The following is a 56,246-nucleotide window of genomic DNA, read 5'->3' on the forward strand; positions in this document are numbered from 1 at the left end:
TACGAATATGTTCTTTATTCAGATCATATGGAGATGCATTGATAGTCAATACGAGGTCAGCACCCGCCCCTTTAACGGCATCAATGGGTTCGTCATACCAAATATCTTCACAAATCAGTAAACCGAGCTGATAACCTTTGAATTCCACCACGCACGTTTTTTCCGCCGCAGTAAAGTAACGAGGCTCATCAAAAACGCCGTAATTAGGCAGTTCTTGCTTAAAATAACGGGCTAATAGCTTGCCTTGGTAGAAAAATGATAATGCGTTATAAATTTCATTCTCTTCGTACCACGGATGTCCCACGATGATCCCGCATTGACTGCTAGCTTGTTGTAAACGTTTTAATTGCGCAGTGCATCGCTCTTCAAAATCGTGGCGGAAGAGTAAATCTTCAGGGGAATACCCTGTCAGAGCCAGCTCAGAGAACATGACAATATCAGTATTTTTTCCCTGTTCTTCAACAGTTTGCAACATGCGTTCGCAGTTGCCTTCAATGTCACCAACTAGCCAGTTAAGTTGTGCCAGTGAGATATTAAGCTTACGGCTCATAACGTGTTTACTCTCCCTTAATCCTTTAGGCTATAAAGGTTTTATTCTTTAAAATCATTCGCTTCTAAATCGTGACGCCCGAGTAGTTTATAAAACTCGGTACGGTTGCGTCCCGCCATACGTGCAGCTTGGGTCACGTTGCCTTTTGTCATCTGCAATAACTTACGCAGATAATTCAATTCAAATTGGTTACGCGCTTCTACAAAGGTCGGTAACGCCGTATTCTCCCCTTCTAATGCTTGGCTAACCAAGGCTTCACTAATTACTGGGGATGTTGTTAATGCAACACATTGCTCAATCACGTTGACTAATTGACGCACATTTCCGGGCCAACTTGCAGTGATCAAACACTTCATCGCATCACTCGAAAAGCTGCGCACAAAAGGCTTATGCCGGTTCGCAGCTTCACGTAATAAATGATTTGCTAATAATGGAATATCTTCAGCGCGTTCATTTAATGCAGGGATCCGTAAGTTCACCACATTCAAGCGATAATAGAGATCTTCACGAAACTCATTTTTTTCCATTGCTTTAGGTAAGTTACGGTGAGTAGCAGAAATGATCCGCACATCAATATCTAAATCTCGGTTACTTCCCAAAGGGCGTACTTTTCGCTCCTGCAAAACACGCAGTAATTTCACTTGAAGTGGCATTGGCATATCACCAATCTCATCTAAAAAGAGCGTACCGCCGCTGGCTGCAAAAAATAGCCCTTCACGGCTACTCACCGCTCCCGTAAATGCGCCTTTAGCATGTCCAAACAGTTCAGATTCAAGTAATTGTTCAGGCAGCGCACCACAGTTAATCGCAATAAACGGCTTATGAGCACGAGGGCTCACCTTGTGAATAGCTTGCGCTAATACTTCTTTACCTGTACCACTTTGCCCATTGATGAGCACACTGACATCAGACTGAGCCACCATGTGAGCCTGCTCAAGCAGACGGATCATGAGTGGGCTGCGAGTCACAATACCCGAGTTCCACTCTACATCACTTATTGGCGTTGATGACAACGCTAGCGCTTCATCAATGGCTTTGTAGAGTGCGTCTTTATCAACAGGTTTCGTTAAGAAACTAAATACACCGCGTTGAGTCGCTGCCACTGCATCGGGAATCGAGCCATGAGCGGTTAAGATAATCACAGGAAGGTTGGGATGGGCTTTTTGCACTTCATCAAACAGTGCCATACCATCCATCTCGTCCATGCGTAAATCGCTAATGACTAAGTCAATTTTTTCTTTTTGCAGTAATTTTAGCGCTTCAGGTCCGCTTTCTGCTGTTGAGACTTTAAATCCTTCACTACTTAGACGCATTCCAAGCAATTTTAACAGGCTGGGATCATCATCCACCAAAAGTAAGTTAGCTGACTTACGGCTGGTCATTGTGTTTTATTCTCCGAGGAATTCTGTTCGGTAGGTGCTGGCGTTGTCTCCGCGGGGGCAGAGACAGCCGCTTCATCTTCTTTTTCGGCTTCATTCGCATTTTTTTTGCGTGAAGAGAGCTGACGTTCGATATCCGTCAGGTTTTCTAACTTGCGGGAGGTATTATCAAGCTCGAAACGTAGCTTAGCGTTATCTTCTTTTAGACGGTCAAGTTTTCCATCCATCTCTTGCTGCATACGCTTATACCGCGCGTTCGCATCCGCTAGATTAATCTGTTGAACCTGCTGTTCACGCCATAATTGCAGCAATGGCCGAATAGGCGTTGGGAAACTCAAGCTATAGGTATTAATGCTATCCAACATCTGGCGACGTTCAGCAATGGTGGGTTCCGCGGAACCTAATAGAATATTTTTCGTGAATGAAGTTGACCAATTATTCACCTCTATTTTTGCCGCTTCTGCGCGTGCTTTATCGGCATCCATTCTGTCTACACAACCCATCATTCGTAACCAATAGAGGGCATTTTCCTGCGAGGTAGGCTCTTGGTTTTCCCAGATGGATTCGCAAGAAGCGTAGCGATAATCCGTTGTTTTCACTTCAGGGATCACCACTTTCGCTAAGGTGTCTAATGGAGATTGTCCGTTCTTCGCAACACAGCCAGTTAAAATAAGTGAGAATAAAAGCATTCCCAAAGGCGTTCCGACGCGGGAAGGCTTAACACAGCTCCCACGGCGAATTGAGGTTAATTTTGTCTTCAACAATATTGTATTACACAATACTGCCAAGAAATCTGTAGACCTGTTTTGCATTATTATTCATTCTCTGCGGTTAAAGGCAGTTCAATTCGGAAGCAAACATCTGCTGATTTATGCGGCACTAATGATAACTCACCGCCCATTTGCTTAATACAATCTTGCGCAATGCTCAGCCCTAATCCACTTCCTTTGACAGCTCCTTTTCTTTGGAGGCTGCCTTGGTAGAAAGGTTCAAAAATCATATTCTGCTCAGATTCAGGAATAGGCGTGCCAGTATTGGCAACTTCAATGAGTAATTTATTTCCCGTTCTGCGGCTTGAAATCCAAATATTACCTGATTCGCCACCATAGTGCACCGCATTGGAGTAGATATTATCAATAACCCTTCCGAGTAAGGTTGGTTCCGCAAGGCAACTTTCTACTTTTAAGCGGACTTCTGTCGTAATATTTTTTGCTCTCGCAGGTAAATTATGCGCATTAACAATGTCTTTTATCAGCTTTTTCAAGTCCACCTGCTGGGCAACTGGCGGTTCATCAACGAGTTTTCGATTATAGTCAAGAAGCTGTTCAATAAGTTGCTGAAGATGCTTGCTGCTTTGATCCAGAATTTCCACAACCTCTTTTTGCGAACTGGTTAAAGGTCCCGCCACCTCGTCAGCCAATAACTCAGTCCCTTCGCGCATACTGGCTAGAGGCGTTTTCAATTCATGGGAAATATGGCGTAAAAATTCATGGCGCTGCGACTCTAACCACGCAAGGCGTTCGCTTAACCAAATAATACGTTGAGCAATGATTCGTAGCTCTCTTGGACCCTTAAAGCGGTCGGTATCATTCTCAAGTGTCAGCCCAGTCCCTAAACGGTTAATCATTCGCTCAATGATTTTAACCGGACCGATGATCATACGAGTAAATAATGTGACCAATAATGCACTCAGTAAAAAAAGCAGCAGAGTTTGCCAACCAAATAGCTGCCCTTTGCTAGCAATGGCTTTTTGGAGTTGTTCACCACGGCTGAAGATCACTTCGCGAGTCTGCTGTACAACCGCAGTATTTTGCGCAGAAAATTGCTCTAAAACTTTAGTGGTTGATTCTGTCGGTTCATTATTTTCACAACTAATCGCAGTGAGCTTCTGTAAGCCAGCTGATAATCCAAGTAGCTCAGGTGTTTCAGGCAAGATTGTTTTCTGACGCTCAAGCATTTGTTCATAGTCAGCAAATTGTTTTTGGTATTGTGTCTGCAATGCTTTGTCCTGCAACACGCAATATTGACGATAACTACGTTCCATTTCGAGCGCAAGGCTACTCATCGCTTCACTGCGCCGCGCATCAAGTAATGTGGTTTTATTAATTTCTGCCGCTTGATTACTCAGTTGTTCTAAGCTCTGGTAGGCTTGATAAGCCAATACCAGCAATGGCAAAAGTACCAGCCAAAATGCCATAACCACTAACTGCCGCAATGAGCGCGGGAAAAGGCGCAATTTACTCAACGCATTCATCTCATACCTATTTATATGTAATTCAATGTTAGCAGAACTCCGCTTAATGCGAAAAGCGCTGTTTGCATTGATGATTGCCAAACGAGTGTACAGATAGATAGCAATGAACATGCCAAGAAGTTGCATGAAATGTGAATAATTTCAGATAAATAGATTAAATATATAAGGATTAAAACACGTCAATAGATAAACATGAGTTTGAAGAGATCGAGGCGCTAGAAATGGGAAGGCGGAGGAAAGAATTGCGTCTTTCCTCCGCCAGCGATGTTCGACATTGACTATAAATGTCTGATTTTTTTATATGATTATGTCTTTCATTAAAGATAATCATATAGGTGGTGCCTCACTCAACGTGTCGCCCTGTGTTTGATAAAGCTCGAAAGCGAATATCGATGATATTGGACGGTAGGCACCTTACTTTGGCGTCATTCGGGTTTTATGTGGTATGTTCCCAATTGCTTGAATCTCTACAAGCTTGGACCTACATAAGCAGTTGAATGAGCAACTGATTGATATTATGCACAACCCGTGCCAACTTTTCAAACCATTTTTTAATCTTCTGTTTTTATTGCGTTTTTATTTTTTTATCTATTCATACTTTCTCTGACTCACTGTGAAGGATGAAAATTTCTCGTTATCTCCTACCGATCTGTCTCCAATTCAAGACAGTGAATACCCTGATTTTTAAAATCATTATTTATCAATGGGATAAATGTCTCCTTTTGGCGACAGCGTCAATCGCTGTTTGTCGCTAATTTTAGACATCGTTATTTGATTTAACTGAATGCTGGTTTGAGAGCCAGATGAACAACAACGACATCATTTTTATACCAATCAAGTTAATTTATGATTTTGAAGGTTTTTCCTATTCCAACAATACTTCACATATCCACTCAACATTCTGCCCATCAACATCCGGAGATTATATGTCTTTACCCTCATCTCAACCTTTATCACATTTAGAACCCGGTATTCGCTTACTCCATAAGTCAGTCGGTTTTATCTTTCAAGCTGCGTTACGTGCAGCTATAAAACTCAAACTTGCTGAACACCTACAAGACGGCCCCCAAACCGCTAAGCAAATTGCACAAAAAATAGAAGCTAATGCCACAATGATCCATAAAATATTACGGTTACTCGCGACACAAAACATTTTTACTGCTGTCGATAAACATCAATTTGCCATGACACCGGAGGCTGAGTTTCTCTTAGCCGATCACCCTCACTCTCTCCATAAGGCTGTGCTAATGTTAACCGACAAAACGCTTTGGGAGCCCTCTTTACACGTTGCCGAAATGACGCTTGGAGAACCGATTTTTAAACGTATTTTTGGAGAGAGCTTTTTTGAGTATTGGGAAAGAAATGCCAACCTTCCCCATAATTTTCACGATGGAATGGCCTCATTTTCTACCCTAGAAAATCCATTTATCACCGCAAAATACCCTTTCCCAGAAAATAGTCTGATTGCCGATATTGGCGGGGGGACTGGCGGTTTACTTCTTGGAGTATTAGACGCTAATCCAAAAACCGAAGGCGTTCTCTTTGACATGAAAGCAGTAACTGATAAACATATCCTGCATAAGCTAAATGATGATAGCCGCTGGAAAATAGAGAATGGATCTTTCTTTGAAAAAGTCCCGAGTGCTGATTTTTATTTACTGAAATCTATTTGCCGAGACTGGGATGATGATCATCTAATTCAAATACTGACCACTATTCGCCAGTCGATGACCAAAACATCAAAAGTGTTGTTAATCGATATTCATCTTAACCACGATAATCAGCCAAATTTTGGTAAAAATCTTGGTCTACTTTGTTCCCACTTGATCATTGGTGCCGATGAGCGTACCCAAGAAGAACTGGAGATACTATTGCAGCAGGCTGGCTTAAAAACCACGAATATCCTCAAAACTGACTGTGACTTATCCATTTTAGAAGCGCAAATTGGCTAATTGTATTCCCCACTCGCTTTTGCTGTATTTTAGTGGCGAGTGTATTGTCCTTAAGCAAATGCTGTTTTTTTCCGAGGGAAAACACCGTATTCGACCAAATAAAATATTGCCATCCCATTTATTATCGCTATGATCCTGCGCGTTTCATTTCTGATGTACGTCAGAATTTTATGTTATTCCGCTAGCTTATCCATCCCTATATTGATATAAGACTGGCAAATGGTCTCCTACTTACTCTCGATATTACAATGATAAAAATAGCCCTTATTGATGACCATATTGTTGTTCGCTCCGGTTTTGCTCAATTACTAACGTTAGAACCTGACATTAGTATCGTGGGGCAATATGCGAGTGCACAAGAAGCATGGCCGCACCTAATTAGCCTCGATATTGACGTGGCAATTATGGATATTTCAATGCCCGATGAGAGCGGTTTACAACTGCTAACTCGCTTACGTAAAAAAAAGCCCGATTTTCGTACCATAATTTTAAGTATCTATGATACTCCTGCCTTTGTACAAAGTGCACTAGATGCAGGTGCCAGTGCCTATCTCACCAAATGCTGCGGACCCGAAGAGTTAGTGCAAGCGGTTCGCTCAGTATACCAAGGTGGATGCTACTTATGCGCCGATGCCATGCGCGCATTACGCCAAACACCCCAACAGAAACAAGGCATTCAAGAACTGACCAACCGTGAGCGCGAAGTTTTTAACTTGCTGGTCGCAGGGCTCAGCGTAAAAGTGATTGCAGAACAATTAAACCTGAGCCATAAAACAGTGCATGTACACCGTGCCAATGTTCTTGGCAAATTACAATGTGAAAGCACTATTGATTTAGTGCATTACGCGTTAGAACACAACATCATTTCTAGGTAGTCTGATTTCTGCGAATCCCATCAAGGTAAATAATCATGAACAAAGCGGCTCGTTTAGGATTACAGTCTCTATTCCTATTATTTACCTACTCGCTGATTTGGGTGGGATTATGGATTATTGGTTTTTATCTCAGCCAAAATAGCTTTCAAGCGACGTTATTTCTTCCCCAAGCCTTACGCTTAACCTTAATGATTTTATTATGGCGTCGCTACTGGCCAACTGTTTTACTTGCTGAAGGGCTACTCACTTACTGGCTCGCTGAAGAGCAATTAGTAACACAGCCTATTTTGTTATTATCGCCGCTATTAAGTTTGCTTGTTGCAATCGTTATCCAGAATATTTGGTGGCGATATACCCTTTACTGGCAACGACTTATTTTGCTACTAGCTGGCGTTGCCGCCAATAGTGTTCTGAGTGCCTTACTGTTCGGACTACTCTCCCAATACTCTATTAGCCAACTGTTTCTCACGACATTTACGGGTGGAATCTTGTTATCCCCCTTTGTATATCTGATTTATGAATATCTGCATGAACAGCATTACCATATGCTCCTCGACTACGGTACAACGGATAAACAATTACGTACTTCATTGATTATATGGTGTTTCCTTTTTTGTCTGGTCGGTTTAAGCGCCCAGATTTTCTTCGCCCCTGAAATTGAACAACTCATTGTTTTATTAGTTTTTATTCCCAATATTTTTATGGCTTATCGCTATGGCTGGCAAGGTGGTGTGCTGTCCGCACTGTTAGGCAGTTTAATCATCACGTTTGCCAGACAATTCCATGGGGCGTTTGTTGATCTTCAAGAGCTCCAACTTTTTTTAAGCTCTCAAGCTTTAATTGGCATTGGGCTCGGGATTGCTATCAGCCGCCAAAAACAGCTATCCAGCAACTTGCAACGTTATCGCCAGCGGTTAGAGCAAGAACTTCATGCACGTCGCGACCTGATGCGCCAACTGGTTCACACTGAAGAAGATGTAAAAAAAGATATCGCCCGTGAGCTCCATGATGAAATTGGGCAGAACATTACCGCCATTCAGATCCAATCAATGCTAGTGAAAAAAACAGCGACCAACGATCTGAGCTATAACGCGGCGAGTCAAATCAATGAGCTTGCACTACAAATTCACCAAGCTACCCGTCATCTATTACGTCAATTGCGCCCCCCAGTGCTAGATGAAATGTCCCTCGAAAATGCCCTCACTCATTTAATCGGTGAATTCGCGTTTGAAGAAAATAATATTCAATGTGACTTTCATTATGGACTAACCGAAACCCCAGCCAACGACACGGTACTGTTCACCCTTTATCGTCTGGTTCAGGAACTGCTGAATAACATTAGCAAACATGCGAAAGCCACAAAAATCCACATTACGCTCAATCAGCAAGGTGACTCGATACAGCTCATGGTGGATGATAATGGCGTAGGCATTCCTTTTAGCAAACGTACATCAGGCTTCGGTTTACGAGGAATTGAAGAGCGAGTTCGCGCCTTAGGCGGGGATTGGACACTGACAACCAAAAATGGCACCAAAATAATTGTTAACTTGCCCACATTTTGAAATGAAATAGTGAAAAACTAGGAATATTTCCTAGCCTCCTAATACCTTATCTCATCCTTTTATTTAAAAACTTCATTACATTCTGCCAAACGGGAGAAACTCTATCATGACAGGTAAAAGCAAACTGGGTTTAGACAGCAATTACCGTTTTTGGCGTCGCCGCTTGATGTTTTCTATGATCATCGGTTATGCCGCTTTTTACCTAACTCGTAAAAGCTTTAATTTTGTTATGCCGGTCATGCAAGTTGAGCTGTTTTTAGACAAAAGTGATATTGGTTGGATCGCCTCCGCATTTTACCTTGCTTATGGTTTATCCAAGTTTATATCCGGTATTTTCCACGACATTACAGGCTACCGTTGGTTTATGGGGGTAGGTTTAGTCATGACGGGGATCCTCAATATCATTTTTGCCTACTGTTTATCGTTTCCTGCATTGCTGGTTGTTTGGACACTAAACGGGTTTTTCCAAGGCTGGGGTTGGCCACCTTGTGCGCGCATTCTAACCCATTGGTATTCGCGCAATGAACGCGGTTTTTGGTGGGGACTGTGGAATATCTCTATCAACCTTGGTGGAATGGCACTGCCACTGTTAACCGCGTTACTCGCAACCCATTATAGCTGGCAAATGGCGTTAATCGTTCCGGGCATTATTGGTGTGATTTTAGGTTTATGGCTATGTCGCCAGCTTAGAGGAACGCCAAAAGAAGAACATTTACCCACAGTCGGGCAATGGCGACATGATGCATTAGAGTTACGCCAAGAGCAGCTTTCTCCACCCCAATCAATGTGGGTGATCTTAAAACAAACCATTGTGTTTAACCCGATGATTTGGCTGCTTGGTTTCACCTACATATTGGTTTATCTCATCCGTATTGGGATAAACGATTGGGGTAATTTATGGCTAACCGAAACACACGGAAGTAATTTATTAAGTGCCAATGCCACACTCGCCCTATTTGAATTGGGTGGCTTGCTGGGGGCACTTTGCGCAGGTTGGGGTTCTGACCTTCTCTTTAGAGGACAACGTGCGCCGATGATTTTGTTATTTTCCTTAGGCTTATTCGTGTCGGTGAATGCCTTATGGTTAATACCCATTCATCACTATGGGCTATTGGCGGCATGCTTCTTAGCCAACGGTTTTTTTGTCTTTGGACCACAGATGTTAGTCGGTCTAGCTGCTACAGAATATTGTCATAAAAAGGCAGCTGGAACGGTAACGGGTTATCTTGGATTGTACGCTTATTTAGGGGCAGCAATTGCAGGATGGCCGCTCTCTCAAGTGATTGCTAATTATGGTTGGTCGGGCATGTTTACCCTACTTGCCAGTGCAGCCGCTCTGATGGGGCTACTACTGATGCCTCTTTTGATTGCTAATGTCAGCAAAAGGGAGCATTTAGCTGGTGCAGTTTCACCAGCAAATAATAATAGTTAATCCGAAAACGTGAATAAAGGACTGACAATGAAACTTAAGACTCTTTCTACACTTGTTGCAGCAGGCTTATCCCTTGCCGCTATGACGACAGCAGCAAACGCTGCGGGTCGCTTAGTGGTTTACTGTAGTGCGACCAATGCAATGTGCGAAGCGGAAACGCAAGCATTTGCTAAAAAATACGACGTTAAAACCACCTTCGTTCGTAATGGTTCGGGCAGTACTTTGGCAAAAATCGAAGCTGAAAAACGCAACCCACAAGCAGACGTTTGGTATGGTGGAACTCTCGACCCACATTCACAAGCTGGTGAAATGGATCTGTTAGAACCTTATAAATCCCCTAACCTGTCTCAAATCATGCCGCAATTCCAAGATCCAGCAAAACGCAAAGGCAACTACTCCTCTGCGGTTTATATCGGAATTTTAGGTTTTGGTGTGAATAAAGATCGTTTAAAAGAGAAAGGATTACCAATCCCAACTTGCTGGAAAGATCTGACTAAGCCTGAATATAAAGGTGAAATTCAAATCGCCGATCCACAAAGTTCAGGTACTGCCTACACCGCATTGGCAACCTTTGACCAACTGTGGGGCAACGAGCAAGCATTCGATTACCTGAAAAAATTAAACGCTAACATCTCTCAATACACGAAATCAGGTATTGCCCCTGCGCGTAACGCAGCGCGCGGCGAATCCGCAATTGGTATCGGTTTCCTTCATGACTATTCTTTAGAAGTGGAAAATGGCGCACCATTAGAACTAATCGCACCATGTGAAGGTACAGGTTACGAAATTGGCGGGATCAGTATTCTGAAAAACGCGCGTAATATGGACAATGCCAAACTGTTCGTGGATTTTGTTCTCTCCAAAGAAGCCCAAGAGCTGAGCTGGAAACAAGGTCAATCTTACCAAATCCTGACCAACACCACGGCAGAATCCTCACCTCTGTCTCTGAAACTTAAAGACTTAAACTTAATCAACTACGATATGGATAAATACGGCGATGCTGAAGTCCGTAAAAATCTGATCAACAAGTGGGTGACTGAAGTCAAAATGAGTAAGTAATACGCCCAGTGCGGCGCTTGTCGCCGCACTGAGTATTTCACTCAGCGTTATTCGCTTGCTTAACGATTTGATGTACTAACTACTTACTATAAAAATGATGCCCAATAAGAGAGTGTCTGCTATCCGCAGACGGCTCAAGGCTGGCTCACTCATTAGAACGATAATATTAATTAAGTTCAAAATTATTTTCGTTATAAATCATGATATTAAATTAATGAATTATTAACTCAATAATAATGAACTTAGGGGAAAAACAATGCCTCAGACCTTAACCCTAACAGCCTCGAAGAAAAAGGACAGTATCTTCCTTTGGATTCTGATAGCTTGGCTGGGCTTCGCTCTGTTACCCTCATGGAGCCTCGACTACGGCTTATTCGACTCAACCCAAGAAGAGATTTTCGCTGCGTACGGCTGGAGCAGTGTCAATATCAGTTGGCTATGGTATCTATTGCCTTCTATTTTACTGTTAAGACCCATCACTGCCGCTGATCGCAACCAAAAAACGCGTCACTATATCGACATTGCCGTGGCTGCAATTACCGCCGTTGTCGTCATTATTAGTGCCTATTTGGTAGGCACAGGATTAGGCTACTCCGCCATTACGCTGTTTATTGCATTGGGTATGATAATGACCCATGCTCTCACTCGCTTAGAGTGGCTGGGTGGCGACCAATTTGTGATTGGCTCCCTGATCACCGTTGTCGCACTGATTGCGCTGTTTATCGTATTTCCCAGTGTGGCAATTTTTATTCCGATGTTTACTGATGGGAACGGAGATTTTGCACCATTTGCATTTGTGGCTATTTTAACGCAGTCGCACATTGTTCAGGTCATTATTAACTCTATTTTCCTTTCATTAGCCGTCGGTGTTGGATGTACCTTCTTTGGTTTAATCCTGGCAATTTACACTACAAGAATTGCTAAGCGTTCCGCGATTATTGGTCGCGTATTCTCAATTCTACCGATTGTTACCCCGCCATTTGTGGTTGGTTTAGGGGTGACCTTGATGATGGGTCGTTCCGGTTATATCACCGAATTCTTAGCAACCTATATGGGGTTAGAAAATACTAACTGGTTATATGGCTTTACGGGAATTTGGTTAGCGCAAGTTCTGGCATTTACGCCGATGTCATTTATGATCCTCGATGGTGCGATTAAAACTATTCACCCTTCACTGGAAGAAGCGTCATACACCTTAAGAGCTAACCGCTACCAAACATTTTTCAACGTGTTTATGCCGCTGTTGAAACCCGCGCTAGCTAACGCATTCTTAATTGTCATTGTGCAATCCCTTGCTGACTTCAGTAACCCATTAGTGTTAGGGGGTAACTTTGATGTTCTGGCGACGCAAATTTACTTCTATATCACCGGTTCTCAGCTCGATTACCAAGCCGCCAGTACCTTAGGCGCATCCTTATTAGTCTTCTCATTGCTGGTTTTCTGCGTGCAATACATGTGGATTGGTAAACGTTCTTACGTCACCGTTTCCGGTAAATCTTACCGTGGCGATGTGCAACCACTGCCCGTTTCTCTTGTCGCAACAGTGACAACAATTCTTGGTATTTGGGTCGCTTTTAACGTCTTATTATACGGTAGCATTTTCTACGGTAGTTTCACCGTAAACTGGGGCGTGGACTACACCTTAACACTGGATAACTTTATCAAGTTGTTTGGTCAAGGTTTTGATGATGGTGCATGGCCTTCATTGCTGGATACGTTGTTATATGCAGGTATCGCAGCCCCTATCACGGCAATCTTAGGATTACTCATTGCCTATATTGTGGTTCGCCAAGATTTCCGTGGTAAGAAAACCATCGAATTTACTACCATGCTGTGCTTTGCCGTTCCGGGGACTGTGGCTGGGGTGTCTTATATCCTCGCCTTTAACGACACACCGTTCTATTTAACGGGGACTGCGGCAATCGTGATTATCTCCATGACTATGCGTAACGTGCCTGTAGGAATCCGTGCAGGTATCGCAGGATTAGGGCAAATTGACAAATCATTAGATGAAGCCTCCCTCAGCTTACGAGCAGGTTCAATGCGCACAATTTTCCACATTCTGTTGCCATTATTACGCCCTGCTATTTTATCTGCGTTGATCTACAGCTTCGTACGCGCCATCACCACCGTTAGCGCCATCGTATTCTTAGTGACGCCAGATACGCGTGTGGCAACCGCCTATATCTTGAACCGTGTTGAAGATGGTGAATATGGTGTCGCCATTGCCTATGGTTCTATTCTGATCGTGGTCATGCTCGCGATTATCTTCTTATTTGACTATTTAATTGGCGAAGCCCGTGTTTCACGTTCCAAAGCCAAAAATGCACAGTAATCATGGAGTCACTGACATGACACAGAAAAGTTTCGTTGAATTAAAAAATATAACTAAACGCTTTGGCGACAATACGGTCATCGACGATTTAAGTCTTTCCATTCCGCAGGGGAGTATGGTAACCCTGTTGGGTCCATCGGGCTGCGGTAAGACAACCGTGCTGCGCTTAGTGGCAGGATTAGAAAAACCCACTGAAGGGCGCATGTTTATCGATGGCGAAGATGTGACTGACCGTTCGATTCAACAACGTGATATTTGTATGGTTTTCCAATCCTATGCCCTATTCCCACACATGTCTTTAGGGGATAACGTCGGTTACGGATTGAAAATGCTCGGTTTACCAAAAGCCGAAATCAAACAACGCGTACAAGAAGCATTAGAATTAGTGGACTTAGCAGGCTTTGCAGACCGTTTCGTTGACCAAATTTCAGGTGGACAACAGCAACGTGTAGCACTGGCACGCGCCCTGATTTTGAAGCCTAAAGTACTGTTATTTGATGAACCACTCAGTAACTTAGATGCCAACTTACGTCGCAGCATGCGTGAAAAGATTCGTGAGCTACAACAACAGTTTAATATTACTTCTTTGTATGTTACTCACGATCAAAGTGAAGCCTTTGCCGTCTCGGATATGGTCTTGGTGATGAACAAAGGTAAAATTATGCAGTTAGGCTCTCCACAGGAGCTTTACCGCCAGCCAGCCTCTAAATTTATGGCGAGCTTTATGGGCGATGCAAACATTTTCCCTGCAACACTCAGCAATGATACCGTGGATATTTTTGATTATCGTTTACCGCGCCCAGCGCAGTTCATGACAAATAAAACACAAGTGACCGTCGGCGTTCGTCCTGAAGCCATTACCTTAAGTAAACAAGGTGAAGATAGCCAACGTTGTACTATCACCCATGTTGCTTACATGGGACCTCAATACGAAGTGACGGTAGATTGGCATGGTCAATCGATGTTGTTACAGATTAACGCGACGCAATTGCAGCCGTCTGTTGGTGAAGAGCTGTATTTACAGATCCATCCATACGGGATATTTATCTTAGAATAAGTCATGCTTATTTGACATTTTCTTAGCTAAACCGCCTTTCGGGGCGGTTTTTTATTTTGCTACATGAATAAAAAAATCCCCCGATATATTAGGCGAATTCACCTGTTTATCGGGGGATTTATATTCAGCTCATTGTTCAAATAGCCGTTTTAATCTTACCCTAATTGTTTACGTGCATTACGGAAAATACGCATCCATGGGCTATCTTCTCCCCAGTTTTCTGGGTGCCAAGAGTTGCTGACCGTACGGAACACACGCTCTGGATGCGGCATCATGATAGTTGCACGTCCATCCGTGGATGTTACCGCAGTAATCCCATTAACCGATCCATTCGGGTTAGCTGGATATTGCTCAGTCACTTGACCATAGTTGTTCACGAAGCGCATTGCCACCAGCGAGCTATTTTCTAACTGGGTTAAATGCGTCGCTGCACGGGCTTCTACCTGACCTTCACCGTGAGATACCGCAATCGGCATACGTGAGCCAGCCATATTTTGCAGTAACAATGATGGGCTATTCGCAATTTCCACTAAGCTAAAGCGGGCTTCAAAACGTTCTGAACGGTTACGGACAAAACGCGGCCAATAGTCAGCCCCTGGGATCAGCTCATGCAAGTTAGACATCATCTGGCAACCATTACAAACCCCTAAAGATAAAGTATCTGGGCGATTGAAGAAGGCTGCAAATTCATCACGAACGCGGTTGTTAAACAGAATGGACTTCGCCCATCCCTCACCTGCACCGAGCACGTCACCGTAAGAGAAGCCACCGCACGCAACTAACGCTTGGAATTGTTCAAGGGATAAGTTGCCCGATAATAAATCACTCATGTGCACATCGATAGCATCAAAACCAGCGCGATCCCATGCAGCTGCCATCTCCACATGTGAGTTAACCCCTTGCTCACGTAGAACGGCCACTTTTGGACGAATACCGGAAGCGATATACGGCGCAGCAATATCATCAGCAATATCGTAAGTCAGTTTGACGTTCAAACCTGGATCTTGATTATCTTTCTTTGCTTGATGCTCTTGGTCTGCGCACTCTTCGTTATCACGTAAACGCTGCATTTGCCATGTGGTCTCTGCCCAGCACTCACGTAATGCGCTACGAGAACCATTATAAACAACCGTATCACGGCTATTGATAATCACCGCATCATCTTGGGTTGCAGAACCTAAGTAGTGAACACAGCTCGCTAAGCCTGCATCTGCAAAACACTGCTCTACATAATGGCGGTCGGTACCTTGAATTTGAATCACCGCGCCCAACTCTTCATTGAATAACGCGGCTAGTGTATCTTCATCAAACGAACTGATATCAACATTAATTCCGCAGTGACCTGCAAATGCCATTTCAACTAACGTGACAAACAGCCCGCCATCTGAACGGTCATGGTATGCCAGTAATTTTTGCTCGGATAACAATGTTTGGATTGTATTAAAGAAGCCTAATAACAGCGCTGGGTCGCGAACATCTGGCGCTTTATTACCTAGTTGACGATAAACTTGTGCGAGCGCAGAACCACCAAGCGCATTGTGACCTTGACCAAGATCGATCAATAGCAAGCCGTTATCCGCTGTCGTTTTCAGCTCAGGAGTGACGGTCAGACGCACGTCTTCAACACGACCAAAGGCACTGATAATCAACGATAATGGTGACGTCATTTCTCGCTCTTCACCATTTTGCTGCCAGCGCGTCTTCATCGACATTGAGTCTTTACCTACTGGGATAGTCAAACCTAACGCTGGGCATAATTCTTCACCGACCGCTTTAACAGCTTCATACAGTCCCGCATCTTCACCAGGATGTCCCGCAGCAGACATCCAGTTAGCAGACAACTTCACGCGTTTGAGATCCTGTACATAAGAACAGGCTAAGTTGGTCAACGCTTCCCCCACCGCCATGCGTGCGGAAGCGGCAAAATCTAACAATGCCACAGGTGTTCTTTCACCAATGGACATGGATTCACCATAGTAGCTATCTAAGCTTGCTGTTGTCACCGCGCAATCAGCTACTGGAATCTGCCATGGACCGACCATTTGATCACGAGCAACCATACCTGTTACCGTGCGGTCACCGATCGTAATTAAGAAGGTTTTCTCTGCAACAGCAGGTAAATGCAGAACACGTTTTACCGCTTCAGTTAAGTCGATTGACGTTCTATCTAATGACTCAGGCTCAGCTTTCTGTGATTTAACATCACGCAGCATTTTCGGTGTTTTACCCAATAACACATCAAGCGGCATATCAATAGGTTGATTATCGAAATGCGCATCGTTTAGGGTTAAATGGCGCTCTTCAGTGGCTTCACCAATCACAGCAAACGACGCACGTTCGCGCTCACAAATCTCAGTGAATAAAGAGAGTTGCTCTGGCGCAACAGCCATCACATAACGCTCTTGAGATTCATTACACCATACTTCTAGTGGGCTCATACCCGGCTCATCATTCAGAATTTTGCGCAGTTCAAAGCGACCACCACGGCCACCATCGCTCACCAACTCGGGCATTGCGTTCGATAAACCGCCCGCGCCGACGTCATGGATAAACAGAATTGGGTTTTTATCACCTAACTGCCAGCATTTATCGATAACTTCTTGGCAGCGACGCTCCATTTCTGCGTTATCACGTTGAACGGAAGCAAAATCAAGATCCGCGGCAGATTGACCCGAGGTCATGGATGACGCAGCTCCCCCACCTAAGCCGATATTCATGGATGGACCACCCAGAACAATCAGTTTAGCGCCAACAGTAATTTCGCCTTTTTGAACGTGATCTGCACGGATGTTACCAATACCGCCTGCTAACATAATTGGCTTATGGTAACCGCGTAATTCTTCACCATTATGGCTATTGACTTTCTCTTCATAGGTACGGAAATAACCTAATAAAGCGGGACGCCCAAATTCGTTGTTAAATGCCGCGCCGCCTAAAGGACCTTCAGTCATAATATCTAGCGCTGTAACGATACGCTCTGGCTTACCAAAATCTTCTTCCCACGGTTGTTCAAAGCCAGGAATACGTAAATTTGAAACTGAGAAGCCGACTAAGCCTGCTTTAGGTTTTGCACCGCGCCCTGTTGCACCTTCATCACGAATTTCACCACCAGAGCCTGTTGCCGCACCGGGCCAAGGAGAAATGGCTGTTGGGTGGTTATGGGTTTCGACTTTCATCAGAATGTGTGCATCTTCCTGATGGTAGCGATAAGTGCGCCCATCAGGCTCTGGGAAGAAGCGTCCTACTGAAGAACCTTCCATCACCGCCGCATTATCTTTATATGCGGATAAGACATGGTCAGGGGTTTTTTCGAAGGTATTTTTAATCATTTTAAACAGGGATTTCGGTTGTGTTTCCCCATCAATGATCCAATCTGCGTTGAAAATTTTATGGCGGCAGTGTTCGGAATTTGCTTGCGCAAACATATACAACTCAACATCCGTAGGATTGCGTTTTAATCCTGTGAATGCCTCTAATAAATAATCGATTTCATCGTCAGCTAATGCTAAGCCCATTTCTTTGTTTGCGGTGTCTAACGCTAAACGACCGCCTTCGATGATATCAATCACTTTCATCGGCGCAGGCTGATGTTGCACAAATAACGTTTCAGCCTGTTCAAAGGAGGCAAAAACCGTTTCCATCATGCGGTCATGCAATAGGCTGATGACGAGATCCCACTGCTCATGAGTCAGTGAATCGGCTTGAATATAGTAAGCAACGCCGCGTTCAATACGTTTAACTTGTGTTAAACCACAGTTATGGGCAATGTCTGTGGCTTTAGAAGACCAAGGAGAGATAGTTCCTGGGCGTGGAGTGACTAAAATTAATTTTCCAAATGGCTCATGCTCAGCTAGAGAAGGACCATATTTTAATAAACTACTCAGCTTACCTTGCTCACTGCCACTTAATGGGGCTGATAGCTCAGCAAAATGCATATATTCAGCATAGATATCCGTTACTGGGAGCTGTTTTTCAGCAAACAGCGCCAAAAGGCGGGTAATACGAAATGCTGATAGTGCCGGTGAGCCACGCAAAATTTCCATAGTCTTCAATTCTCTCTTTTAAACGCCAGCCCTGATCACGAAAGCAGGGAAACCGGCGCCCATTATAGAGCAATGTTCATCAATACGAAACCGTTTGCGTGATTAAAAATAGAGCGATTAGTTAAATATTAATATGTGCTAAATACGATAATATTAGTTGCACCGATCGTCATAGTTAGAGCAAAATACGAAACCACTGGATTTATAACCATGATTAAACAGTCCCTACATAGAACACAGCACCCGTGCTTACACGAGAAATAATTATTTGAATAACCTAAAAGTTAACTATTTTATTATCGTGGTCATCACCTTACTTGCCACCATGATCATTGGCTTTAATGTCCGATGGTCAAATACGCCAACACCCCAAATCGACAAAATTATTGCGCGGGGAGAATTACGTATTAGTGCAGTAAGTTCACCACTTATCTATATTGATGAGCAACGTCAGCTCCGAGGTTTCGACTACGAGCTTGCTCAAGGCTTTGCTACATACCTAGGTGTTAAACTAAAAATCATTATCCGCCCCACAATTGAGCAAATTTTTGACGACCTCGACAATAGAGATGCTGATATCGCTGTCGCAGGACTTCTGTATAACAAAGATCGCTTAGACACCATGAAAACAGGTCCAAATTATTTAAGCGTGACTCAGCAATTGGTTTACCGTAAAGGGAAAAACCGCCCAAAAACGTTTAATGACCTGAAAGGTAAATTGGTGGTTATCGCCGGAAGTACTCACGCCAGCACTTTAAAAGCACTTTCAGCGCAATACCCTAACCTAAAATGGGAAGAAAGCACCGACTATACGCCAAGCCAATTACTCGAAATGGTTGCAGAAGGTGAAATCGATTATACCCTTGAAGATTCTATTGCGGTCTCTTTGCAACAACGTATTCACCCCAAAGTGGCTGTCGCATTTGACTTGCGTGATGAGCATGCCATTACATGGTATATGAGCCGTCAGTATGACGATAGCTTAGATGCAGCCCTGCTCGATTTTTTTAATATTAGTAATCAAAATGACCTACTTGCTCGCTTAACGGAAAAACATTTTAGCCATGTAGAATCCTTTGATTATTTTGACACTATTACATTTATTAGTGCCATTAATAATAAATTACCTGACTATCAGCATTTATTTGAAAAGTACGCGGAGACGGTCGACACCATCGATTGGAAGCTACTTGCGGCTATCGCTTGGCAAGAATCTCATTGGGATCCTCTCGCAACCTCCCCGACCGGTGTTCGCGGAATAATGATGCTGACCAAACCTACAGCCACGACAATGGGAATTGAAGATAGGTTAGATCCTGAGGGTAGCATCAAAGGCGGTGCAGCGTACTTAGCCTATATTATGAATCGATTACCGGACTCGATTGCAGATGATGATCGTATTTGGTTTACGCTTGCTGCCTATAACATGGGCTATGGGCATATGCTGGACGTGCGAAAACTCACACAAAAACTGGGTGGTAACCCTGATCGTTGGCTGGATGTTAAAGCTAATTTACCCCTGTTAACACAACCCAAATACTATTCTCAACTGACTTACGGCTATGCACGCGGGCACGAAGCTTACCGATATGTAGAAAACATTCGTCGTTATCATCAAAGTTTAGTGGGTTATTTACAGAGTCAGGAGAAAAAACAGAAAACATTAGAGATTGCCAAGAAATCCCATGTTTATGTGGTACTTCCGAATGATAAAACTCAGCTTTCATCGTACGTGATGCCTGCAAAATTAGATATCACACCGCAAGCCTCTGCAAATTTAGGTGTATTTGGTCCTAAAGAGAGTAAAAACTCACCTAGCCACTCCCTAGGAAAATACATTCTCTCGAAGCCTACTCGTTCAAGTGCAATTCACAATGAAATGGCGCTATATAACGAGCCTTCTGGAGGGGATTAATCTTCTGGATTCTGCATCAATTTTTCTTGTTGTCGCAGTGCTTTAATCTGTGCTCTACGCATTTTAAAAAATTCGCTGAGCATAGATGAGCAAGCATCTTCAAGAACACCGCTTGTGACTTCAACATAATGGTTTAAACCTGGTTGTGACATAATATTGATAAATGAACCACATGCTCCGGTTTTAAAGTCTTTAGCACCATACACGACCCGCCCAATGCGACTATGTATCATTGCACCAGCACACATAATGCAAGGCTCTAGCGTCACATACAATGTAGTGTCTAATAGGCGATAGTTTTGCAGCGCAGTGCCAGCTTGCTTCAAGGTGACAATTTCAGCGTGAGCGGTTGGATCATGGTTTTCAATCGAGTGATTCCAACCCGTTGCGACTAACTGGTTATCTTTGACGAGTAACGCACCAACAGGGATCTCCCCGGCATTTTGAGCTTTTTTTGCTAACTCAAGGGCTTGAAGCATCCAATATTCATCGATTTCTGACTGCGTCACTCTAACCTCTCACTCATTCAACTCAGACAGTTGATTATTACGAAATGTTAAAGTGACTGCAAATTGAATCGAATATTAATCAATGGCTAATTGCTAAAAATGGCGAGTTTTGCAGCAAATCCCATAAAAAATGCGCCTACCGTACAGTTCCCCAGTTTTGCTAAAATTTGCTTTTCTCGTAAAAAACGGGCGATTAAATAACCACTAAAAATTAATAAGCTTAAATACAAGAAACTGACTGTTTCTAAGATAACCGCCAAGACCATATACGGAATCCAAGCATGGCTATAATTAAAATCGATAAATTGAATAAAGAAAGAGATATAGAATAAAATGGCTTTAGGGTTTGTTAAACTCAGCACCAAGGCACGTGTGAAGTAATTTTCTTTTTTTATTTCAATGTGTTCCATATCAGCTGATAGCGCTTTCTTCTGCCAAAATGTTGCGTACAAAATTTTACAGCCCAAATATAAAAGATAAGCCGCCCCTAGATACCGCACGATCATGAATAAGGTTGGAGAAGCTTTGATTACCGAGGCTACCCCAATGAATGAAAGAAAAATCAGAATCGCATCCCCAGTAAACACCCCTATAGCAGCACGATAGCCAGCTTTAGTTCCGTGCGAAGTACTTGATTTTAATACATACAACGAATTTGGACCCGGAACTATAATGATCAACACCAAGCCCGCCAAATAGGTCCAAAAGTTCAACACCCCTAGATTCTCAAACATAGCCACTTCCTAATAATTTTTTCTTATTACTATCACAGTTAGGATTTATTGTGAATATTCTACTTTTATTAATTTTTAAATCATTTGAATATATAAAACAAACTAATAATTAACATTATTTTAAACCGCTCTTTCGTTAAATATGATTAACACGCAATTAAGTTTTCATAATTTAAATAAGAGGAAAATATGGCTTTTATTAGAAGAACCGTGCAAACAAATATCTTTGAAGAGTTTTATCCAACTACACTCGCATTCAGTGCTGGCAAAAAAAACTATTTTTTAGGGCATTCAAAAGATAAGTCTTACATGATTTACAACATGACGGATGCGGGAAGAATCGAACCTACCGTTGTTGTACAAAAAGGTAAATTAAAGACTTACCTACAAAATATCCAAGCTTTCTACGATTCAACTCAAAACAAACAGTATCTATACGGTTATAACCTCGATGAAAAAGTTATCGATGTGTATCAAATAGCAGATAACGCAAGTATACAATTAATGTATTCTGAAGAATTCTCTATCGAAGACTCTATTAAGTCAGCGACCTTCTTTATCATTAATGGCGTACTGCATTTCTATACTCAGTCAGATAAAACTAAAAACTGGTTTATTTACAACTTAATCACTTATTAATTTAATATTTTTGGTTCTCCCAAATAAGGGCTTTTAAAGTCCTTATTTTATTTATATATAAAAAATTCTAATCTTAATTATTTTTGATGAACAACTTGCTGCTGCCTTTTTACGTCTTATTCTTGGGAGCATTTCTTTATCGTAAGTTCAATTTTCTTAACCACAATTCAGTGTCTAATTGATTTACTTCAGTGTAAAATGGCGTTCGAAAACGTATACTACTGGTTTGAATCTGATATAACTAATTGAAATGGCACTATTAATTACTAAAAAATGCATTAACTGCGATATGTGTGAACCCGAATGCCCAAATGATGCAATCTTCATGGGGGCGGAGATCTATGAAATAGATTCTAACCTATGTACTGAATGCGTTGGGCACTACGATAAACCCACTTGCCAGTCAGTTTGTCCCATCACTAATACGATTATCACTGATCCCGAACATATTGAGTCCCAAGAACAGCTTTGGGATAAATTTGTCATGATCCATCATGCCGATAAAATCTAATTTCACAAATACGCTAAATAAGTTTGTTAAAACGACGTGGCTGAGCTCTGCGCTATTCAATTTTGTTTTACTAAAAACCCCATCCATTGAAGTATTCTTTCATTGAGTACTATTTCATTGACTCATTGCCGACCAAAAATAAGTCGGCAATGAATAATGACTACAGACTTTCAATAATCACCGTTGCAGCCGCATAGTGCCGTTCATCTGTAATCGAAACATGAAAATGTGTGGCTTTTAAGTTATTGGCTAGTTTTAACGCTTCACCGCTCAGTGAAAGTAACGGTTTGCCTAGCTCATCGTTTGTAACTTCAAACTGATTAAAAGCCAAACCATTACGGATCCCCGTACCTAACGCCTTAGCCGCGGCTTCTTTCACTGCAAATCGTTTAGCGAGAAAACGCGCAGGCTTAGTTTGTTGCTGATACTGCGTGTATTCATATTCCGTTAAAATTCGTTTCGCTAAGCTATCCGCGGAGCGCTCAATAACTGATTCAATACGTGTAATTTCAACAATATCTGTTCCTAAACCTACAATAGCCATTATTTTCGCGCTTCTATCAATAAGTTTTTCATATCCGACACCGCTTGGGATAATCCACTAAATAGCGCACGACCAATAATTGCATGCCCAATATTTAACTCATAAATTTCGGGAAGTGCAGCAATTCGCTGAACATTATGATAGGTCAACCCATGCCCTGCATTCACTTTAATACCTTTGCCCGCCGCATAGCTTACGCCATCGCGAATACGACGGAACTCAAGTTCCTGCTCTTGTTCAGTTTTAGCGTCTGCATAAGCCCCAGTATGGATTTCAATAAATGGTGCCCCACACTCTTGAGCAGCATCAATTTGCTTATGGTCTGCATCAATAAATAAAGAGACTAAAATGCCAGCATCGGTTAGACGTTTTACTGCGAATGCGACTTTTTGTTTTTGCCCTGCAACATCAAGTCCACCTTCAGTAGTCACCTCTTCACGCTTTTCAGGAACTAAGCAGCAATAAGTCGGCTTAATACGACAAGCAATGTCAATCATCTCTTCCGTGACAGCCATTTCGAGATTCATTCGTGTTTGAATGGTCTTATTAAGCAGTTCAACATCTCTATCAGTAATATGACGACGGTCTTCACGTAAATGAATCGTGATCCCATCAGCTCCAGCTTGCTCAGCAACAAACGCCGCTTGAACAGGATCAGGGTATTGTGTTCCTCTTGCATTTCTAACTGTTGCAATGTGGTCAATGTTAACGCCCAATAACAGCTCAGCCATGTTTAACTCCCTATGAATAAACAGTCACTTATTTCGTATCAGCCATATCCTACTGCAATTTATCGCGTTGAGGGAAAAAATCTCTCGTTCTTCACCACCGATTCCAATTTAATACCTGATTTTCATCAATTACATTCACTTTTTGGGAAGCGCTTCGAAGAAAATGGACATAGCTATAAATTGAATTGGATTACTCGTGAGGTTACGGATACAACAAAGGAAAACAGCGTTATCAAATAAAAAATAATTAAGGTTTGGCTATATTTGCCGAAGGAATAATAAATTGACGGAAGAGTTCACGACTTTTAAGGGGCTTCCCCCCCAGATAGGGTTTTAATGCTATACGAGTAAAACGTTTAGCCGCTTTTAACGTATCGGCATCAGGGAATTCACGTTCTGCTAACGCTTTTAATTGTTTGCCTGTAAATGTGAGTTGGTCAATCACCAAGCTGCCAATGAAACCTTTTTCTTCTCGGTAACGATAGGTCATTGCATCAGTAACGGGTTCACCACTACCTGCACAATGTAAAAAATCAACGCCGTAGCCCAGATAAGATAATAAAGCGAGCTCAAATTGGCGTAAAGCAGACTCTGGAGTGCGTTCACTCCCAGCTAAAACTTGCAAGCAATTGAGGTAATCAAAAAATAGAGATGAATACGGTGTGCCAAACTCAATAACCCGAGCGGTAAGTTCATTAAGGTATAAACCGCTATATAAAACAGTACCACTAAGAGGGAGAGCAAGAGAGACAGGATCAGCATTGATGAGGGTTTTGATTTCACCTTTGCCACTCCAACGGATCAACAAAGGTGTAAAAGGCTGCAAGCAGCCTCTTAATGGTGAGCGGTTGCGTCTCGCACCCTTTGCTAGCAAACGTATTTTCCCTTCCCCTTCAGTGAAAAAGTCGATTAATAGACTTGTTTCACTGTAAGGACGAGAATGGAGTACAAACGCACGCTGCCAACCACTCACGGTGTCACCGATTATTTTAAATCGTCAACATAGCCCAGACTGCGCAGTGCTCTTTCATCATCTGCCCAGCCGGATTTTACTTTGACCCAAAGCTCTAAATGCACTTTGGTTTCAAACAGACGCTCCATATCAATACGAGCTTCTGTTCCAATGGTTTTCAGCTTGCTTCCTTTATTACCGATAACCATTTTTTTCTGACCTTCGCGCTCAACCAAAATTAAGCCGTTGATATGGTAGCCGCCTTTATCCATAACTTTAAACTGCTCAATTTCGACAGTCACAGAGTATGGCAATTCGTCACCTAAGAAACGCATCAGTTTTTCACGAATAATTTCAGACGCCATAAAGCGCTGAGAGCGATCTGTAATATAGTCTTCAGGGAAGTGATGGATAGCTTCAGGAATATGCTGTTTCACAATCTTCGCGATAGTATCAACGCCAGTGCCTTTTTCAGCACTAATTGGCACCACGTCCAAGAAATTCATTTTTTGGCTAATCATGCCGATATGCGGTAATAAACTGGTCTTATCAACTACATTATCAATTTTATTGATTGCCAAGATAACAGGACAACGCAAACTTGATAACTTATTGAGCACCATTTCATCATCAGGTGTCCAGTGGGTACCTTCAACCACGAAAATAACCAATTCAACATCACCAATAGAGCTGGATGCTGCACGGTTCATCAAACGGTTAATCGCTCTTTTTTCTTCAATATGAAGACCTGGGGTATCAACATAGATAATTTGATAATTATCTTCTGTATGGATCCCCATAATACGGTGACGAGTTGTCTGTGGCTTTCTCGAGGTAATCGAGACTTTTTGCCCTAGCAACTGGTTTAACAATGTTGATTTCCCAACATTTGGTCGTCCAACTATGGCAACAAAACCACAGTGGGATTGTAATTCACTCATTCAATCTCCAAGATTTTCAATGCTTGTTCTGCTGCGGCTTGCTCCGCTTTACGACGGCTTGAACCGATGCCATGAATCGGTTCTTCAATGCCACTGACTTGGCAGTGGATCGTAAATTCTTGATCATGAGCTTCTCCCTTCACAAGCACCACTAAATAGTTCGGTAATGGAAGATGACGCCCTTGCAAATATTCTTGTAGCCGCGTTTTCGGGTCTTTTTGCTTATCACCCGGACTAATTTCATCCAATCTCGCTTTGTACCATGCGAGAATGATTTTTTCGATAGTTTGGATATCACTATCAAGAAAAATTCCGCCAATTAAGGCTTCAACAGTATCTGCTAAGATAGATTCACGGCGGAAGCCACCGCTTTTTAATTCACCCGGTCCTAAACGTAAACATTCACCGAGCTCAAACTCACGAGCTATTTCAGCCAGTGTATTTCCACGCACTAACGTTGCACGCATGCGACTCATATCACCCTCGTCCACTTTTGGGAAACGATGATAGAGGTCATTAGCAATCACAAAACTGAGAATTGAATCACCTAGAAATTCCAGTCTTTCATTATGTTTGCTACTTGCACTTCTGTGAGTTAATGCCTGAATTAATAAATCATTTTGCTTGAATGTATATCCAAGCTTACGCTGTAATTTTTCTAACAAAGAGGGGTTCATGTGCGCCCAACCATTCTACGTTTAATAAAAAAGCACACGCAACAGACCTGTAAAATCAGCTATTTTACAAAACTGTTGCGTTTGCACTGACTCCCGTCAACCATCACTCATAATTAATTGATATTCGAGAAATAACTTCGATGAGTTATCGGAATTTAACGAGGATAATTAATAAATAGGAAGTCAATAATGTTTAAAGCAACATTATTGTACACTGGGTAAAATAATAATGCTTTATGATAATGCGAGTTTTCTCATGAAAACCCGCATTGTCTGAAATGAATTATAGAGGACCAATTCGGCTAAAGCGAATGCCTGTTGGCCATTCGTTTTCTTGTTTATCTAAACTTAACCAGATAAATACAGCACGACCAACTAAGTTTTGTTCAGGAACAAAGCCCCACATACGGCTATCTGAACTATTGTCTCTATTATCACCCATCATAAAATAGTGTTTTTCAGGCACTATCCACTCATTAAGTGGTAAACCTGGTTGCACATATTTTGATTGAGTAATGTAGTTATTAATCGTCAGTATTTGATGCGTGACGGTATCTAACTGCTCACTGCGACCATACTGACGCAATGAATTACTCGGTAATGCTTGGTCTACTGGAATCTGATAATTACCATATTGGTTATCTACCACAGAGCTATTTTCAAAAACCATTGTCCACTCACTTGGCTCTAATGGACCATATGTGACGGGCAATTTTTCAGTACATTGATTATCTGCACAGTTTGGATAAATGGTTAATTCTTTCGCTTCTGGGTTATAAATAATTTTATCGCCAGGTAAACCAATTACGCGTTTTACGAAGTCAACATTTGGCTCTTTCGGATATTTAAATACCGCAATATCCCCGCGATTAGGCTTACCAGTTTCGATTAATGTGGTTTGTGTTATTGGATCTTTTAATCCATATGAAAACTTTTCAACCAACATAAAATCACCAACTAATAATGTTGGCATCATCGAACCTGATGGGATCTGGAACGGTTCATAAATAAATGAACGAACAATCAAAACAATGGCTAACACAGGAAAAATTGAGGTTCCTGTTTCCAGCCACGATGGACGACGAACCGCTTTCGCCAGTTCATCCTCGTTCATTGAGCCGTTTGTTACTTCCCGCAATTTTTTAAGTTTCGCCTTACGTGCAGGCGCAAACTTAAATTTATCTAAGCACCAAATAATCCCCGTCACCAGCGTAGCGAGTGTGAGGATCAGGGCAAACGTGTTAGCCATTAAGACTCCTTGTAAACTTAGCTGTCTTTACCTACGTGCAATATAGCAAGGAACGCTTCCTGTGGGAGTTCAACGTTACCCACTTGCTTCATACGTTTCTTACCATCCTTTTGCTTCTGTAACAGTTTCTTCTTACGGCTAACGTCACCGCCATAACATTTGGCAAGAACGTTTTTGCGCAGCTGTTTCACTGTAGAACGAGCAATAATGTGGTTACCGATTGCCGCTTGAATTGCAATATCAAACTGTTGACGTGGAATCAGCTCTTTCATTTTTTCCACCAGTTCACGTCCGCGATACTGAGAGTTACCACGGTGAGTGATCAGAGCTAATGCGTCCACACGTTCGTTATTGATTAAAACATCCACACGCACCATATCTGATGTTTGGAAACGTTTGAATGAATAATCCAATGATGCATAACCACGGGATGTCGATTTTAAGCGATCGAAGAAATCCAGCACCACTTCTGACATTGGGATTTCATACGTCAATGAGACCTGATTACCGTGATAAACCATGTTGGTTTGTACACCACGTTTTTCAATACACAGAGTGATAACGTTACCTAAATACTCTTTAGGCATTAGCATGTGACACTCAGCGATCGGCTCTCTTAACTCTTCAATGTTATTCAGCGGCGGTAATTTTGATGGGCTATCCACATAAACCACTTCACCATTAGTTTGCTGAACTTCATACACTACCGTTGGTGCCGTCGTGATCAGATCAAGATCGTATTCACGCTCTAAACGTTCTTGAATGATTTCCATGTGCAGTAAGCCAAGGAAACCGCAGCGGAAACCAAATCCTAATGCCGTTGATGTTTCTGGCTCATAAAACAGAGAGGCGTCATTCAGGCTTAATTTACCTAATGCATCACGGAAAGCTTCATAATCGTCAGAACTGACCGGGAACAGACCCGCATATACCTGAGGTTTTACTTTTTTAAAGCCAGGTAATGCTTTATCTGCTGGGTTACGAGCTCCCGTTAAAGTATCCCCGACAGGTGCGCCAGTGATATCTTTAATTGCACACACCAACCAGCCTACTTCGCCACAGTTCAGTACATCACGGTCAACTTGTTTTGGTGTAAAAATACCAAGGCGATCCGCGTTGTAGACGTTTCCTGTACTCATGACTTTTACTTTATCGCCTTTTTTCAATGTTCCGTTTTTAATACGGATCAGAGAAACAACGCCTAAATAGTTATCGAACCAAGAGTCGATAATCAGCGCTTGTAAAGGGGCATCTCCATCACCTTCTGGCGGTGGAATTTCTTTCACTAAACGTTCGATAACATCTTGAACACCGATACCGGTTTTCGCAGAACAACGAACGGCATCATGGGCATCAAGACCCACAATGTCTTCAATCTCTTCAGCTACGCGCTCTGGATCAGCGGCTGGTAAGTCAATTTTGTTAAGGATCGGAACCACTTCCAGATCCATCTCAATAGCGGTATAGCAGTTTGCTAGAGTTTGAGCCTCAACCCCTTGGCCAGCATCCACAACTAATAATGCGCCTTCACACGCCGCCAATGAGCGGGATACTTCATAGGAGAAGTCTACGTGTCCAGGGGTATCGATAAAGTTCAGTTGGTAGGTTTCACCATCTGAAGCTTTATAGTCGAGCGTAACGCTTTGCGCTTTAATGGTAATACCACGTTCACGTTCCAGATCCATAGAGTCTAAAACCTGAGCCGCCATTTCACGGTCAGTTAAGCCACCACAGATTTGAATAATACGATCCGATAATGTGGATTTTCCATGGTCGATATGTGCAATGATCGAAAAGTTTCTGATGTTTTTGATTTTCAAGGTAATATCTTCTTTTAAATTGCCTTACAAAATCAGTTTTGAGCAAATTTCGCTACAAAACTAAAATGCTATGATTATCACAAGATTGCTAATTAGCAGCATTTTACATACAAGAACCCACTAACACAAAGATTCAATGTAAAACAACTGTAAACTTGCCAAAGTTTAATAAGTTACTTATTTCGTTTTTTTTCATTTTGAACGACTAAAAACAAAATCGCCTGTAGTGAAAAGCATAACTACAGGCGATTAAGGTATACAGTGACATTCAACAATGTGCTTGAACGCTGATTTCCCCAGGAGGCAGTCCTATTTGTAACACGATAGGCTCAAAGTCGATTTTATTTCGCCAGCGAGAAGCCACTTTTCTTGCCGTAAAAAAGCCAACAAAACCGCCTAAAATACCAGTTAGAGCAACCCAAACTTGCTCTAACTGAGCTGATTGAGCCAATGCAGCAAATAAAAATAGTCCGATTAATGGCGTTAAATAGACTAGCATTGCTGAGCGAAGTAAGCTTCCCTCAGGAATACCAACTTCAATTTTTTGCCCCACGACTAATGGCTGGTCAACGTCAATTTCCAACTCATGCTCTGTGTTAGGTCCGATTTTATTTAAGGCATAAGAGCCACAAGCTGCGCGAGCACTGCAACTTCCACAACCAGCAGACGAACCATAACGCAATAATGCTCGCCCCTTTTGCCACCTAACCACTGTTGCCCATTCTTTTACCATGATTTACTCCCGAAACTGAATGCTACTCGCAATTAACTGTGATGTTGGCAGCGGCAGCTCACCTATTATCGTAATCACATTTTGCTTTTGAGTCATGGTGTAAATTGTGCGACGACCATTTTGCAATGGCTGATCAAGTAAAGGACCTTTCGACGCTTTTGTCACATTGACCGAAAATGTAAATAAACCGTCACTAAACATCGCGGTTTCTACAATATCATCTTTATTCAGTTTTCCCGTCGAACGTGAAACTTCCTCAAATCCTGGTGGTAACATGCCCACTTGCCATTTAAACGCTGGGTTTTCATTCTTCGGTGATAATAATAATGGCGGGAGATTCACATTGCTCAGAGATTTCAATGAGTCTTGTACATTCTTGCTGTCTAATACCGTCGAAATGACCCGAAACTGCTCCAACGTTTGATTATTATTATCCAATAAATCAACACGTAGTGGCAATTTAGTTTCTTCATCGATTAATAGCACATAATTGAATCGGGAATTATCTTTTGAAATGATACGGATCACTAATGCGGGTTTATCGCCAATATGGGTACGACCAGCATCAATAAAATTATAATACGGCTGAATTTTTTGATAATCAGCAAAAATAACCGTTGGCAAATTATCGATGATGTGTTCACCATTGAGGCTAAATGCATCAAATCCAGGTTCAAAATAGCTAATTCGATTGCCATTTTGCACAATTTCTCGTCGAGATGAATCCATTTGGATCATTTGAGAAACAGGAACACCATTGAGAATCGCATGACGATAGCGAACAGGGACGATATTTTGTGGACTTAGTGTCATGAAAGACATTTCATATGACAAGTTCTGGGCAGCCGTTCCCATTTCTTTAAAAAGAACATCGGCATCCGTAGATGATGCCGACGCTTGATTAGATATAATCAGGCTGCCCGTCAGGCAGATGACGGATAACCATTTGTTCATTATTGCTGTTTAACTCCAGCTGATGCGCTATTTTTATCACTGTCGTGAAGCTGTTGATTCAGCATCGAACGTCTTTCAATTTCATACTGTTGTAGCATGGCATTGATACGTTGATTTTGTTGTTCAATTTGTTGAGTTTGCTGTTCAGTGCCAAACAATTGGCTATCTGAAATATTTAAACTCACTGGCGCACCACGTCCAACGGGAACGGTATTGAATACGGGATCATCCACAGTAGAATCAACACTATTACTTTGATTGTATTGTTGAACACCCACAATCACCGCGAGTGACACACATGCTGCTACGCCAATTTGTGTAATTTGGCTTGCCCATGGACGAATTTTGTTCCAAAACGGGAAGCCACTCCAGCTTGCTGGTTCTGGCTGTGACTCAACAACTGCCTGAGGACTAATTCGCACCGCTTCATTTTCTAGCGCTGCCGCAACTTTACTAGCAATATCAAAATGAATAACATCGCCAGTATCATTGCGCAGAGTATCACGAACAAGATGATAGCTCTCCCAACGTTGCTTTAACGTTGAATCACATGAAATGGTATTAATGAGTTCTAAATCTAGAGCTTCACCATCCATCATTGCGGAAAGTTTCTCTCTTTGCATGCCCAATTACCTTCAGTTAATTGCTCACAGTTAAATGGTAACTCGCGATCCAACCAATTAATGCTGTTGGATCAACGGCTGAACTTTTTCATCAATTGCTTCCCTCGCCCTGAAGATCCGTGATCGGACTGTGCCTACAGGGCAATCCATCACTTCAGCTATCTCTTCATAACTTAAACCATCAAGTTCTCGTAATGTAATTGCCATTCGGAGATCCTCTGGCAGTGACTCAATGGTACGGAAAACAACTCGCTTTAATTCATCAGACAACATTAAGTTCTCTGGGTTCGAAATTTCTTTCAATGCACCGGCTGATTCGAAGTTTTCTGCGTCACTAGCTTCAAGATCTGACGCGGGAGGACGCCGGTCTTGAGCGACTAAATAGTTCTTTGCCGTATTGACAGCAATTCGATAAAGCCAAGTATAAAAAGCACTGTCGCCACGAAACGAACCTATTGCACGATAAGCCTTAATAAATGACTCTTGCGCGACATCAGGCACATCTGCTTGTGGTACATAACGAGAAACGAGACTTGCAACTTTATGCTGGTATTTAATTACCAGTAAGTTGAAAGCTTGTTGGTCGCCTTTTTGTACTTTCTCAACCAAGATTTGGTCTGTCAGCTGCTCGCTCATTCCAGGATCCATCTCCTGAACACAGATTGATAATGACTTAGCTTGTTCATCTTCTCCCTTCCTTAAGCAAGCCTAACTTCGAGTAATAAAAACTGATGAAGTTCAATTTATTCCGAAAAAAACCGAAAATAATTCCAAAAAATGAGATCTAAGTTTCTTAATCGATCCCATCGATCCTTGTGAGCACTACCTAATAGTATACACAAAACAGGCATATATGCGGCACGAATACATGGCATTTATTCATTCGTATAATCTATCTATCATTTAGCTCGCTATGATTTCTCTAACAAAATATTTTTTAGCAAAATAGTCAAACAACGCACCGCTAAATTATCGCGCTCGCCGATGACGCTAAATGTGGATTAATGCATAGTCAGAGGCAGCTCGATAGGCTAACATAAAATTCTTTATAGAAACACAACACGCAAATACTTATGAACACATCCACACAGCATGACACTGATATTTTAATCATTGGAAGTGGTGTCGCAGGATTATCAGCCGCACTCCGGCTAGCACCCTTTCATCAAGTGACGATTCTCAGTAAAAGCACGCTCAATGAAGGTGCTTCCTATTACGCTCAAGGCGGAATTGCCGCTGTTTTTGATGATACAGACAGCATCGAATCCCATGTTGATGATACCCTCATCGCAGGCGCTGGGATTTGTGAACGAAGCACAGTGGAATTCATTGCCTCAAACGCGAAGCATTGCGTTCAATGGCTGATTGACCAAGGCGTACTTTTCGATACCGAGGTCAACGAAACAGGAGAAACCCAGTATCATCTCACTCGAGAAGGTGGACACAGTCATCGTCGTATTCTGCACCACGCAGATGCAACGGGAAAAGAAGTTGAAACCACCCTTGTGAACCTTGCTTTCAACCACCCAAATATCCAGATAAAAGAACGTTATAATGCCGTTGATTTGATCCTCGAAGACAAAGCACAAAAAGCAACTCACTCGCGCATTGTTGGCGCCTATGTTTGGAGCCGTCAAAAAGAGCAGGTCGAAACGATCCGGACCAAAACGGTCGTCTTAGCCACAGGCGGCGCTGCCAAAGTCTATCAATATACCACCAATCCCGATATTTCATCTGGTGATGGCATTGCGATGGCATGGCGAGCGGGCTGTCGAGTCGCTAACTTGGAATTTAACCAATTTCATCCAACGTGTTTATTCCACCCTCAAGCACGTAATTTTTTACTCACCGAAGCACTACGAGGCGAAGGGGCTTACCTAAAACGCCCCGATGGTAGCCGTTTTATGCCCGACTATGATGAGCGTGGTGAATTAGCGCCACGGGATATTGTCGCTAGAGCCATTGACCATGAAATGAAGCGCCTCGGCGCTGACTGTATGTATTTGGATATCAGCCATAAATCACCGGATTTTATTAAAAATCACTTCCCTACGATTTACGCCAAATTACTGACATTAGGGTTAGACTTAACCCAAGAACCGATCCCGATCGTTCCCGCAGCACATTATACCTGTGGCGGTGTAGTCGTTGACTCGACTGGCATGACCGATATTCCTAATTTATATGCTATCGGTGAAGTGAGTTATACCGGACTACACGGTGCTAATCGCATGGCATCTAACTCACTACTCGAATGCCTTGTGTATGGATGGGCAGCGGCGGAAAACATCACCAAAACAATCGACGCAATCCCTGCCGTTTCTCACCTACCAGAATGGGATGAGAGCCGAGTTCATAATTCTGATGAACAAGTTATCATTCAGCATAATTGGCATGAATTACGCTTGTTTATGTGGGATTACATGGGGATCGTTCGTACGACAAAACGCCTAGAACGCGCCTTGCGTCGTATTCACTTACTTCAGCAAGAAATTAATGATTACTATGCTAATTTCCGAATTTCCAACAATTTGTTAGAGCTACGAAATTTAGTACAAGTCGCAGAATTAATGGTGCGTTGTGCCCTTGAACGTAAAGAAAGCCGAGGCCTTCACTACACGTTAGATTATCCAGAGCTTTTACCTGAATCCGGTCCAACTATTCTAACGCGATAATATTGTCGTGATTCATCAAAAGCTTATCGGTGAGTCAATCACTGATAGGCTTTTAATATTTAAGGTAGAAAGGCTGAATCAAGGCAATAAACTCATTGGTATAACTCCCCTCTTGCTGTTTCAGCGTCAAAGATGAAATCTCGGTCTCCATCTCCTTCTGTGCCAACCCTAATAACATACGATGATATGGAGTATGCAATTTATCTTGAACCTGCACACGATAAGCTAAACTCCAACCACTCGTGAGCGCCATGTCCTCAACCTTCTCCCCAACATCATAAGGCAAAACTAAGCAAAAAATACCTTCAGGCGCTAGACAACGCTTGGCGCTATCTAGTAACACTTGATGATTAAGTGTGCGGGTATAGCGCGCTTGATCCCGCTGTTCATCTCGACACGCCACTGCGGGTTCAAAGTAAGGTGGATTGCTGACAATTAAATCATATTGCCGATGAGGCTGTTCACTAAACGTAATAATATCCTGATGAAATACCTGCAATCGATCAGACCATGGCGATGCATTAAAATTTTCATGGGCCTGCGAAGCGGCATCCGCATCAAGTTCAACGGCATCAATATGCAACTGAGTGTTACGCTGAGCCAACATTAATGCGATTAAACCACTTCCACTACCAATATCTAACGCGTATTTTGCAGGGCTTACTGGCGCCCACGCACCCAGTAACACCCCATCCGTTCCGACTTTCATTGCACAACGATCATGGGCAACAAAAAATTGCTTGAAAGTAAACCCGCCTTTTCGATAACGCTTTTTTTGTTCGCTCATACAGCCACTCTGGTTTGAATATGATTTGCGTACACATTCTCAATTTCAGTCCACAAATCTAGAAATTTAATTCAATTACAATAATATTATTCTCACAATATGAGAATGTGATTTGTTAGTGATTTTTTTTACTGCTAAGTTCGAGAAAAAGGAGATGCCATGAACAGCATTAATCGAACACTAGATATCTTATCGTTTGTCACAACTTGTGCATCTCCCGTCACACCACAAACTATTTCTAAAGAGCTTGATATTCCAATCTCAACAGTTTATCGACTTTTAACTATTCTCATAAATTGGGAATTCGTGACTTACTCTAAACAGTATGGCACTTATACCGTCGGTGCGCAGAGTATCAAAACCCAAGAAAAATACTATCACCATAGTTTATTGATGACTTCGTCAAAATCGGAGCTTCACGCATTAGCGAAAAAGACCCAAGAAACCGCGGCAATTATTACCGCTAATCTACGGGAAACCATTTGTGTCGATAAAATTGATAGTGAGCAAGCCGTACGCTGCTCTTTCATTGTGGGGCACGGTAATACAGTAATCCGAGGCGCGAGTGCCAAAACCCTCTTAGCGTACAGAGATGAACAATACCAAGAGTTGGTCTTTGAAACCCATGCAAAACAGCTACACAAAGATAACTATTTGCAAAACTTAAAACAGGATTTGGTGCAAATTCGCCAACAGGGTTATGGCATCTCCGTTGGTGAAATTGACGTGGGCGTTTTTGGCGCTTCAGCTCCCGTGTTCAAAGGGAATGATATTTTAGCTGTCGTCTCAGTGATGGCACCTGAATTTCGGGCAATTAATCGCGTCGATGAGCTCATCAAAGCGACATGCCAAACAGCACAAAATATAACAAAACTGATTAACTTGGAGTAACTATGACACAACCTTTTCAATGGCAGGGTCGTACTGATGGTGAAACACCTGAACATTTGCGGATCCACCAAGTCATCAACCAATGCTCACCTGCTGAGTTTGCCATTCTAGGCTTTGCTTCGGACGAAGGTGTTCGTCGTAATAAAGGTCGCCTAGGGGCTAAAATGGGGCCGGATGCTATTCGCCGTCAACTTGCAGGTCTGCCTATCCACCAGCCGCTCGCCATTCGTGATGCAGGGACGGTTAGCTGTGATGATGGCAATTTAGAAATCGCTCAACGTCGCTTATCCGATGAGATCATTTCCATTCTAGAACAACAACAAAAACCGATTGTGTTAGGTGGTGGGCACGAAGTGGGCTTTGCCAGTTTCCAAGGTGTTTTTGATTATATTCACAAACATCACCCGGAAAAAACCATTGGGATCATAAACTTTGATGCGCACTTTGATTTACGTGAAGCTGACGAAGCCACCTCTGGTACACCATTTTTACAATCATCACAACTGTGCGCCAAACATCAGCGCCCTTTCAATTACTTATGCTTAGGTATTGCCGATCATGGTAATACCAAAGTGTTATTCGACACAGCAGATCGCTTAGGCAGTCACTACATTCGTGATAAAGCATTAACTCCGAGTTTATTGCCACATGCTATTGAAAAAATTAAGCAATTTATAAATTCAGTGGATTTCCTGTATGTCACTGTGGACTTGGACGTATTTTCTGCCGGTATAGCTCCGGGAGTCAGCGCGCCTGCCGCCAGAGGCATTTCCACTGAAACATTTGATGAATTGTTTAACGTCATCAAATCTAGCGGCAAGATTACGCTATTTGATATCGCTGAATGTAACCCTGAATTTGATATTGATAACCACACATCAAAATTAGCAGCTTACTTGGTTTACCAATATTTATTCTAAAAACAACAAACACAATAAAACGACTGATAAACAATTTTACCTTGTCTTTCAAAATATAAATAAAAACTTAGTCAACTAAGTAACTAGTTAACAATAAACAGCACTGAGGTTCGAAATAGCCAACAACACTGTAGTTTGAAAATTAAGCGTATTTATCTCTTTCATCATAAAGATATTTATACCCTTGGATTTCGAGTTACAGCTAGGTGGTGAATGAAGGTATTCCTAGGAACATACACAAGTATGTGGCTAGGGTAGCTGAGAGAAACCAACAGCGCTGTAGCACGAAAGACAAGGTATAAAAAAGGGAAAAATATGACGTTCCACATCGACACACTCACCACCCTCTTCTTGACTGTAATTTGTTTACTAATGGGAGTTCACCTCAAAAAGCGTATTGAATGGCTACAACGTTTTTGCATTCCTTCGCCAGTCATTGGTGGATTTTTAGTCAGCTTACTTATCTGGGGATTAAAATCTTTCGACTTAGCTGAAATCTCATTTGATACCAGCTTACAAACTTTCTTAATGGTCGCATTCTTTACCACTGTCGGTATTGATGGCAGCTTCCGCGTATTAAAAAGCGGCGGACGCTTATTAATCACTTACCTTTTAATTTGTTGGACCTTAGTCATTTTCCAAGACACATTTGGAGCAGGCCTTGCCCATTTATTAGGTATTGACCCGGTTATCGGGATCATGGCGGGCGGCGTTTCTCTCACCGGGGGACATGGTGGTGCTGCTGCATTTGGCAGTATGGCTGAAGGGCTTGGAGTGCAATCCGCAACTGTCGCCGCGATTGCTGCGGCAACATTTGGTTTGATTTCTGGTAGCTTGTTAGGTGGACCTATCGCGAGCTATCTCATTAAGAAACACAAGGTGACCATTCAATCCGAAGAAAATGTCGAGAATGTAAAAGTTGAAGAAAAACTGGCGGGTAAAATCGACTCAATCGATGCTCATGCTTTCTTAAAAATGTTAGCTCTGATTTTAGGTGTCATGGTCGTGGGACAGTTTGCTTCAGCGCAATTTACTAAAGCGACCGGTTTTTCTTTACCGAGCTATGTGGGTGCAATGATTATCGCAATTATTGTGCGAAATATTAATGACCAAGCTGAAATTGTTCGTATTAACCAGAAATCAATCAATTTAATTTCTGATGTTTCTCTGGGGTTATTCTTAACCATGGCGATGATGTCGCTAAAAATTTGGGAATTGAAAGTCATCGCCCTGCCGCTCTTCATCATTTTATTGGCGCAGACTGTTGCTATCATTCTGTTTATTGTCTTCGTTGTCTTCAGACTCCTTGGTAAAAACTACGATGCTGCCGTCATGTGCTCCGGCATGATGGGGCATGGACTGGGCGCCACGCCGAACGCGATGGCCAATATGTCATCGGTTTGTGAGCGCTACAAACATGTGTCGATGAAAGCGTTTATGATTGTGCCACTCAGCGGTGCTGTGCTGATCGACCTCGTCGGTATTCCTTACCATACTTGGCTAATTAACATGCTTAGCTAATTCCACATCTTTTCCTTACCTGCTATGAAAATGTCTTACGGACAACACCTCATAGTAGGTAAGGCGCTTCCTTATATACCCCCCGCTAACAAAAACAGGTAAACTCTGCACAAAGCTGATTTTTGTGGTGAACAATTTTGCTAACCTGTTTATAATCAGCGCCCCAAATAGAGGTATATCATGACTGCATCCACATTTTCTGAACTTGAGCTTGATGAAAGCCTGATCACTGCGCTGACCAATAAAGGTTATGAGCGCCCGACGGCTATCCAAGAAGCTGCCATCCCTGCTGCAATGGATGGGCGAGACGTTTTAGGTTCAGCCCCAACCGGAACAGGTAAAACCGCGGCATTCTTGTTGCCAGCCATTCAGCATTTACTTGACTTTCCAAGAAAAAAATCAGGACCACCTCGCGTCCTGATTTTAACACCAACTCGCGAACTCGCTATGCAAGTCGCTGACCAAGCCAAAGAGTTGTGTGCACATAATCATTTAGACGTTGCCACAATCACAGGCGGCGTTGCTTATATGAACCACGCTGAAGTCTTCAGCGAAAACCAAGATATCGTCGTCGCAACGACCGGACGTTTGCTGCAATACATTAAAGAAGAAAACTTTGATTGCCGCGCGGTCGAAATTCTGATCCTCGATGAAGCAGATCGGATGCTCGACATGGGCTTTGCTCATGATATCGAAACCATCGCGGGCGAAACTCGCTGGCGTAAGCAGACCATGCTATTTTCTGCGACCCTTGAAGGGGAAGCTATTCGCGATTTCGCTGAACGTCTGCTTGAAGATCCTATCGAAATTGATGCAGAACCATCACGTCGCGAACGTAAAAAAATCCAGCAGTTTTACTATCGTGCCGACACTTTAGAGCACAAAACTGCCCTACTTTGCCATCTTCTTAAGCAGGAAGATGTCACTAAGTCAATTGTGTTTGTGCGTAAGCGTGAACGCGTTCGCGAAGTCGTGCAGTGGTTACGTGATGCCGGTATTGAACCTTGTTATCTTGAAGGTGAAATGGTTCAAGCAAAACGCAACGAAGCGGTTCGCCGTTTAGTGACAGGACAAGTTAAAGTCTTGGTTGCTACCGATGTAGCCTCTCGTGGATTAGATATCGAAAATGTCAGCCATGTGTTCAACTTCGACTTACCGCGTACTGCTGATGTCTATCTGCACCGTATTGGTCGTACAGGTCGAGCAGGACGCAAAGGTACTGCCCTCTCTTTAGTGGAAGCTCACGATTTCCCTCTACTGGGTAAAATCACTCGCTACATTGAAGATCCAATTAAAATCCGCGTGGTGGATTCTTTACGACCAACAACAAAAGCGCCTTCTGAAGCGATGCTAAATAAGCCGAAGCCATCTAAGAAAGTGCTGGCTAAGCGTAAAGAAAAGAAAAAAGAAGAACAAAGTAAGAAAAAAGAAAAAGTACGCCACCGCGATAAGAAAAATATCGGTAAACGCCGCACTCCTGTGGCGCCATCGACAACCGATAGCAATAAAACCAAGTAAAACACCTAAAAGTGATACTCATAAAAGCGGGCTTCGGCCCGTTTTTAATTCATTAGTTTATATACTTTCTCTCTCATTATCCGGCTTTCATGGGTCAATGACTCTGCTTTTATCATGTGATTATCTAAAATATCGCGGCAATTATAGCCTTGACTATTTTCCATTCGCCAGTCAGCACCACTCGATAATAATAATTCAGCAACCTCTAAAGAGTGACTATTTAAAGCGTCATGCAATGGAGTATTTCCTAAATTATCTTTAACATTGACCATTAAGCCATTACTTAACAAAATTTCTGATTGTGCGACTCTTCCACTTTGAGCAGCCAAATGTAAAACTGTTTTTTGTTGAGCCAATTGCATTTTTTTAATTCCCTGACCATAAGGGGATTCCAACAATATTTTAATGAATTGACTATTTCCAGCTCGAACAGACTGCATTGCGAGCTTATCAATATCACAGTGCTTATTTTTCATTGAAAGTAGCGCAATAAATTCGTTTATATTTTCTCTCTTAATTGATGTTTTACAGCTTTCTTGCCAATTAGAACTTCGTCGTTGCTCTATGTTTGGAAGATCATTCAACATAGAATCCGAAGTTTTATCAAATTCACCTGTAATCGCATTCCAATTATTCCATGGTTTATGTTTGCACATCATCCTTATAATCTTAACCATTGAATGTGCAATAAAGCTCCTGGTCAACAAACGGTGTGGTAACCAGTCTTTCCAAGAATTATGTTCGCTATAAGCCATTTTGATACAATTTCCCAACGCAGAAGGGATTGGTAACCTGTTTTGCAGTACATCAAGCCAATCATATTGAACAGTATAAAAGCGTATCAAACCTTCATCTGCTCGCTGTTTAGCAATGTTATAATCCATCCCAATTTTATGTACTGTGTTTTGTGCAAGCCCTGACGGGCTAAATGAAATACAAGGTGATTGACTTGCCAATGCTGCTATCGATGCTAGCCCTCCTCCTAAAGAGTGCCCAGTGCAAATAATATTGCCTTTAACCGCTCGATATAGAATATTCGTTAACCCCACAGCCTGAAAGAATTGAGGTTCGTAATATCCTAATCCTTGTCGAATATTCGCATAGAAATCGACAATATCATTCGTTCCCGCAAAACAAATAATATATAGACCATTAAAACAACAAATATTCGATTGGAAACCGGTAAATTCATTATTTAAAAGTTCTGCATCAATACCTAACGCGTTAATTTTTGATGTACTGAGTTTTTCTATTCCATGAATATCTCGCCAATTATGATGATAAGCACCTTGTGAAAGTAGCGCTAAAAGATAATCTTTATTCTGTGCATCTCTTCCTAAAAAATCCTCCCGCATTATATTTTTAGACCATTTATCACGAGGACTGCATAACGATTCCAAAAATGTATTCTGTTGATATAAATTTAAACCTTCCTCAACAAATGAAAGTTCATCCTTACTTACTGTCTGCTGTATTAATGTACTCAATGGCATAAATTCTCCCTAACAAATGCTGTATGCTGGAAGAATATTGAAATATAAATAACTAAGGAGGGAAATAATCTACTTTGTTAGAGACAAATAAAAAAGCCATTGAGAACAATGGCTTTTAGAATTTATTAAGATAAGAGATCTATTGACCCCTTAATGTTTATTACAGGCTTTCAGTGAAAGTACGGGTAATAACATCGCGTTGTTGTTCAGGCGTTAATGAATTAAAACGCACGGCATAGCCAGAAACACGAATCGTTAATTGAGGATATTTTTCTGGATTTTTCACTGCATCTTCTAATGTTTCACGGCTTAATACGTTAACATTTAAGTGCTGACCACCTTCCACACGTACAGTCGGTTTCATTTCCAGAGGAACTTCGCGGTACTCAAAAGCACCTAATTCATCTTTAGCAACAACCTGACCTTCGTTATAATCCGCTTTCGCACACACACAGCGAGCTTCATTTGACTCGCTATCGATTAACCAGAAAGAATTAAGTAGTGCAGCATTATCACTTTTTGTAATTTGAATACCAGTAATCATCTCGACCTCCACGTTCGAATCAGATTTTGATCAACCTTTACTAACTATTTTTAATCGCTGTTGATTGGATAATTGGTCTAACCAACCTGTTTATCTAATATATACCAGCTAGCCCCCTCGCTTTCTTTGATATTTATCAATTATTTCGTATGGTAATTAACCAAACTCGTGCATCTTTATGATTTAAATCAATATTCATAAATGGATTTTTTAATTATTTTTGTAAATTTTCAAAATAATTTTAAATAATTTAAGGGGGTTAAGATGGAACAACACTTTATCTATGCGCCATGAACCAGTAAGCTAAGCACTATAAAACACATCACTATGGAATAATTCATGTCAAACACGATGACTTGGCACGACGTAATCGGTGCAGAAAAATCACAGCCTTACTTTAAAGATACCCTTGCGTTTGTTGCTAAAGAAAGAGAAAACGGCAAAGTGATCTATCCTCCACAAGAAGATGTTTTCAATGCTTTTCGTTATACAGAATTGGGTGATATTAAAGTCGTGATATTAGGGCAAGACCCTTATCATGGTCCGGGGCAAGCTCATGGTTTATCCTTTTCAGTGCGTCCAGGCATTAAAGCACCACCATCACTTGTAAATATGTATAAAGAACTTGAGAAAGATATTCCTGGATTTGTTCGCCCAGACCATGGGTATCTCCTAAGCTGGGCACAGCAAGGTGTTTTATTGCTTAATACTGTACTAACCGTTGAACAAGGTCATGCCCATTCACATGCACATTTAGGGTGGGAAGCGTTTACAGATAAAGTTATCCAAGCAATTAATGACCATACTGAAGGCGTTATTTTTCTGTTATGGGGCTCACACGCGCAAAAGAAAGGTCGCATTATTGACACTAAGCGCCATCATGTACTCAAAGCGCCTCACCCATCACCACTATCCGCACACCGCGGTTTCCTTGGGTGTGGTCACTTCTCTAAGGCTAATCAATTACTTGAGCAGCAAGGCCGTACCCCTATCAACTGGAACCCAGTTATCCCTGCGTAATAGCAATCTATGGATATAAAAATGGGATGCTTAGCATCCCATTTTGTTCTATATCCTAAAATCATATCTCGTTCTAAACTTATTTAGAAACGATCACCATCGCAGGGCGCAACAGACGATTATTTAAGGTATAACCTTTTTGCATCACGTTAATCACTTGACCAGCACTGTGGTCAGGAGATTCAATCATGGTCATCGCTTGGTGAACTTCAGGGTTGAATGGCACATTTGCCTCATCAACAGGCACAATACCAAACTTAGACACTGCATCTAAGAACGTTTTTAGCGTAAGATCCAAACCTTCTAGCATTGCTTTGGATTCTTCACTTTCACGGTCTGCCGCGTCAATAGCGCGCTCTAAGTTATCAATCACAGGCAACAATTCATTGGAAAATTTCTCAAGTGCAAACTTGTGGGCTTTTTCAATATCTTGTTCTGTGCGACGACGAATATTTTCGATTTCAGCATGAGCACGTAGCATTGCTTCACGTTCAGTTTTACGAGAAGCTTCAAGTTGCTGTTCAAGCTCAGCAATACGCGCGGCTAACGCTTGTTCTTCTGCTTGTAAATCAGCTTGTTGAGTTTCTACTTCTTGCTCTGCTTGCACTTTTTGTGTTTCATTTTGCTCAGAAGCTTGCTCATCATGCATGTTTTGTTCTTTACTACTCATGAATATCTCCGCGTATTTAGCAATAATTCTATCTATGGGAGTATTATGGGGATCTAATACAGGGATTCAAGGGAAGTCATACAACGAGGAGTTAAAAAAGTATGCAAAAGGCTAAGATGACACCATCTTCACAATTTAAAACTATCGGTATTGTCGGACACCCAAGGCACCCTGAAGCACTGGCGACCCATGAACTCATCTACCATTGGCTCATTTCAAAAAATTACCATGCAATCATTGATAAGCAAGTGGCTAAAGATTTGAAATTAAAAGATGCCAATACAGGCACTTTAACAGAAATCGGTCAGCAGGCAGATTTAGTCGTTGTAGTCGGAGGGGATGGCAACATGCTCGGTGCTGCACGAATTTTATCTCGCTATAACAATAAGGTTATTGGCGTAAACCGAGGTAATTTAGGATTTTTAACTGACCTTGATCCTGATAATGCACTCCAACAACTGTCTTGTGTTCTTGAAGGAGAATATCATGAAGAACAGCGCTTTTTATTAGAAGCCCAAGTTATCAAAGCAAATCAAAAGGCCCGTAAAAGTAGCGCAATTAACGAAGTGGTTCTTCACCCAGGAAAAGTCGCACACATGATTGAGTTTGAAGTCTACATCGATGAGAAATTTGCCTTTTCTCAGCGCTCTGATGGTCTAATTATTGCGACACCAACAGGTTCAACCGCCTACTCTCTTTCCGCAGGTGGTCCAATTTTGACACCGAATTTAGATGCAATTGTGTTGGTACCAATGTTCCCACATACCCTATCATCTCGCCCACTCGTGATTAGCAGTGACAGCAGTATTCGTTTGAAGTTTTTACGTACAAATATCGATTATGAAGTCAGCTGTGATAGTCAAATTATGCTCCCTATCCAAGATGGTGAAGAAGTCATTATTAAACGCAGCTCAAAGAGTCTGAATTTAATCCACCCTAAAGATTATAATTATTTCAATACGTTAAGCTCAAAGCTCGGTTGGTCTAAAAAAACTTTTTAATTTTTTCACTCTGCCTCTTTACTGTATAAAAAAACAGGTTAAACTGTATGAAAATACAGTTGTGTATTTAAACAGGAGAGCGCAGATGCTAACCCAACTAACCATCAATAATTTTGCCATCGTTCGTGAGTTAGAAATCGATTTTCGTAGCGGTATGACAACAATTACAGGTGAAACCGGTGCGGGTAAATCCATTGCTATTGACGCTCTCGGTTTATGTTTAGGCAACCGTGGGGAAGCCAACATGGTGCGCCCAGGAGCTCAACGTGCTGACTTATGTGCACGTTTTTCTTTATCTGATGCACAAATGGCAACAACCTGGCTGATTGAACATCAACTTGATAATCATAACGAATGCTTACTACGTCGTACCATTGCTGTTGATGGCCGTTCTCGCGGCTTTATTAATGGTGTTTCTGTTCCGCTTTCACAGTTACGTGAACTGGGTGCGCTACTGATTCAAATTCACGGTCAACATGCTCACCAATTATTGTTAGATAGTGACCATCAGCAATCTCTGCTTGATGCGTATGCAAATCAGCAACAATTACTCGCTCAAATGAAGCAAACATGGCAAACATGGCATGAATCTTGTCAGCAATTGGCTATTTTTCAAAAACAGATGCAAGAGCGTGAATCTCGTCAGCAGTTACTTGATTACCATTTAAAAGAATTAAATGACTTTCTCCCTATCCAAGGGGAATTTGAAGAAATTGACCAAGAATATAAACAATTGGCTAATCATGGGCAATTTCTCACCATTGGACAAACTGCTTCACAAATTCTCACCGAAAGTGATGAGGCTAACGTTATTAGCCTATTGAACATGGCAAAAAATGAATTGACTGACTTAGTCACTCTAAACCCCAAATTCTCTGGATTACTGGATATGCTAGAAGAAGCCTCTATTCAAGTTAGCGAAGTCAGTGATGAAATTAAACATTATTGCGACCAGTATGAATTAGATCCAAATCGCTTATTTGAATTGGAACAACGCATTTCCAAGCAAATTAGTTTAGCCCGTAAGCACCATGTGACACCTGAAGCTCTACCAGAGCTCTTTCAACAATTAGTCGAAGAGCAAAATCAAATTGCTAATCAAAATGAAGATTGTGAAGCCCTCAATGCACAAGTCCTCGCTGACCACCAAAAAGCATTAGAGTGTGCAGAACGTTTACACCACGTTCGTCTACATTATGCACAAGAGCTGAGCCAATTAATTACAAACAGTATGCATCAGCTCTCTATGCCCCATGGCTTGTTTACTATTGATGTCAAATTCGTTCCTGAAAATCTACAAATTGATGGTGCTTGCAAAGTGGAGTTCAATGTCACGACTAACCCTGGACAACCACATCAAGCGTTAGCAAAAGTTGCATCGGGGGGGGAATTATCTCGCATTGCTTTAGCTATCCAAGTGATTACAGCGAAGAAAATGGACACCCCTGCTTTAATTTTCGATGAAGTCGATGTGGGGATTAGTGGTCCAACCGCTGCCATTGTTGGAAAATTACTACGTGAGCTCGGAGAATCCACTCAAGTCATGTGTGTGACTCACTTACCTCAAGTGGCAGGGTGCGGTCACCACCATTTTTATGTCAGCAAAGAAACCAATGGCGTAGAAACGGAAACGCATATGCAATTACTGGATAAAAAATCAAGATTACAAGAGCTTGCAAGATTACTAGCAGGTTCTGAAGTCACCAAAAACACGCTGGCTAATGCAAAAGAGTTGCTCGCAGCTTAAATTTCGACAACTTTTTTTATCTCCTGTTGTCTTAGAGTCGATCTGGAAGGTTTTAAATTGTATCAATGTCGATTATCATTGATGTTCTGACTCCAAAAGGAATGAGATATCCATGCGTTATAAATTGTTAACTGCTGCTGCACTATCATTCGCATTAATGTCCACGGGCTGTTCAATGATGGAACGTCTTGTCTATCATCCGGATATTAACCAAGGTAACTATCTGACAGCAAAAGATGTTTCGAAAATTAAGAACGGAATGACACAGCAACAGGTTGCTTATGCTTTGGGCACCCCAATGATGACTGACCCGTTTGGTTCTCAGACTTGGTTTTATGTTTTCCGCCAAGAGCTGGGACATGACCCAGTGAAGCAAGAAACATTAACGCTGACGTTTGATCGTAATGGTATCCTGACAGATATCAAAAACGAAAAGAACCTTGAAGCTCAGCAAGCCATGGAAGCTGGTGAAGTTAAAGCATCAGAACCAAAAGTAGCGGAATAACACCCCATATTGCTTAACGCTTGAGAGAATATAAGTAACTACCTGAGATCCTTTAAATCATGGAAACCAACAGGTAGTTACTTTAAGATAATTCACTGCAAGTGTTTTCTTTAAAATTGTAGCGTTTCACTCTCTTATCCTCTGCGAAATAGTATTTATTAAATAAAAAAACCGAGCTTTCACTCGGCTTTATTTCACATCAATACATTCAATGATGTTGTATATTACTTGTTGTTTTCTTTTGATTTTTCAGCTCGTTTACGGCGTAGTTCTTTTGGATCGGCTATCAATGGGCGATAAATCTCAATCCTATCCCCCTCTTGCACCACATCCCTCAATTTAGCTGGGCGGCTGTATATTCCGACTTTATTTTTCTTTAAATCGATATCCGAGCGCAGCGCTAAAATACCCGATGCAATAATTGCATCTTCAATCGTGGTTCCTTCTGCAACCTTCACTGAGAGCAAAAATTGCTTTTCAGGTAACGCGTAAGTTACTTCAATATTGATATCAGACACGGTAGACGACCTTAGCACGAGACGTAAATGCTTGAACCATATTGTTGGCCAGCTCTTTAAATATTTTGCCAAATGCCAGCTCAATAAGCTTATTGGTAAACTCAAAATCGAGATGGAACTCAATTTTACAGGCATCAGCACTCAAAGGAATAAACTGCCATCCCCCTGATAACGTTCTAAAAGGTCCTTCGACTAATTGCATTTGAATGCGTTTATTGTCTTCCAATGCATTTTTCGTAATAAACGTTTTACTAATTCCTGCTTTTGAAACCTCAACTGAGGCCGTCATTTCATCAGAACTGTGGCTAATAATGCGACTTCCAACACATCCTGGTAAAAAACTTGGATATGAAATCACATCATTCACAAGTTTATACATTTGTTCCGCGCTAAAAGGGACTAACGCAGAGCGACTAATCTGTGGCATATCAATTCCTATCCCCAAAAACTGCGCATATAATAGCACCATTAGTGGGTTACTCAAAAAACAAAACCCGTACAGGGCAAGAAATGCACAATCACAAAAATATCAGTGTTGAACGATTTCATTCAACGCATCTTAACGTATAATGAATGAACTATGACAAAGAAAAAACCATATAAACCCGGTTCAGCAACAATTGCTATGAACAAACGTGCTCGCCACGAATATTCTATCGAAGAGGAGTTCGAGGCGGGTTTATCCCTACAAGGTTGGGAAGTTAAATCATTACGTGCAGGCAAAGCCAATATTGGTGATAGCTACGTTCTCTTACGTGATGGCGAAGCTTATTTGTTTGGTGCAAACTTTACACCACTAACTGTCGCCTCATCTCACGTAGTTTGTGACCCAACACGTAGTAGAAAATTACTTCTTAACCAACGCGAATTAGATACACTTTATGGACGAGTGAATCGCGAAGGTTACACAGTTATCGCCCTTTCCCTCTATTGGAAAAATGCGTGGTGCAAAGTCAAAATTGGCGTTGCTAGAGGTAAAAAAGCCCACGATAAGCGTTCTGATATCAAAGATAGAGAGTGGCAATTAGATAAAGCACGTATAATGAAACATTCTAATCGCTAAGTCCTAGCTTTATAGAGTTATTTTCTGTTATACTGTAATCACAACTTGGGGCTGATTCTGGATTCGACGGGATTTGCGAAACCCAAGGTGCATGCCGAGGGGCGGTTGGCCTCGTAAAAAGCCGCAAAAAAATAGTCGCAAACGACGAAAACTACGCACTAGCAGCTTAATAACCTGCTTAGAGCCCTCTCTCCCTAGCCTCCGCTCTTAGGACGGGGATCAAGAGAGGTCAAACCCAAAAGAGATCGCGTGGATGCCTTGCCTGGGGTTGAAGCGTTAAACTTAATCAGGATAGTTTGTTGGTGGCGTGTCTGTCCGCAGCTGGCAAATGAAATTAAAGACTAGACTAAGCATGTAGTACCGAGGATGTAGAAATTTCGGACGCGGGTTCAACTCCCGCCAGCTCCACCAAATTTTAACTGTCAGTGATGTGACAACAGCTTTAAAAACAGTAAGTTAGTAAAGTTGAGCAGACAGTAACATTACCCAGAATGGACTTCGAAATGCACGTGAAATGCACGCGCACTAGAAAAATAAAAAAGCTCACTCCGGTGGGCTTTTTTATTGTCTTTTAAATACAGCCTATATGGCGCAGCAGTATATTCCCCTGAAATAGTATCATATTGATTTTAAATGTATTTTTATTTATGATTGATTTAAGAATTTCAATTATACATTGTAACCTATTGATTTATATTGTAGTGATAAAGAGTTTTGGGGAATCCCTTTTATCACAAACATAACACATCCCTCCCCCTCACTTCACATCACAATTTCTACACATTTCGTCACAGTAATTCACTCTCGATGCCATCATCATCAAAAAACCATACATGGTAAACCACAATGAGCAAGAAAATCCTCGGCATATTCATCAAACAAAAACGCATCGAGAAAAATATTTCAATATCTGAAATTGCAAATCATCTAACAATCTCAGAAGCTATGTATATTCGCGTTAAAAACGGGAATGACTCAATCTATGTAGATGACTTAATGACTATAGCTGAAATGCTCGGTGTTGATGAGCGTGAAATTTTGAAGATGGAAGATGTATGAAAAGAAATAACAACTAACTGCACGGATAAAAAATACCTAATGTGATGAAAAACCATGATATGCGGCTTCTATGCTAGAAAAGATTAGCAATACAATATCTATAAAAGCAATGAATTACACAAAATTACATCATTAGCAAAATACCTTTCTTATACACCTAACTTCTTATAGGACAAAAGCTTTCCATTACTAGATATTCCTTCTAACAAAATATTTTGCTTACAATCTTAAGCCTATTTAATATAATTACTGCCAAAATGAATGAACTAAAGTTTATGTCTACCAGCTCTTACCTTAACAAAACTATAATTTTGTTAAGGTCGATAATCTAAGAAAAGCAAATCTAAAAAATTTCTGACTAAATTTGATATTCAATAAAAGTCATTTCACTTAAAATTTCACTTCAAAATATTGGAGACTTCATGAATATCACTCAATTATTTCTATTAGCTCTAAATTGTATCAATGAGCATCGGGAACCATCACATACTGAGCAATCAATAATTTATGTATTCTATAGAACAAACATTGCTGGATTGATTTCTATAGATGAATTTATGGACAAATTCGTTGAGCTATCCGTTTACTGCGATTCATCAAAACAAAACAAAGCGTTTGCTATCAAACTTATAGAAAAATATTTACATCTATCAGCAAACAAACTGACAGCGATAAAAAGTATGCCTACCTAATAACAGACACTCCAAAGCTGCTCTTAATAATGTGGAATGTCTAACTAATTCACTTAATAGTTAACGCTACTGAATTTCCCACATCACCTCATTAAAAAATTCTTTAATATCAACACGTAAAATCTTAAGAGCTGAAACCAAAGTATCTATATCTATTTTATTTATTCCTCGTTCATAACGATATAACTGCTGGGCGCTTTTACACCCTATCAGTTGAGCAAATTCAACAGCAGTATATCCAGCGTCACGTCTCAGACCTTTAATCTTATTTCCAATCAATGTTGTTACTAAGACATCAGAACTCATGCTTCGATACTCCATTCATATAATTAGACACAATCTATTATGCTCTCAAACCTCTGGATTATTCACTTTTCCAACTTCTAAATCACTTATAGAGAATCGATAAGTGATAATTGTAATTTGAAAATTTAAAATCTCCCTATAACTTTATTGACTTTACTAATATTTCTTATTATTTGTAGACTACAGATTTATTTCAATAGGCGTTATCACTAGAAAACGAAGAGGAATATTTATGAATAAGTTTCTAATTTCTGCTTGCATGATTGCATCAAGTGCTCTGTCCTTTAATGCATTAGCCGCAGACAAAATGACCTCAACTCCCGAAAATATGACATGTAAAGAGTATGTGGACTTAAACCCTAAAAGCTGGGCTCCAGTTGCCTTATGGGTAACATCACAAGATACTCAGTTTAAAAGTGGAGACTGGGTGGCATTATCTGAACAGAGCGTTGCGGAAGCTCCTTTAATCCTTGAGTTTTGCAAGAAAAAACCTGAAGGAACTTTAAAAGATTACCTTGCTAGCAAAAAATAAAGTTTTTTAACTGGTAATAGCCGCAGTTTAATTTCTGCGGCTAATTAGATTACTCGCAGCAATTCTATTTTCTGTACCCTGATTCTTGATACCAATACAGTGACAGTTTTATTAACTTCACTGCTTCAATGAGTTAAATAGAATCACTCAATATTAACTGAGACTGATCTTTTTATTGCTTTGATGAGTGTCCCCTCTTCTTTGAATATTTCAGCTCGCTTTGTATTTGTAGTACTCGATACAACGACTGCATATGCACGCAAAGATACAAATATACTTCCTCCAAATCCTGTGGTTGGAATGGGAATATCACTGCTCATTAATAAGCTATATGGAAATAAATGAAGAAGAATTATGTTTACAAGCGATAATCATCGCGGGATGAATTGTAGTCTTGCAACCGTTTTTATGGTACGTGATATATCTAATTGTCACCTTCACATCTTTAACCGCCGCTTTGAGTGTAGTATACAAAGAACAAATCAGTCTTCGATCTTTTTCTGTCGCTATTACCGTAGTTTGAGGCGAGTATTTAACTCCATTGATGATAATTTCTACACGAGTAGAGTGAATCGCGCCGGGCACAGATCCCTCCGCAGTGAACTGCATCGTTGGCATCAATAAATCAACATCATAAGGCATTCCACCCTTATAAATTACCGATGTTTCTATGATTTGGTCATAACGCTTACCATGAATCTCGCTCTTAGATACCTCCTTATAAATTGTCGCGGTTGCATTATCACCAACAAGTTTGTCTACATAAACAGTTCCTCTAAATTCACCATCTCTAGCATAAATCTTTCCTCTAAATATCCCGTCATTAAATTCAGGGGTACCATTTTTATTAATTTGCCATCCTGATTTACCCGAAACGAAATTATTCGACTGAATCACACTTCCTATCTTGGCATTGCTAATCGAGGCATCGGCGATGAATGATTCGCGCATGAAAATTTGTCCATTTTTCATGAACATCAAGGGTTCCATTTTTCCTCGTGTTGGATTAAAGAAAGCAAAATTATTTGCATTAAATCCAATGAACGATTCAATTTTCCCCGCCTTCACTTCAGCACTAATAACCATACTCGCGGCACTATATTTTTTCCCATCCACCATGATTGTGATGTTTGTATTGTGCATCGCGTACCCGGCATTTTGTTTAAATTCCGCCTGCATCTTAGAGTTAATCAGCGCACCTTGATTATCCAATTTCGCCTGAACTTGCTTCTGTGATTCACTGAAAGACCTGTCTAAATTCGTAACCGCTTTATCAAGCCGAACAACGCCTGCGTTTACCCCATTAATTGATGCGGTCACTTGTGCGTATTTTTCTGCCCACGATTTTCGTTCATCCGCAAACGCACGCTCTAACGTTTTATGTTGAGATTGTGACTGTTCATGGTTTACCGTAACCTCTATCTTCACTTCTTTAATTGCTGCACTATTGACTAACACCGACTCATTCAGCCAATCAAGTTCTTGAGAGAGCTGTTTCCCAGCATCTGTCGACATGAAATGCTCGTTCAAATCCGGCAAGATGGTATTCACATCAAACTCTGATTCTCCTCGCACCCATTGAGTCCACTCGGATTCATTACCCGATTTATCAACAAGTCTTGCTCTGAAGTAAAATACGATACCAGCGGCTAAACCTGCCATCTCATAGTTTCTTGACGGATAAGGGACATCAGATAACAGCATCAAATCTTCACCATTAGGGGTCTTACTGTACTGAATTTCCGTTTTCAATGTGTCACTAGTATTTTCATCAAACCCCCAATCCAACTTAATGCCAAACACCCTTGGCGAGGCTTTAAAATTGACAGGTTTCGGTGGATTACCCACTTTTCCTGTCAGGCTAGTTTCGGGGGCATTTGTCCAAGCACTAGAAATTTCAGACGCATTAACCGCTCGAACTCGCACTTGATATCGACCAGAATAAACGCCCTCAATATCAAACCCCAGTGATGATGTCCTTGGTGCATTGACCCAGTTCCCGTTATCACGACGCCATTGCGCTTCATAAGCAATCGCATTTTCAGCCGCGTCCCAACTGACACTGAGCGTAGTCAACGCCATGCCTTGGTCAACTCTTGAGTAAGACGTGATTTCGACCTTTTTCGGTGCAGGCTGAACGCGAGGCGGAATAACCGTTACGGGACGTTCGTCAATGCGAGCACCTGAATCGATATGGTCATAATGGTCAGGATTATGGATAGCACCGCTAATGGTATAAGTGTTATCGCCGTTATCGCTGATATTAATCACTCGATATAGCTGGACCGCTAAGTCATCAGAATCCACCACCCACACGGTCTCTTTCTGTGGTATTTGGGAATATTCAACAGAAACTGTAACCACTTTTTTATTTACTGAAGTAACGGTTCTCCCTTCTGATTTTCCGTCTGGTAAGTTGATGATCAGGCGATCACCCGCTTTAATTGATGTCTCTCTATCAAGAGTAATACTCCTTCCTTTCGCGGAAGAGATACGCCCACCGTTATCACGCCCAGCTAAATTTGAATCAGCTACTGCGATAATATGACCCGGTGAGGGAATTGCCCCTTCTAACCCCGTGGCAAATGTGATCATGCGGTCATTTGCGTTAGTCAGTAATGCCCAGCGACCACGTCGATTCGCTTCACTTCGACGGGTACACCCAATTGCAGAGAGTTCTACTTTACGCACGCCATAACGATGCTGAAGTTTTAAATCTGCGACCGCCTCGATATCATCTTTGCTGTGGTTATCCGTATCCGTAAATGAAACTAAGGCTTGGGTGTAGCGATTTTGGATACTGCCCCCCGAGTAAGACGGTTTTCCCCCAACGATATTGGCATTGGTAAATGTACGAAAAATACTGGCTGGCATATCGGCAACCGCATTGACTTTATTGTCCGCCCAGAAGGTCATTCCTCGAAAAATAGCCGCAATATCCCGTAATACGGTATACGCTGCCTCTTGTGATTGAATATACACATCACATAAAAAACGAGGCTCTTTTCCCTCGCCTCCTCGTCCATCAGGCACCCATTCATCACAATACTGTGCGATTTTGTACAAATCCCACTTTTCAATCTGATGGGGTTTGATTCTGTCACCACTGCCATAACGATTGTTCAGGACTAAATCATAAAACACCCAGGCGGGGTTATTGGTTGCCGCCAGCTTAAACGTTCCATCCCAAACACCCGCGTACGTTCGATTCACAGGGTCATAATTTGTCGGCACTTTAACTAACAATCCCCCTTTCGGACGAACACTAATTTTAGGGATACGGTTGTTAAATTGACGGGCATTAAATGTCACAAAGAGAAGCGCCGTATTAGGGTAACGTAACTTGGCGTCAATCACCTCGGTGACCGCAGCAATCGAGACTTTATCGGCAATACGAGCGGTATTCTGATTTTTGGTGAGTCGCCGAACGCGCAATTGCCAACCTGTCGTGGCTGAGGGTAAATCGATACGATGGGTGCGCTGATATTCACTGGTCGTTTTACCATCAAATGCAGACTTAACGAGTTCTTGATACCCAGCACCGTCTGTAGATAAATCAATCGCATAGACAATGCGATATCCCGTTGTATCACCATTATCGTGTTGACGCATTAACTGAGGCACTGAAAAGCGAAGGCGAATAGCGGATAACTGCGTATTATTAATCATTCGGATATACGGCTGATCGTCTCGCAGCTCTACACCCACGGCGTTGTCATTATCAACCGACGGTATCCCTTTGATATACTCTTGTTGCTCGCTACCGGGGCGAAACTCCCATGTTACCCCTTCGAAGTTTTTCGTTCCATCCGCATTACCAATTGGCGTCTCATCTAAAAAAATACGCGTATCATCCAAGCCCCCCGCAATTTCCCCCTCAGAAATGGCTAACAGAATTTTTGCAGTCGATTCGGAAAGCAAATTATCTTTGGCTTCTACGGGCGTATGACCGCCCCCTCCGCCACCTTTAGCGCCGTATATCGTTTCCATATTTCACCCATAAAAAAACGGCACTCAAGCCGTTTCCGTATATGATAAAGATTAATTTTGTTATTTTTGGTCTTCGGTATAGATACCCGCGGAGATAATCGCACCTCCGACTTCACGGCGGTCTAGTCCATATAACAGCGGCACAGGATTGCCCTGCGCCGTGGTATTTACAGCACCACCAAATGCATAGGATGGCTTATTATCCGCATCTTGTCGCATGGATAAGCCTTGAGGCTGGGGTGAGAGCATTTGCACCAAACCACCGATTGCCATAGCAGCACCACTCAACGCCAATGCCCCTCCCCATGTCCCTGCAGCGGTAAATGCGACAGAGAGACCTCCCGATAAAAATGCGGCAGCACCAATTAGTGCAACCCCTAAAATAGTTTGGAAGAAACCACCCCGTTTACTCCCTTTAATTACCGGAGCAATGCGAATTTCTTCACTGGTATCAAGATGCAATTCGTCTTCAGCAATATTGCGCTGACCTTTAAATACCGCAAATTCCAGCCCTTTCAGATGCGCATTGGCAAGGAACTGCTCGAATCCATCATAGAGTACCGATAACGCTTTAATCGCTTCACGCGGAGAATCGATAGCAAGTTGATGTTCGCGACCAAATTGGGTACCCAAAACACCATAGAGTCGTATTGTTTTTAAACTCATGCCAACTCCTTACGTCTGACTATTTTCACTGTCCTATCACGCCAATAATCACTGTATGGAACGATGCGGCTGAGCTGACCGTATAAGTGGTGAAGCAG

The 56,246-nt window shown here is 41.8% G+C and carries 50 protein-coding genes, 1 other RNA gene and 1 pseudogene (1 of these 52 only partly in view); 24 read left to right on the forward strand and 28 right to left on the reverse strand.

Features of this window, described 5'->3' with window-relative positions:
- The 4 genes in view from PROVALCAL_RS07860 to PROVALCAL_RS07875 are tightly spaced (at most 41 nt apart) and all read right to left on the reverse strand, a layout consistent with a single transcriptional unit that may run on beyond the window.
- Positions 1-550, reverse strand: the beginning of a protein-coding gene (locus PROVALCAL_RS07860) for an NAD+ synthase (RefSeq protein WP_006658651.1). It extends 1,073 nt beyond the left edge of the window; only the first 550 of its 1,623 coding nucleotides appear in the window; the start codon lies at positions 548-550; the stop codon falls past the left edge of the window.
- A 41-nt stretch (positions 551-591) separates the two neighbouring features.
- The gene (glrR, locus tag PROVALCAL_RS07865) at positions 592-1,932 is read right to left on the reverse strand and encodes a two-component system response regulator GlrR (RefSeq protein ID WP_006658652.1); all 1,341 of its coding nucleotides are present in this window, start codon (positions 1,930-1,932) and stop codon (positions 592-594) included.
- Positions 1,929-2,741 (reverse strand): two-component system QseEF-associated lipoprotein QseG, encoded by an 813-nt coding sequence (qseG, locus tag PROVALCAL_RS07870; protein ID WP_096759637.1) that lies wholly within the window; start codon positions 2,739-2,741, stop codon positions 1,929-1,931. Before qseG ends, glrR begins: the two co-directional genes overlap by 4 nt.
- Positions 2,742-2,743: 2 nt before the next feature.
- On the reverse strand, positions 2,744-4,183 hold the full coding sequence (locus PROVALCAL_RS07875) for a sensor histidine kinase (RefSeq protein WP_006661296.1): 1,440 nt from the start codon (positions 4,181-4,183) through the stop codon (positions 2,744-2,746).
- A gap of 926 nt (positions 4,184-5,109) precedes the next feature.
- Between PROVALCAL_RS07875 and PROVALCAL_RS07880 the strand changes: the two genes are divergently transcribed.
- From PROVALCAL_RS07880 to fbpC, 7 genes are all read left to right on the forward strand, one after another.
- Positions 5,110-6,135 (forward strand): methyltransferase, encoded by a 1,026-nt coding sequence (locus PROVALCAL_RS07880; RefSeq protein ID WP_006658655.1) that lies wholly within the window; start codon positions 5,110-5,112, stop codon positions 6,133-6,135.
- A gap of 248 nt (positions 6,136-6,383) precedes the next feature.
- On the forward strand, positions 6,384-7,010 hold the full coding sequence (locus PROVALCAL_RS07885; protein ID WP_006658657.1) for a response regulator transcription factor: 627 nt from the start codon (positions 6,384-6,386) through the stop codon (positions 7,008-7,010).
- 35 nt (positions 7,011-7,045) lie between these two features.
- A complete protein-coding gene (locus tag PROVALCAL_RS07890) occupies positions 7,046-8,572 on the forward strand; it encodes an MASE1 domain-containing sensor histidine kinase (RefSeq protein ID WP_006658658.1) in 1,527 nt (508 codons plus the stop codon).
- Positions 8,573-8,678: 106 nt separating this feature from the next.
- A complete protein-coding gene (uhpC, locus tag PROVALCAL_RS07895) occupies positions 8,679-10,004 on the forward strand; it encodes an MFS transporter family glucose-6-phosphate receptor UhpC (RefSeq protein ID WP_006661294.1) in 1,326 nt (441 codons plus the stop codon).
- Positions 10,005-10,031: 27 nt separating this feature from the next.
- On the forward strand, positions 10,032-11,063 hold the full coding sequence (locus tag PROVALCAL_RS07900) for an ABC transporter substrate-binding protein (RefSeq protein WP_006658660.1): 1,032 nt from the start codon (positions 10,032-10,034) through the stop codon (positions 11,061-11,063).
- 256 nt (positions 11,064-11,319) lie between these two features.
- Positions 11,320-13,398 carry an ABC transporter permease gene (locus PROVALCAL_RS07905; RefSeq protein ID WP_006658661.1) on the forward strand — a complete coding sequence of 693 codons (2,079 nt, stop codon included), beginning with the start codon at positions 11,320-11,322 and terminating at the stop codon, positions 13,396-13,398.
- Positions 13,399-13,414: 16 nt separating this feature from the next.
- Positions 13,415-14,455 carry a ferric ABC transporter ATP-binding protein gene (gene fbpC / locus PROVALCAL_RS07910; protein WP_039861778.1) on the forward strand — a complete coding sequence of 347 codons (1,041 nt, stop codon included), beginning with the start codon at positions 13,415-13,417 and terminating at the stop codon, positions 14,453-14,455.
- Between the two features lie 155 nt (positions 14,456-14,610).
- Here fbpC and purL read toward each other — a convergent pair whose 3' ends face one another.
- Entirely contained in the window at positions 14,611-18,498 is a 3,888-nt protein-coding gene (gene purL / locus PROVALCAL_RS07915; RefSeq protein ID WP_006658663.1) for a phosphoribosylformylglycinamidine synthase, read from the reverse strand.
- Between the two features lie 268 nt (positions 18,499-18,766).
- Here purL and mltF point away from each other — a divergent pair, with 268 nt between their 5' ends.
- On the forward strand, positions 18,767-20,413 hold the full coding sequence (gene mltF / locus PROVALCAL_RS07920; RefSeq protein ID WP_039861780.1) for a membrane-bound lytic murein transglycosylase MltF: 1,647 nt from the start codon (positions 18,767-18,769) through the stop codon (positions 20,411-20,413).
- On the opposite strand, the gene tadA is transcribed toward mltF, so the two are convergent.
- Both tadA and leuE read right to left on the reverse strand, forming a co-directional pair.
- On the reverse strand, positions 20,410-20,922 hold the full coding sequence (gene tadA / locus PROVALCAL_RS07925; protein WP_006658665.1) for a tRNA adenosine(34) deaminase TadA: 513 nt from the start codon (positions 20,920-20,922) through the stop codon (positions 20,410-20,412). The two genes, mltF and tadA, sit on opposite strands and share 4 nt — an antisense overlap.
- Before the next feature lie 86 nt (positions 20,923-21,008).
- On the reverse strand, positions 21,009-21,656 hold the full coding sequence (gene leuE, locus PROVALCAL_RS07930) for a leucine efflux protein LeuE (protein ID WP_006658666.1): 648 nt from the start codon (positions 21,654-21,656) through the stop codon (positions 21,009-21,011).
- A 210-nt stretch (positions 21,657-21,866) separates the two neighbouring features.
- Here leuE and PROVALCAL_RS07935 point away from each other — a divergent pair, with 210 nt between their 5' ends.
- Together PROVALCAL_RS07935 and PROVALCAL_RS19260 are read left to right on the forward strand one after the other, a co-directional pair.
- The gene (locus PROVALCAL_RS07935; RefSeq protein WP_224050430.1) at positions 21,867-22,295 is read left to right on the forward strand and encodes an XRE family transcriptional regulator; all 429 of its coding nucleotides are present in this window, start codon (positions 21,867-21,869) and stop codon (positions 22,293-22,295) included.
- Between the two features lie 250 nt (positions 22,296-22,545).
- Entirely contained in the window at positions 22,546-22,806 is a 261-nt protein-coding gene (locus tag PROVALCAL_RS19260) for a YfhL family 4Fe-4S dicluster ferredoxin (RefSeq protein ID WP_006661288.1), read from the forward strand.
- Between the two features lie 160 nt (positions 22,807-22,966).
- Here the strand turns inward: PROVALCAL_RS19260 and acpS are convergent, their stop codons facing one another.
- From acpS to rpoE, 11 genes are all read right to left on the reverse strand, one after another.
- Positions 22,967-23,350, reverse strand: a complete 384-nt coding sequence (gene acpS, locus PROVALCAL_RS07945) for a holo-ACP synthase (protein ID WP_006658669.1) — start codon at positions 23,348-23,350, stop codon at positions 22,967-22,969.
- On the reverse strand, positions 23,350-24,081 hold the full coding sequence (pdxJ, locus tag PROVALCAL_RS07950; RefSeq protein ID WP_006658670.1) for a pyridoxine 5'-phosphate synthase: 732 nt from the start codon (positions 24,079-24,081) through the stop codon (positions 23,350-23,352). Before pdxJ ends, acpS begins: the two co-directional genes overlap by 1 nt.
- A gap of 247 nt (positions 24,082-24,328) precedes the next feature.
- A complete protein-coding gene (recO, locus tag PROVALCAL_RS07955) occupies positions 24,329-25,054 on the reverse strand; it encodes a DNA repair protein RecO (protein ID WP_006658672.1) in 726 nt (241 codons plus the stop codon).
- A gap of 11 nt (positions 25,055-25,065) precedes the next feature.
- Complete coding sequence (gene era / locus PROVALCAL_RS07960) at positions 25,066-25,974, reverse strand: GTPase Era (RefSeq protein WP_006658673.1); 909 nt, start codon at positions 25,972-25,974, stop codon at positions 25,066-25,068.
- Positions 25,971-26,651: a ribonuclease III gene (gene rnc / locus PROVALCAL_RS07965; protein WP_006658674.1), complete on the reverse strand. Its 681-nt coding sequence runs from the start codon at positions 26,649-26,651 to the stop codon at positions 25,971-25,973. The genes era and rnc overlap by 4 nt, the downstream gene beginning before the upstream one ends.
- A gap of 283 nt (positions 26,652-26,934) precedes the next feature.
- A complete protein-coding gene (gene lepB / locus PROVALCAL_RS07970) occupies positions 26,935-27,900 on the reverse strand; it encodes a signal peptidase I (RefSeq protein WP_006658675.1) in 966 nt (321 codons plus the stop codon).
- A 17-nt stretch (positions 27,901-27,917) separates the two neighbouring features.
- Positions 27,918-29,714, reverse strand: coding sequence for a translation elongation factor 4 (gene lepA / locus PROVALCAL_RS07975; protein WP_036963946.1), 1,797 nt, complete (start codon positions 29,712-29,714; stop codon positions 27,918-27,920).
- Between the two features lie 274 nt (positions 29,715-29,988).
- Positions 29,989-30,453, reverse strand: a complete 465-nt coding sequence (rseC, locus tag PROVALCAL_RS07980; protein ID WP_006658677.1) for a SoxR-reducing system protein RseC — start codon at positions 30,451-30,453, stop codon at positions 29,989-29,991.
- Positions 30,454-30,456: 3 nt separating this feature from the next.
- A complete protein-coding gene (rseB, locus tag PROVALCAL_RS07985; protein ID WP_006658678.1) occupies positions 30,457-31,407 on the reverse strand; it encodes a sigma-E factor regulatory protein RseB in 951 nt (316 codons plus the stop codon).
- Positions 31,407-32,030 carry an anti-sigma-E factor RseA gene (rseA, locus tag PROVALCAL_RS07990; RefSeq protein WP_006658679.1) on the reverse strand — a complete coding sequence of 208 codons (624 nt, stop codon included), beginning with the start codon at positions 32,028-32,030 and terminating at the stop codon, positions 31,407-31,409. The genes rseB and rseA overlap by 1 nt, the downstream gene beginning before the upstream one ends.
- Positions 32,031-32,087: 57 nt before the next feature.
- Positions 32,088-32,666 carry an RNA polymerase sigma factor RpoE gene (rpoE, locus tag PROVALCAL_RS07995; protein WP_006661282.1) on the reverse strand — a complete coding sequence of 193 codons (579 nt, stop codon included), beginning with the start codon at positions 32,664-32,666 and terminating at the stop codon, positions 32,088-32,090.
- A gap of 437 nt (positions 32,667-33,103) precedes the next feature.
- Here rpoE and nadB point away from each other — a divergent pair, with 437 nt between their 5' ends.
- The gene (gene nadB, locus PROVALCAL_RS08000; RefSeq protein ID WP_006658681.1) at positions 33,104-34,705 is read left to right on the forward strand and encodes an L-aspartate oxidase; all 1,602 of its coding nucleotides are present in this window, start codon (positions 33,104-33,106) and stop codon (positions 34,703-34,705) included.
- A gap of 52 nt (positions 34,706-34,757) precedes the next feature.
- On the opposite strand, the gene trmN is transcribed toward nadB, so the two are convergent.
- Complete coding sequence (gene trmN, locus PROVALCAL_RS08005; protein ID WP_006658682.1) at positions 34,758-35,492, reverse strand: tRNA(1)(Val) (adenine(37)-N(6))-methyltransferase TrmN; 735 nt, start codon at positions 35,490-35,492, stop codon at positions 34,758-34,760.
- Between the two features lie 159 nt (positions 35,493-35,651).
- Between trmN and PROVALCAL_RS08010 the strand changes: the two genes are divergently transcribed.
- The 4 genes from PROVALCAL_RS08010 (at position 35,652) to srmB (ending at position 40,342) form a co-directional block, all read left to right on the forward strand.
- Complete coding sequence (locus tag PROVALCAL_RS08010; RefSeq protein WP_006658683.1) at positions 35,652-36,383, forward strand: IclR family transcriptional regulator; 732 nt, start codon at positions 35,652-35,654, stop codon at positions 36,381-36,383.
- Positions 36,384-36,385: 2 nt separating this feature from the next.
- Entirely contained in the window at positions 36,386-37,303 is a 918-nt protein-coding gene (gene hutG / locus PROVALCAL_RS08015; RefSeq protein WP_006658684.1) for a formimidoylglutamase, read from the forward strand.
- Positions 37,304-37,618: 315 nt separating this feature from the next.
- Entirely contained in the window at positions 37,619-38,824 is a 1,206-nt protein-coding gene (gene gltS, locus PROVALCAL_RS08020; protein ID WP_006661277.1) for a sodium/glutamate symporter, read from the forward strand.
- Between the two features lie 180 nt (positions 38,825-39,004).
- Positions 39,005-40,342: an ATP-dependent RNA helicase SrmB gene (gene srmB / locus PROVALCAL_RS08025; RefSeq protein WP_006658686.1), complete on the forward strand. Its 1,338-nt coding sequence runs from the start codon at positions 39,005-39,007 to the stop codon at positions 40,340-40,342.
- A gap of 44 nt (positions 40,343-40,386) precedes the next feature.
- Here srmB and PROVALCAL_RS08030 read toward each other — a convergent pair whose 3' ends face one another.
- Both PROVALCAL_RS08030 and grcA read right to left on the reverse strand, forming a co-directional pair.
- Positions 40,387-41,835 (reverse strand): Tle-like phospholipase domain-containing protein, encoded by a 1,449-nt coding sequence (locus tag PROVALCAL_RS08030; RefSeq protein ID WP_006658687.1) that lies wholly within the window; start codon positions 41,833-41,835, stop codon positions 40,387-40,389.
- 160 nt (positions 41,836-41,995) lie between these two features.
- Entirely contained in the window at positions 41,996-42,379 is a 384-nt protein-coding gene (gene grcA / locus PROVALCAL_RS08035; protein ID WP_006661276.1) for an autonomous glycyl radical cofactor GrcA, read from the reverse strand.
- Positions 42,380-42,718: 339 nt separating this feature from the next.
- Between grcA and ung the strand changes: the two genes are divergently transcribed.
- Positions 42,719-43,399: a uracil-DNA glycosylase gene (gene ung / locus PROVALCAL_RS08040; protein ID WP_006661275.1), complete on the forward strand. Its 681-nt coding sequence runs from the start codon at positions 42,719-42,721 to the stop codon at positions 43,397-43,399.
- A gap of 79 nt (positions 43,400-43,478) precedes the next feature.
- Here ung and grpE read toward each other — a convergent pair whose 3' ends face one another.
- Positions 43,479-44,069, reverse strand: coding sequence for a nucleotide exchange factor GrpE (grpE, locus tag PROVALCAL_RS08045; protein ID WP_006658690.1), 591 nt, complete (start codon positions 44,067-44,069; stop codon positions 43,479-43,481).
- A gap of 116 nt (positions 44,070-44,185) precedes the next feature.
- Here grpE and nadK point away from each other — a divergent pair, with 116 nt between their 5' ends.
- The 3 genes from nadK (at position 44,186) to bamE (ending at position 47,322) form a co-directional block, all read left to right on the forward strand.
- On the forward strand, positions 44,186-45,070 hold the full coding sequence (gene nadK, locus PROVALCAL_RS08050; protein ID WP_179896740.1) for an NAD(+) kinase: 885 nt from the start codon (positions 44,186-44,188) through the stop codon (positions 45,068-45,070).
- Positions 45,071-45,155: 85 nt separating this feature from the next.
- Positions 45,156-46,817 (forward strand): DNA repair protein RecN, encoded by a 1,662-nt coding sequence (recN, locus tag PROVALCAL_RS08055; RefSeq protein ID WP_006658692.1) that lies wholly within the window; start codon positions 45,156-45,158, stop codon positions 46,815-46,817.
- A gap of 112 nt (positions 46,818-46,929) precedes the next feature.
- A complete protein-coding gene (gene bamE / locus PROVALCAL_RS08060; RefSeq protein ID WP_006658693.1) occupies positions 46,930-47,322 on the forward strand; it encodes an outer membrane protein assembly factor BamE in 393 nt (130 codons plus the stop codon).
- A gap of 224 nt (positions 47,323-47,546) precedes the next feature.
- Here bamE and PROVALCAL_RS08065 read toward each other — a convergent pair whose 3' ends face one another.
- The gene (locus PROVALCAL_RS08065) at positions 47,547-47,840 is read right to left on the reverse strand and encodes an RnfH family protein (RefSeq protein WP_006658694.1); all 294 of its coding nucleotides are present in this window, start codon (positions 47,838-47,840) and stop codon (positions 47,547-47,549) included.
- A complete protein-coding gene (locus PROVALCAL_RS08070; protein WP_006661273.1) occupies positions 47,833-48,267 on the reverse strand; it encodes a type II toxin-antitoxin system RatA family toxin in 435 nt (144 codons plus the stop codon). Before PROVALCAL_RS08070 ends, PROVALCAL_RS08065 begins: the two co-directional genes overlap by 8 nt.
- A 153-nt stretch (positions 48,268-48,420) precedes the next feature.
- Here PROVALCAL_RS08070 and smpB point away from each other — a divergent pair, with 153 nt between their 5' ends.
- The 4 genes from smpB to PROVALCAL_RS08085 all read left to right on the forward strand — a co-directional run bounded on the left by smpB (position 48,421) and on the right by PROVALCAL_RS08085 (position 50,654).
- The gene (smpB, locus tag PROVALCAL_RS08075; protein WP_006658697.1) at positions 48,421-48,903 is read left to right on the forward strand and encodes an SsrA-binding protein SmpB; all 483 of its coding nucleotides are present in this window, start codon (positions 48,421-48,423) and stop codon (positions 48,901-48,903) included.
- 47 nt (positions 48,904-48,950) lie between these two features.
- Positions 48,951-49,314: a transfer-messenger RNA gene (gene ssrA / locus PROVALCAL_RS19265) on the forward strand.
- A gap of 435 nt (positions 49,315-49,749) precedes the next feature.
- Positions 49,750-49,962, forward strand: a complete 213-nt coding sequence (locus PROVALCAL_RS08080) for a helix-turn-helix domain-containing protein (RefSeq protein ID WP_006658698.1) — start codon at positions 49,750-49,752, stop codon at positions 49,960-49,962.
- 422 nt (positions 49,963-50,384) lie between these two features.
- Positions 50,385-50,654 (forward strand): hypothetical protein, encoded by a 270-nt coding sequence (locus PROVALCAL_RS08085; protein WP_006658699.1) that lies wholly within the window; start codon positions 50,385-50,387, stop codon positions 50,652-50,654.
- A 66-nt stretch (positions 50,655-50,720) separates the two neighbouring features.
- Here PROVALCAL_RS08085 and PROVALCAL_RS08090 read toward each other — a convergent pair whose 3' ends face one another.
- Positions 50,721-50,960: a helix-turn-helix domain-containing protein gene (locus PROVALCAL_RS08090; RefSeq protein WP_036966831.1), complete on the reverse strand. Its 240-nt coding sequence runs from the start codon at positions 50,958-50,960 to the stop codon at positions 50,721-50,723.
- 232 nt (positions 50,961-51,192) lie between these two features.
- Between PROVALCAL_RS08090 and PROVALCAL_RS08095 the strand changes: the two genes are divergently transcribed.
- Positions 51,193-51,492: an HdeA/HdeB family chaperone gene (locus PROVALCAL_RS08095; RefSeq protein ID WP_006658701.1), complete on the forward strand. Its 300-nt coding sequence runs from the start codon at positions 51,193-51,195 to the stop codon at positions 51,490-51,492.
- Positions 51,493-51,819: 327 nt separating this feature from the next.
- Here PROVALCAL_RS08095 and PROVALCAL_RS08100 read toward each other — a convergent pair whose 3' ends face one another.
- The 3 genes and pseudogenes from PROVALCAL_RS08100 to PROVALCAL_RS20010 all read right to left on the reverse strand — a co-directional run.
- Positions 51,820-55,482, reverse strand: a complete 3,663-nt coding sequence (locus PROVALCAL_RS08100; protein ID WP_006658703.1) for a TipJ family phage tail tip protein — start codon at positions 55,480-55,482, stop codon at positions 51,820-51,822.
- Positions 55,483-55,542: 60 nt separating this feature from the next.
- Positions 55,543-56,148, reverse strand: coding sequence for a tail assembly protein (locus PROVALCAL_RS08105; protein WP_006658704.1), 606 nt, complete (start codon positions 56,146-56,148; stop codon positions 55,543-55,545).
- Positions 56,145-56,246, reverse strand: a pseudogene (locus tag PROVALCAL_RS20010) (peptidase P60); the annotation flags it as partial. The gene PROVALCAL_RS08105 and the pseudogene PROVALCAL_RS20010, both read right to left, overlap by 4 nt.

It is taken from the genome of Providencia alcalifaciens DSM 30120 (genome assembly GCF_000173415.1).
Classification (GTDB): domain Bacteria; phylum Pseudomonadota; class Gammaproteobacteria; order Enterobacterales; family Enterobacteriaceae; genus Providencia; species Providencia alcalifaciens.

Bases quoted from the DNA above. Each gene is read 5' to 3' on its own strand.
- glrR (WP_006658652.1), bottom strand. From the start codon at position 1,932: ATGACCAGCCGTAAGTCAGCTAACTTACTTTTGGTGGATGATGATCCC.
- qseG (WP_096759637.1), bottom strand. From the start codon at position 2,741: ATGCAAAACAGGTCTACAGATTTCTTGGCAGTATTGTGTAATACAATA.
- PROVALCAL_RS07875 (WP_006661296.1), bottom strand. From the start codon at position 4,183: ATGAATGCGTTGAGTAAATTGCGCCTTTTCCCGCGCTCATTGCGGCAG.
- PROVALCAL_RS07880 (WP_006658655.1), top strand. From the start codon at position 5,110: ATGTCTTTACCCTCATCTCAACCTTTATCACATTTAGAACCCGGTATT.
- PROVALCAL_RS07885 (WP_006658657.1), top strand. From the start codon at position 6,384: ATGATAAAAATAGCCCTTATTGATGACCATATTGTTGTTCGCTCCGGT.
- PROVALCAL_RS07890 (WP_006658658.1), top strand. From the start codon at position 7,046: ATGAACAAAGCGGCTCGTTTAGGATTACAGTCTCTATTCCTATTATTT.
- uhpC (WP_006661294.1), top strand. From the start codon at position 8,679: ATGACAGGTAAAAGCAAACTGGGTTTAGACAGCAATTACCGTTTTTGG.
- PROVALCAL_RS07900 (WP_006658660.1), top strand. From the start codon at position 10,032: ATGAAACTTAAGACTCTTTCTACACTTGTTGCAGCAGGCTTATCCCTT.
- PROVALCAL_RS07905 (WP_006658661.1), top strand. From the start codon at position 11,320: ATGCCTCAGACCTTAACCCTAACAGCCTCGAAGAAAAAGGACAGTATC.
- fbpC (WP_039861778.1), top strand. From the start codon at position 13,415: ATGACACAGAAAAGTTTCGTTGAATTAAAAAATATAACTAAACGCTTT.
- purL (WP_006658663.1), bottom strand. From the start codon at position 18,498: ATGGAAATTTTGCGTGGCTCACCGGCACTATCAGCATTTCGTATTACC.
- leuE (WP_006658666.1), bottom strand. From the start codon at position 21,656: ATGTTTGAGAATCTAGGGGTGTTGAACTTTTGGACCTATTTGGCGGGC.
- PROVALCAL_RS19260 (WP_006661288.1), top strand. From the start codon at position 22,546: ATGGCACTATTAATTACTAAAAAATGCATTAACTGCGATATGTGTGAA.
- acpS (WP_006658669.1), bottom strand. From the start codon at position 23,350: ATGGCTATTGTAGGTTTAGGAACAGATATTGTTGAAATTACACGTATT.
- pdxJ (WP_006658670.1), bottom strand. From the start codon at position 24,081: ATGGCTGAGCTGTTATTGGGCGTTAACATTGACCACATTGCAACAGTT.
- era (WP_006658673.1), bottom strand. From the start codon at position 25,974: ATGAGTGAATTACAATCCCACTGTGGTTTTGTTGCCATAGTTGGACGA.
- rnc (WP_006658674.1), bottom strand. From the start codon at position 26,651: ATGAACCCCTCTTTGTTAGAAAAATTACAGCGTAAGCTTGGATATACA.
- lepB (WP_006658675.1), bottom strand. From the start codon at position 27,900: ATGGCTAACACGTTTGCCCTGATCCTCACACTCGCTACGCTGGTGACG.
- rseC (WP_006658677.1), bottom strand. From the start codon at position 30,453: ATGGTAAAAGAATGGGCAACAGTGGTTAGGTGGCAAAAGGGGCGAGCA.
- rseB (WP_006658678.1), bottom strand. From the start codon at position 31,407: ATGAACAAATGGTTATCCGTCATCTGCCTGACGGGCAGCCTGATTATA.
- rseA (WP_006658679.1), bottom strand. From the start codon at position 32,030: ATGCAAAGAGAGAAACTTTCCGCAATGATGGATGGTGAAGCTCTAGAT.
- rpoE (WP_006661282.1), bottom strand. From the start codon at position 32,666: ATGAGCGAGCAGCTGACAGACCAAATCTTGGTTGAGAAAGTACAAAAA.
- nadB (WP_006658681.1), top strand. From the start codon at position 33,104: ATGAACACATCCACACAGCATGACACTGATATTTTAATCATTGGAAGT.
- trmN (WP_006658682.1), bottom strand. From the start codon at position 35,492: ATGAGCGAACAAAAAAAGCGTTATCGAAAAGGCGGGTTTACTTTCAAG.
- PROVALCAL_RS08010 (WP_006658683.1), top strand. From the start codon at position 35,652: ATGAACAGCATTAATCGAACACTAGATATCTTATCGTTTGTCACAACT.
- hutG (WP_006658684.1), top strand. From the start codon at position 36,386: ATGACACAACCTTTTCAATGGCAGGGTCGTACTGATGGTGAAACACCT.
- gltS (WP_006661277.1), top strand. From the start codon at position 37,619: ATGACGTTCCACATCGACACACTCACCACCCTCTTCTTGACTGTAATT.
- srmB (WP_006658686.1), top strand. From the start codon at position 39,005: ATGACTGCATCCACATTTTCTGAACTTGAGCTTGATGAAAGCCTGATC.
- PROVALCAL_RS08030 (WP_006658687.1), bottom strand. From the start codon at position 41,835: ATGCCATTGAGTACATTAATACAGCAGACAGTAAGTAAGGATGAACTT.
- grcA (WP_006661276.1), bottom strand. From the start codon at position 42,379: ATGATTACTGGTATTCAAATTACAAAAAGTGATAATGCTGCACTACTT.
- ung (WP_006661275.1), top strand. From the start codon at position 42,719: ATGTCAAACACGATGACTTGGCACGACGTAATCGGTGCAGAAAAATCA.
- grpE (WP_006658690.1), bottom strand. From the start codon at position 44,069: ATGAGTAGTAAAGAACAAAACATGCATGATGAGCAAGCTTCTGAGCAA.
- nadK (WP_179896740.1), top strand. From the start codon at position 44,186: ATGACACCATCTTCACAATTTAAAACTATCGGTATTGTCGGACACCCA.
- recN (WP_006658692.1), top strand. From the start codon at position 45,156: ATGCTAACCCAACTAACCATCAATAATTTTGCCATCGTTCGTGAGTTA.
- bamE (WP_006658693.1), top strand. From the start codon at position 46,930: ATGCGTTATAAATTGTTAACTGCTGCTGCACTATCATTCGCATTAATG.
- PROVALCAL_RS08070 (WP_006661273.1), bottom strand. From the start codon at position 48,267: ATGCCACAGATTAGTCGCTCTGCGTTAGTCCCTTTTAGCGCGGAACAA.
- smpB (WP_006658697.1), top strand. From the start codon at position 48,421: ATGACAAAGAAAAAACCATATAAACCCGGTTCAGCAACAATTGCTATG.
- PROVALCAL_RS08080 (WP_006658698.1), top strand. From the start codon at position 49,750: ATGAGCAAGAAAATCCTCGGCATATTCATCAAACAAAAACGCATCGAG.
- PROVALCAL_RS08085 (WP_006658699.1), top strand. From the start codon at position 50,385: ATGAATATCACTCAATTATTTCTATTAGCTCTAAATTGTATCAATGAG.
- PROVALCAL_RS08090 (WP_036966831.1), bottom strand. From the start codon at position 50,960: ATGAGTTCTGATGTCTTAGTAACAACATTGATTGGAAATAAGATTAAA.
- PROVALCAL_RS08095 (WP_006658701.1), top strand. From the start codon at position 51,193: ATGAATAAGTTTCTAATTTCTGCTTGCATGATTGCATCAAGTGCTCTG.
- PROVALCAL_RS08100 (WP_006658703.1), bottom strand. From the start codon at position 55,482: ATGGAAACGATATACGGCGCTAAAGGTGGCGGAGGGGGCGGTCATACG.
- PROVALCAL_RS08105 (WP_006658704.1), bottom strand. From the start codon at position 56,148: ATGAGTTTAAAAACAATACGACTCTATGGTGTTTTGGGTACCCAATTT.